The sequence below is a fragment of the Mesorhizobium sp. M5C.F.Cr.IN.023.01.1.1 genome (assembly GCF_003997585.1).
Lineage (GTDB): Bacteria > Pseudomonadota > Alphaproteobacteria > Rhizobiales > Rhizobiaceae > Mesorhizobium > Mesorhizobium wenxiniae.
Genome location: NZ_RZSU01000001.1, coordinates 1 through 57,671 on the forward strand (window position 1 = coordinate 1; position 57,671 = coordinate 57,671).

The window sequence follows — 57,671 nt, forward strand, 5'->3', positions numbered from 1 at the left end:
CCTTGCCGTTAACCCGAAAGATGAGCGCTCTCCAGCCGTCTCTGCCATCCGCAACCTGATCCCCAGGGTCGTCAGGACATTGATCGAGAGCGGACACTGGTCAGCCATGGCTCCGGAACGGGTTTAGGCCATCCTTCAAACCAAGCTCTTCCGCTGCTATCGCCGCGCTCCTTGGCGGTTGCCTGGGCGATATCCATCTGTATTCGAGATGGTTTTGCTCGACATTCCATATTTGACCGGGCGGGACCATCGCGATGAAACTGAAGGAAGCGAGCCTATGGTCGGGATATCGGCTGGTATCGCACTGAATTCAGCCAAGCGGAGCACGCTATGTCCCACGCCACGAGCTATGAGCTCTTTATCAACGGCAAATGGCGAGCCGCTAACAACAGAGCCACGTTGCCCGTTATTAACCCGGCGACGGAGAAGGTATTTGGCTCGGTGGCCTCGGCGACGGTCTCGGATCTGGATGAGGCCCTCGCTTCGGCCGAGCGCAGCCGCAAGGCCTGGTCCTCGCGGCCTGTAAAAGAGCGCGGCGAGATCCTTGTGGCAGCCGCCAGGATCCTTGCCACAAAGGCAGGAGACGCAGCAAAGGATCTATCGGCTGAACAGGGAAAGACGATTGCAGAGGCGACCGGTGAGTACGCGCGCGCTGTCGAAACGCTGGAGTGGAACGGCACCCACGCCGAAAAGCTGTCGGCCCCGATTCCGTTGGGCCGTAACAGGATGATCGTCCCGGAGCCCCTCGGTGTCGTTGCTGCCTTCACGCCTTGGAACTATCCCGCCGTTCTCATCGCCCGCAAGCTCGCCCCTGCGCTGGCAGCAGGCTGTCCGGTCATTCTTAAAGGTGCGGAAGAGACGCCGAGCGCCGCCGTTCATATCGTAGAAGCCTTGCGCCATGCGGGTGTCCCGGACGGCGTGGTCAATCTCGTTTTCGGTGTACCGGTGCATATTTCCCGCCATCTCCTCAGTTCCTCAATCGTGAAGGTCTTGACTTTCACGGGCTCCACGGCAGTCGGAAAACAGCTGGCCTCGCTCGCCGCGAATAATTTGCAGCGCTGCGTCCTTGAACTCGGTGGACACTCCCCCGTCGTTGTGTGCGCGGATGCGGACCTAGCACAGGCGGTCCCCGCCATATCGGAATACAAGTTCGAATGCGCGGGCCAGAGCTGCAACGCGCCGAGCAGGATTCTCGTCGCGCGGAATCTCTATCAGGAATTCCTATCCCGAATGACGGAAGCCGCCCGTAAAATCAAGATCGGTCCACCGGACGACCCGGCGACCGAGATGGGCCCCATGGCGAACGCGCGGCGAATTGAAGCCATGCAGCGTCTGATCCAGGATGCGGTCGATCGCGGCGCCCGCATTGAGACTGGTGGCACCCGCCTCGACCTGCCCGGTTTTTACTGGCCGCCAACCATCCTGACAGGGGTGCCAAAAGATGCCAAAGTGCTTCATGACGAGCCGTTCGGACCGATCCTCATCGTGGCGCCGTTCGACACGATGGAGGAGGCGATCGAAGAAGCTAACGCCACTGAGTATGGCTTGGCCGCCTACTTCTTCACCGACGCCGCCAATGCGAAACGGGCGCTGATCGATGGTCTTTCGGCGGGCGCTGTCAGCGTGAATTACCTGAAGGGGGTTTCGGCAGATGCGCCGTATGGAGGCATTAAACAGAGCGGCTATGGATACGAAGGGGGTGAGCAAGGGGTGCGGAGCTTCCAAAGCCTGAAAATGGTTAATGGCCTCGGCTCATTTGGATGAGATCCGGTGGGAAATAGATCGCGGATCATCGCTGGCAAGGACATCACAAGGAGCGTTGCAGACGCTCTTCAGTATATCTCATACTACCATCCTCCAGATTATGTCCGGTCTCTTTCGCAGGCATATGCGCGCGAACAGAGCCCGTCGGCGAAGAATGCTATCGGGCAGATTTTGCTGAACTCGCGCATGGCGGGCTTCGGACGGCGCCCGATCTGCCAGGACACCGGTCTTGTGGTGGTCTTTGCAAAGGTCGGCATGGGGGTCCGCATTAAATCAGCGGCGAGTTTCGCCGACCTCGTGAATAGGGGCGTTCGCCAAGCATATCTCGACCCGGACAATCCCCTCCGACCATCGATCGTCTCGGATCCGCTTGGCCGACGGGTGAACACTCGTGACAACACGCCGGCAGTCGTCCACGTGGACCTCGTGCCTGGTAACCAGATTGAAATCACCATCGCAGCCAAAGGGGGCGGGTCCGAAAACAAGGCGCGTTTCACCACCCTTAATCCCAGCGCGTCCGTTGCCGACTGGGTGGTTGACACCGTTTCGACCCTTGGCAGCGGATGGTGCCCACCCGGCCTTATCTCGGTCGGCATCGGCGGCAGCGCTGAAAAGGCCATGCTGCTGGCCAAGGAGGCCATGAACGAACCCATCGATATGTTGGAACTGACAGCCAAAGGGCCATCAAGCGCGGAGGAGGCACTACGGATTGAGCTTTATGAGCGAATCAATGGGCTTGGCATCGGCGCTCAGGGCCTGGGCGGCCTGACAACAGTCGTGGACGTCAAGGTTGCAACCTATCCTACGCACGCCGCGTCGAAGCCAGTCGCGCTCATTCCACAATGCGCCGCCAACCGGCACCTGACGTTTACATTGGACGGCACAGGGCCGGTCCAGCTCCAGCCGCCTGACCTTTCTGAATGGCCACAGATCGGAAATGAAGAATTGCACACTGCTGAGGTCAGGCGGGTCAACCTCGATGCGCTCACAAAGGAAGAGACGGCATCATGGCGTTGCGGGGAAACCCTTCTTCTGTCCGGAAAGATGCTGACCGGCCGGGACACCGCCCACAAGCGAATGGTCGATTTGATCGATGCCGGCGAGCAGCTTCCCGTAGATCTGCGGGGTCGCGTGATCTACTACGTCGGACCCGTCCGCGCGGTGAGGGATGAGGTTGTCGGGCCGGCTGGCCCAACAACCTCGAGCCGAATGGACAGTTTTACTGAAAAGATGCTCGCCGAGACGGGGACATATGCGATGGTCGGCAAGGCCGAGAGGGGCCCGGCGGCCATCGAGTCAATTGTGAGACACAGAACGCCCTATCTCATCGCAGTGGGTGGTGCTGCGTACCTGATTTCAAAATCGATCAAGACCGCGCGGATCGTGGCCTTTGAAGACCTGGGCATGGAAGCCATCTATGAATTCGAGGTGCAGGACATGCCAGTCATCATGGCTGTCGATGTTGAAGGAAACTCTATTCATAATTCCGGGCCAATCGAGTGGCGTAAGCGCATGGCCGCCGATACGATCGCCCGCAACATCGGCGTTTGATTATTCCCGTTAGGCCAATTAGTCCTGTGTCGGCTACGCAGAGACTATCAAAGGACAGTGAGAAGCGTTGTCTTTGTATCGGGCAAGCTGTGCGCATGGGCTTATGCCTACACCAGCATCGCCTGCGACGAAGGCAACGCTGGGCTGGCACGACCGGACCATGGATGCAATTGGCGGCAGACCCTAGGCAGACTAAACGTAAAGCCATACTCAGCCCGGCAATCCCATGAAGTCGAAACTCAACACAGTTCGCCTGGACGCTTGGGACCTTCGGATCCTCGCGGAGCTTCAGACAGACGGTCGGATATCGAAGAGCGAACTGGCGAAGCGCGTTCACCTCTCCGCGTCGGCTTGCTCGGAGCGGCTCCGCATACTCGAAACAGCAGGGATTATCGAAGGCTATTGCGCGCGGCTGAGTCCATCCCTCACCGGGGGCGTGATTTTCGTGATGGTGGAGGTCGTGCTGGATCGTCACCGCCTCGAAGACCAAAGACACTTTGAGACGGCAATTCAAGGCATCTCCGAAATTTTGGACTGCTGGGCGATCGGGGGCCGGGTAGATTACCTGATGCGCGTTGCAGCTCCTTCTATGGCTGCCTACCAGGAATTCATGGAGGGTTTGCTACAGGTTGGACTCGGGATCGATCAATATTACAGCCTCATAGTGACGAAATCCGTAAAATCCAATTCGCCCATTCCCTTGTCCGCGCCAAGACAACGCTGAGTTGTCCGTGTTTTCCACGGAGATTGACGCAACTTCCGTGATTTCATCGGCCGCGGACGTACATTGCCGTGGAACGTGAAGTGTGTCCGTCGGTATAGTAGCTCTCGACGAGCGGGGACTGAGTGTTCTCCGCCGGGCAATAAACGGGAGAGCGACAATGAGCCTGACCAATCTGGGAACCAAGCAAGTCCAAGAAAAGGATCGGACCTTCGTCTTTCATCCGTCCACGCACTTGGCAAAACACAGCCGCGGCGAGACACCAAACCGGATCATGGCCGGAGCGGAAGGTGTCTACATTTGGGATACTGAAGGCCGAAAGAGCCTCGACGGTTTTGGTGGGCTCTACTGCGTCAACATGGGATATGGATGCACAGAGATCGCTGACGCCATAGCCAAGCAAGCGCACGAGCTACCGTTCGCTCATGTCTATGCCAGCCAAGGCACGGAGCCCGTTGCCCGCTTAGCGGAGGCCGTGGTCGAATATTTCGGGCAGAACATGCAAAGAGTTTATTTTGGCCTTTCCGGTTCCGACGCTAACGAGACCAATATCAAGCTCGTCTGGTATTATAACAACGTTCTCGGGCGCCCCGAAAAGAAGAAGATCATCTCGCGACATCGCGGTTATCACGGTTCCGGCCTGGTCACTGGAAGTTTGACCGGTCTTCCGTTCTTCCATAAGTTTTTCGACCTGCCTTTGAATCTGGTACGCCACACAACGACCCCACATTACTATCGGCAGGCGCATGAGGGCGAAACCGAAGAAGCCTTTTCCAAACGCTGCGCCGACGAACTCGAGGCCCTTGTTCTTGCCGAGGGCCCGGAAACTGTTGCGGCCTTTATCGGAGAACCGGCACTTGGGACTGGCGGCATCGTTCCGCCCCCAAGGGGGTACTGGGCGGCTATTCAAGAGGTGCTGGATAGGCACGATATCCTGCTGATCGCCGATGAAGTCGTTTGTGGCTTCGCGCGAACCGGCGAGAAATTCGGCTCGCACCTCTATGGGATGCGCCCGGATTTCGTCACCATCGCCAAGGGCGTTAGTTCCGCCTACCTCCCAATTTCCGGGTCAATTATTGGCGACCGCGTCTGGTCTGTCCTGGAAGAAGGAACCGAGAAGAATGGACCTCTCGGCCATGGCTGGACATATTCAGGGCATACGCTTTGCGCGGCGGCCGCACTTGCCAACATTCAAGTACTTAAGGAAAGAAAGATCCTGGAGCATGTCCAGGATGTCGGGCCGTATTGGCTTTCCCGCATGAAAGCCGAATTGGAGGGACATCCCATTGTCGGCGAAGTTCGCGGCGTTGGAATCCTGTCAGCAGTAGAGCTGATGCGGGATCCCAAGGCGCGCGTACCGTTTGAGCCCGAGCTGCAGGTCGGCGCGCGTGCCGCCGCTGCTCTGCTTGAAAACGGTGTCATCGGCCGCGCCATGCCGCATGGCGATATCCTCGGCTTTGCACCGCCACTGATCATCACCCGGGCCGAAATCGACATCATCGTCGATGCGACGGCGAAGTCAGTTGACACGACGTACCGCGCCTTGAAGGCGGAAGGCGCCGTATAATCTTCGTGAGCGCCAAACGACTTGTTTGCTGCTGTCGTCCGGTCCTCCCATTTGACCGCTGGCGTTGCGCGGCGAGCCCTGCCGGTGTACCTCCCCGCCGGCAGGGCGTATTTCTGAGACGTTGCAGGTCCACCACATCGCGCCAGTGAATGGATGCTGAGAAGAACAATTATGCTTCGTAAGAAACGCTTATGATGCCGAGCACCCGGACTTGCTTCCACCCCTAAGCAAGTTGCCGAAGACCCAGTGAAGGTTCTGACAAGGGCAGACATGCAATCTGTCTTCGAAAGATTTTTTGGAACAGCTTTCGGATGGCGACGATGAGGTCGATTTCCACAGCGCCTTGGCCTATGTGACCTCACGACTCGACCTACTCGCCTTAACGTGTTGAGAGCTCATTAACTGCTCCTCCGCGGTATCGACGGTTCCGTCGATGGTTGCGTGCGCCTCCTGCCCTCCACAGGGCCGACTATGCTTTGCGACATTTTCCGGCTGTTGGAAGGAAAGACGGCGCTGAGCATCCGAACATATTGGAAAGCAGCCGCTTCGCGCTCGACATTGCTTTGTCGCAGCGCGGCTAACACAACCCAGAAAGTCAGAGAGACGCGGTTTTTCTGCATCAGCCGAATATGGTTTGCAGCAAAACAGCCGGTGACGGCTGATATCGTAAGCATGCACAAAGACCCCACCATTCGTCCCGAATACTCAGGAGAACTACGTGCCTGAAGTCAAACTGTTTAAGCCCACGGACGTCGAGCAAAACTACAACCACAGGGGTACGTCGTGGCATGAGTTTGTCAACGAGAAAGACGACTCACCTCTAGCTTCAGGCATCACGTATCTTCGAGATTCTGACTTCGAGTGGACACTATGGTATGACGAGATGATATGCATTGATCCAGGGCAACTGCTCGAGGTGACAGTGGATGGTCGTGCGTATTCTCGGGCAAGAGGAGAATGCATAGGCTCCCCAACGGTACCGTCGCCAGGTATCGGTCCACCGGCCTTGCTTTGATGTACTATGCAATTTCTCCGTCCGACTGAAGAAACGATACCCGGTATGCCCGGTATGCCCAATCTCGCTAAGATATGCCACGATCTGAGTTCCGTGACCCGTCTGCTCGTGACCCGTATAGCTAGCGTGTCCCGCCGATTGGAGAAATTTGGATCATGACGACGTACCCGCTGGTGCTGAGGCGAGCTGCCGCAAGGGGGCCCGCACAGCGATACCCCCGGCTTTGCCCCGCCACTGATCATCGCCAGGAATACGAAGTCGACATAATCGTCGACGCGACGGCGAAGTCAGTTGACACAAGGTACCCCGCTTCGAAGGCGGAAGGGCCGTATAATCTTCGTGAGCGCCAAACGACTTTGTTTTGCCGCTGTCGTCCGGTCCTCCCATTGACCGCTGGCGTTACGCGGCAAGCCCTGCCGGCGCACCTCCCCGCCGGCAGGGCGTATTTCTGAGACGTAGCAGGTCCACCATCGCGCCAGTGAATGAATATTGAGACGAATAACCATGCTCCGCAAGGCACGCTTATGATGCCGAGGACCCGGGCTTGTTTCCACCCCCAAGCAAGTGGCCGGAGACCCAGTGAAGGTTCTGACACGCAGACATGCAATCTGTCTTCGAAGGTTTTTGGAACAGCTTTCGGAAGGCGTCGATGAGGTCGATTTCCACAGCGCCTTGGCCGATGTGAGCTCACAACCCGACCTGCTCGCCTTCGCCTATCTCTCGCTACCGCCGCGGCCAGGTGACAAGCCCAGGCTGATCTCCAACTATCCGGCGCCCTGGACAGCGCGCTATCTCGAGCACCAGTACCAGAGCATCGACCCCGTCATCGTGCGTGCCCGCGTCGGCGGATGCCCCTTCCAGATGCCGATGGACTGGCAGGATCGCTGCTCCTATGACTTCACCGCTCATTTGACGTCGAGTGGCTAGGCCTGGGAGTTCTTGCGTCGCAAACCGGCATTCCGACGCTTTCTGCTCGCTGCGCTCCAGGAGGCCAATACACTGTCTCGCGGAGCCCTTGTCGACGTGATCGCCTCTCCGCGATCTCTCGCGCTAATTAGGAGTTTTGTTTCGCCCGCTCGCAGTGCGGTCGTTCTGGTGTGCGTCGGTGCGCCCATGTATTGTCGGTCGTCGCGAAACAGACGTCCGCGTCGCCAACTCCCTTCGAAATGAGGTCATTGTCATGTCGGACGACAGTCCTGCTGGGAACCGGCCAGTGTCAGCACGTCCCTCTCCGCAAAGCTGGGCACACCATCCAGCTCGCATTTACCCGGCGGACATCCTGCGGCCGCTTGCCTGCGTGCTGAGGCGATCTGGCCCGCAGCACTTTCGAAGCATCGCTTCGCGGCGCTCGAATGGGTCAATGCCCTTTGTCTCGATGGAGAACTGCCCGCCGCTTGTTTCCCTCAAAAATTTGCAGCCCGGTTGCCATTCGTTCTTCGGGCCCTCGACGGGTCGCTCGCGTCCACCGCGAGATTGTTGAGGCGCTGATCGACGAAGGGCTCATCGAGGCCAATTTGAGGGATCCTGGCGGTCATCTGCGCGATCGCGCCAGCCGCGCCGTCTCTCGTAGTCACGCGCTGATGAATAGCGGGTACCGAGATTTCCTCGTCTAAAAAGGCGTCGCAACCCGCGCTGTAATTCAGCCGGCGAACAGTTGCTTGCAACCGGTTGTCACCATCCAATTCGCGCGATCGATATGGCTGCGAACAGCCTTGCGGGCACGGATCGGTTCAAGGGCCGGGTCGATGCCGAGAATGAGTTCGGCCATTTCCTCTACGCTGGCATTATCGACGCAGGCGTCGAGGATGCGCAGGTAAATGGTGCGATGTTGCCTGTCGTAGCCCGTGATGCTGTCTGACCAGGGGACTTCGTCGCGCAGTGTTGAGCTTTGAGTCCCATCTGTTCCCGTTGATCGATTCATGTCTGCCGTGAACCTCGCATGTTAATCGCTGGATTCAAGGCAAAATATCCCAAAATGGGATAATCCGAAACCGACATTAGTGGCTGAGCCGGTCTTCACCTGACCGGTTCGCCTACATGCCCAAATCTCTTCGATCTCCCCGCCACCAGCGGTTTCTGGCCCAGCTGACATCGCTGCGCAATGCAAAAGGCATGGCCCAGGAGCAGGTGGCCGAGAAGCTTGGCCGGCCGCAATCCTTCGTGGCCAAGTATGAGGGTGGAGAGCGGCGTCTCGATGTCATTGAGTTTCTCGACGTAACCGCGGCCCTTGACGCTGACCCGTGCGAGATCCTGTTGAGCCTACGATCATAGCTGGCGCCGGCGGGATCGCGAAGCGCACCGGCTGCCGCGGAGCGCCGGCTCTTCTTCGGCAAGCTCATGCGTCTCAGGCATCCAGCGCGCCGCTGACGGGCGGCAGCCTTTCGGCTATTGAACGACGTGGCGCCTGACCGACCATTCTTCGTGCGCTCGGATCACTAGCTGGAAGCATCCCGCCTTCGCTAAGGCGCTCTTCGGCGAACGGGGCGCGTCCAGTCCGACTTGAATTATCCTCGCGATTACGTGCGCGACGCATCCGCGTCTCTTGTGGCAGCGCGACTGCGTGGCCGCTCCGGGTCCTCTTCGTTCCGGTCTTTCGAATGTGGTCCGCCTTCTACGGCGGCCTTTCCGGTCGCTTTCGCCCACCCCGCGTCCGGGGGGAGGGCGCGATTGGCGAACGGAGGACCAGACAATGCGTGCAAACAACAAGTGTTCCGGCAGCCGAGAGGCTGGCGCCGCCGAGGGCGGGCGCTCAGGCGCTTGCCTCATCAGCAGGTCAAACCGCGTCATTGCCGAACTGGAGCACGGCACCGTTCCCGTGGGGGGCAAGACCATGCGAAGAATGTCGCTTGGCGGCCAACCCCAGGCTCTGTCTGAACGCCCATCTTGCGTCTAGATCGTTAGCATATGCAAACTGAATTTGACATAGGCTGCGCGGCCATCAATCCTCACGAACACCCCGCAGATAGGCGTCCCAACTTTGTAAAAGGGCTTGAACGCCTACGCCGCAAATGCGGTAGCAGCATGCAAGACTGAAATTTTGAGCGAGCTTATGATAGAACCTGAATTGCCTGCACCTCTCGACAACGTTCAGGCACTTCGAGGTGATGCGGTCGATCGAGCACACTCGAACTCACGGACGGTAGTACCTCGAGGGCCTCGCTTCCGATCCGCGCGAACTCCGGCCGGGATGAGGGTTTCGCCGGACCGGCCGACCACGTTTGAGCGCGGAGACAAGGCTGCCGACACGATGCGCTCACATTAATTGACATGAACAGCGGCACCTCCCGCTTCGAAGAGGCGCTGTTCACATCGACGGTCGTGGTGCTGCATCGCGGGCGTATTGTCTGTAAGCGTTGAGCCGCACCTGACACATACGTCCTGATCCGTCACGAAGTCTTACGCCGGCGCGATACGACGCGGACGTGAAGAGAGCTAGTCTTAGCCGTCCGCAGGAATGAGCAGACCGTATTCCGTTATTTGCAGAGGCCGTGTTGGCGGATTTACGAATCTTCTGGTACTCCGCGACGCATAGTCCGACGTTTGCAGCCTGACGTTGTGTTATGTCTTTGCTGTTTAGAGGACGACGTGCCTTCTACCGTCGCGGGAACAGTGCTGAATTCGGGGCGGTAAATTGAGTCTTTGGTATCTGGATTATAATGGGGATGCTTGGGAAGGCATTTGCAACGTTCTCCTCGGCACGAAATACGGGACGGATTATCAGCCCATCGGCGACAAGGGTGGCGATCTAGGATTGGACGGGCTCAATCTACGAGCCGGTACGGCATACCAGGCGTACGGGCAGGAGCCTGAAAACAAGGATCCAGTATCCGGCGTTCGCAAAAAGATCGGAACTGACCTCAAGAAGCTGCAACTGAACGAAAGCGAAATAGCCGCGATCATTGGTAGTAAGAAGCTTCGGAACTGGGCCCTGCTCCTTAACAAGGAAACTCCCCACAACGACCTGCATCGATACGCAAAGCAAAAAGAGACAGAGGTCAAATCGTGGGGCCTTTCCATCATAGATCCGGACTTTCAAGTATCCATTCAGACACCATCGTTTCTTGAGACGGAATGGCTGGAGTATCAAAAACGGCGCGACGACAGGATAGAAGTCACGGTTGAGGATCAGCCCGTCCCCGCGCTCGTCGTTTTGCGACAAAATGAAAATTTTAAGCTCGTCTATGAAAAGTTCCGTCTCATTACGGACAATGATGAGGAGGCTGAGCAACTTGCCTATTTCGAATTGAAAAACTTTCTGGAAAATTCGATTCAGCTCAGCGAAATCCAACGCCGAGAACCTGACTTCTTCAGCCAAATTGAGGAAATTCGTTCAGACATCGAAAATGATGCCGAGCAGGGCAGCATCGCGGTCGGCTCCTGGAACTCATTCTCCCACGTTAAAACGACGCTCGAGGCCCGTCTCAACGCTGTCGTAGGCAGCCGTCTCGGCACCAAGACGCTGAGCAGGATCAGGAAGTTTACGATTGCAGACTGGCTGGTTCGCTGCCCTTTGAGGTTTAAGAGGAAAAGGTCGCTGCAGTGAACCCTGCCGAAAAGATCGAAATCGAGTTCACCCAGCGACCCGTCGATGTGCCCGCCGACCTAAGGCTCTATCGGCGGCTAGCCATGGTCTGCATCTCCGTGTCGGAATGCTGCCGCGCCGGCTCCGCATCGTTCAAGCAGCTTCATTTTATCAATTCGCTATTCATAAACGAGGATTTCCGAGGTCCGTACATGGAGTTCAGATCGGTCAGATTTTCGCCAAGGATCCTTGCGCCGTCTGCCGACCCCTACCTGAACCGATGTGTGAACTATGCCATGGGAGCGGGTCTCCTCGATCAGAAGGACGTTCAGCGTGGCTTTAGGGTGGAACTGACCGATAAGGGAACGGACTTTGTGAAAAGCCTCAGGAGCCAACAACTGGCGCTGGACGTATTTGCACTGGCCAGGGAAGTAGGCAGGATCTCTGAGAACGAAGTTCAGACCGTCATGAGGGAGGGCATCTAAATGCATCTCAGATATAGTCGAGTACGCCTCGAGGCGAAGCTTTTCAACGGTAAGCTCGCCTCATGCGAGGTCGAACTTCGTCCCGGCGCAAACCTCATCCTGACGGACAGCAACACACAAGGCAAAAGCACGCTCGTCAACGCTCTCGCGGTCGGGCTAGGATTAGACGATCTCGTGAAAGGCAATGTTGCCGCTCTGGTAAAGGACACATTGAGGGGCGCACAAGGGGATCAAAGGATTGTCGAAGCGGCAATTCTCCTCGAGATTGCCAACGCTTCTAATGAACTCTTGACCATCCGTCGATCCGTCAAACCGGAATTGTCACGCGGGATGCTGGTTCGGCGCGGGCCGCTCAGCCAATGGAGCGAGGCCGGATTGGAGGAATATTATTTGGGGTCAGGATCTTACACGGACACTAGAGGTTTCCACCGTTTGCTCTCCGAGTTCATCGGCTTCCCGGAGGTTCAAGTTATCTCTCAAGACGACGGCGTGATGCGGCTTTATCTGGAATACATATTCTCCGCGATTTTCATCGAACAAAAGCGCGGATGGGCGGATATCATGGCGAACATGCCTTATTATCGGGTCCGTGATCCCAAGAAATCCACCATCGCCGAACTTCTGGGACTCGACTACATCAGGAACAATCTGCAACGGAATGCCCTTAGGCTGGACGAGCAACGGCTGAAGGCGCGCTACGACACCGGAATCGCCATTCTTAGACGTCACGTAAACGGCAGACAGTTTTCAATTAAGGGTATTCCCTCGGACATCGGCGTAGGTTCATTCAGCCCGCAGATATTCAGAGTGACGGAGGGAGAAAAACAGCAATCCCTGGCAGATTTGCTGTCAGCCGCTGAGGCAGATCTCGCCAGCAAAATCGCACTAGCCGATCTTACGCCTCCAGATCCTAGCCTGCAAAGTCGGATAGACGAGATCTCAAAAAGGATCACAGCGCTGGTCACCAGGAAGAGCGAGCTCGACAACGCGATAGCGGCCATTCGCGGCAACGTTCGTCGTTATCAGCAGCGTCTGGAGGTGCTCGCACGGGACCTGCAAAAGAACAAGGAGGAGCTGAAAATCCGCCGGTTGTTCAACCGGGACGAATGGGCGATCACAAGTGCGTGCCCGGTTTGCGAGCAGTCGATCGATGGCACGCTACTGTCGCAGATGCGCAGCTTTCCGACCATGTCAATCGATGAAAATGTCGAATACATTACCGACCAACGAAACCTCTTGCAGGACATCATTAGCGTCGAGATCGCCAGGCGTGAGCGTCACCAGGTCGAATCAGAGCAGCTTGGAAACGAAATCAGTATTGCTCTGACCCAGCAGTCGGAAATCCAAAAAAGCCTGGCTGGTGCAATTCCATCGGAACTAATGGCGCGTGCCCGCGACATCGCGCGAATAGAGAACGCGATAGGGAGCTATCGCGATCTGCTCGACCAGACTAGCAGCGAGCTTGCCGCTCTTCTGAACATTTGGAACGAGTATCTTGACGTTGCTGGAAAGCTTTCGAAACTGAGGAGTGACCTGAGCGCTGACGACCAAAGCCTTCTACGGCAATTCCAAAGAACGTTCAGAGATTATCTCGGGCGCCTAGGTTTCAATTCTTTCGAGATCGGCTCCATGGTGATCGATGAGGGCTCTTTCATGCCGAGAGTCATCGTAAACGATCGTGACCGGCGGGTTCGGGCCGATTTCGGGACCTCGGCTAGTGACTGGATCCGCATCATAACGGCCTTCGTGCTCGCCCTTCACGCCAGCCGTGATAACTCCCAGAAAAGCAACCATCCGAATCTGACTGTTTTCGACGAGCCTGCCCAGCAGAACATCGACCGACAAGATTACCTCAAGTTCTTCGATATCGTCGCAGACGTTTGCAGGAAGGGGGGGCAGGTTATCGTTGCCGCGACTGACAAGGATCACGCGGTTCGGGCGAGGGCACAAGGCCTTCACATGCACGTCATCGATTTCGGTTCAGAGTATATTCTGCGATAGAGCTTCATCGCCTCCTCGTGCCTTTTGCTAACGGCCCACAGTGCGCCAAGTATCATTCTGCGCAGTATCCGCATCACGAGGATTGCTGGCGCGGCGCTTCATCGACGAGGGGCTGCGGGCTACATCACTCCGAAACCGCAGTCGTTCAGCCGTTCATGGGGGAGCCCGGGAGCGGCTGCCATATTCTCGACGATACCGCGTATCTGTGCCGCAGTAGGGTTCGGCTCGGCTTGTGAGCAAAAGCCTACCGCCCCCGAGATGCAAGGGCTCGCCTAACCCGTGTCGTTCATCCAAGGGCTCGGCATCACCGCCTAGGTCATTGGCGGCAAGCATTTCGGTGCAGGCGACGTTTGGGGCCTTGCGGCGCGTGCGGGTCGCTGACTTGAGGTGATGTGAGCCCGGCGGCCCACCTCGTGAGGTTAGTCACCGAAATAACGCGCTGACCGGTGGCGAGCGGACTGACCGAAGACGTATCCACATTCTGACTTCGCCGAAAGAATGATACGGGCCATCCCCGAGGTCGGCACCGGATCGTTGCGCTCGACCCAGGCGTGAAAGATATCATCGCGAAACGAGGCTTTGGAGTCGAACCTCAGATCCCCGACATTACGCCGACGACTCAACAGGGGTGTGAATAGATCGAGATGTAGTTCGCTGTTGGCTGGTGATGAATCTCGTTGTAGATGCTGCATCGTGAGATCGGAAGCTGTAAGTCCCAAGGAACTCGCCTGGTTCGATCGGGCCGATCCTATCGCCGTTCGGGCCGGATGATAGAATGCCTGCCGTTCGTACCCAAGATCGTTCTCGTTTCCCAAGGCGTCTTTGATGCGCTCGCCGATCGGTTCCCATTCGAGTACGTGGTCCCGGCCTTGGAATGCGTGAACCGGGTTGGTTGGAGCGAAACGTAAGTCAACTAACGAACCCACGCATATTGGTAGGTATGACGAGGTTGAGAACTAGCTATGTTCTCTCACGGAGAACAAGTTGTGGAATGAGCCATTGAACCTCGTCCCCTAGAAGCGCTTTGCCGATCCCACCGATGCGCTCCTTAGTGGGGATGCCGGTTATCAGAGGACGCGAAGTGGCGAAAGTATACTTGGATTTGGTCGAGGCCTCAATGGCACCTCCGTGAGGAGGAGGTTTGGGGCGAGAACAGTGGGCCTCGTAGCTGAGCGCTCGGTCAACACGCCGCCGACTTTCGTTGAAGTAATTGCTGGTGAATCGCGTCCGGAAGCTCAACGCTGCCCATCAGCTCCAAACTCAGGATTAAGAAGGTACACACGATGGTCGATAGGGTTTTTGATCGCAGTAACGCTCTCTATGTGAAGACAGTGCCCGGAAAAGGGCGTGGTTTATTCGCCAATATTAATTTTAAGATTGGAGATTTAATTGAGCGAGCTCCAACGTGGGAATTTGACGATCGACAAGCAAATGTCATAGATCTCACAGGGGTACTTCAATATTACTTCGTTCGGGGCGACAAAAATCAAAAAATTGGTCCTTTGGCGCGCTATGTTGTTTTTGGACTCGCGTCGTTGGTAAATCATTCTGTGAACCCTAATTCAGAAACGGTTTGGGCTGATGAAGAATCCGGCGCATGGGCCAGCCTTGTAGCAATTAGAGACATAAAGGCGGACGAGGAAATAACACAAACATACACGAACATCTCTGATTATCCGAAGACTATTAAGTTCGTTGAATGATGTGCGACAGCCAGAACGAAGAGGTCATATTTGGCAAAACTCGGAAAAACATCCTTAATTTACTTGTAAAAAACAACGAAGGTTCAATGTGGAGAATAGCATGTCAGACATTTTTGCCTATGACGAGAGTAGGGCTTCCACATATGAAAAATTTACCAGCTTATTAGGGAAAGTTGCGGAGGCAGACGAAACTGCTGCCCTCCTCGAGCAACTTTCCAGAGGAGGAGGGGCTCTTGAGCTCGGTATTGGCAATGGGCGCGTAGCGGTGCCGTTGAGCGAGCGGGGAGTCAGGGTCGAAGGCATCGACAATTCAGAAAGCATGTTAAAACTTCTCGCCAAACGTACTGATGTGATCAAAGCCTGGAAGGGGGACATTTCCGATTTCAGCTCAGAACAACGCTACGATCTGGTCTATTGTGTTTATGGCACATTCACCCTGCTCTCCACGCGCGAAGAGCAAATAGCCTGCCTTCGATCGGCTGCGGAGGCGCTAACAGAGAAGGGGGTTGTGGTAATAGAAGTTCGTGTTCCACCCTTGGACGGTTTTGTCGGCGGCCAGAAAACTACTACGATGTACGTTGATCATGAGAATACCTTTGTCAATGCGGTACTCCATGACCCAGTAAACCAGAACTTGACTTCAACCATCCTCTGGTTTTCTGGTACATCCGTCAGACGTTTACCACAACGCGTTCGGTACGTTTATCACCAGGAGCTCGATACAATGGCCGAATGCGTTGGGCTGGAGCTGGCGGAGCGTTGGGGAGATTGGGCGAGGGGCGCGTTCACCAATGAATCCAAAGGTCACATCTCAGTTTACCGGCGAACCAGCTTGTAGTTGGTGACCTGCCTCTGAAGGTTCGTCTTAGTGAGAGCCTCGGCGGTCAGCCGATGTCAATCTTTGGGCCGCCCTTGGCCGGACGCTGCCTGGGGCCATACCTCAACCTTGGGCCGGTACTTGCGCCGACTCACGTTCAAAAATGGCGCTGGCCGCGCGGTAAAGACCGCCCTGGTCTAAGTCCCCGCCATGCCCAGCGGCTACACCTATAACGGTTTGATCGATCCGTCCGGCCTGGGCATCATCGAAGAGACCTGGCCAAGACCGACATGACGCCTACCCATGCTGGGCACCACGTGACCACTGGCTGGTCGACAAAACTGCCACGGGCACGCGGGCTAATTCATTCTGCTGTCTCAGTTGCCTCCTTTCTGTCACAGGGCCCGCGATTGCTGCTCAAAGCTCATCCCTCGCAAAGCCCTTATCTGGCGGCCTCATGTCGCCCCGAGACGACCGCGCTCTCGGTAAACGATACCTCTTGGCAACTTGGCGCCCGTTCGGCGAGTAGAAGAGTGACATTATAACAGTGCTTCTTGATCGCATTGAACGGGGAGGCCAGCATTTCGATTCGCCCGGAGATTACGCCCATCCCCTGCGTTCGCGCTCGAGCTGAATCCAGTCGAACACGTGGCATCCGCACCAATTGGCTCGTGAACCGCGCCTTCGAGGTCCAGAAGGCCGTTTATTAGGCGCGGCCTGCGAGCTTCGATACTTAGGATACGTTCGTGCATGCCGAACGGCTCCAATTGGTAAATCAAGCCCGCATCCGCTCGCCCTTCGGGTCATACATCGGTTTGAGGGAGACTTCCGCGGCAAAGCATTCGCCGGCGATCTCAATCTCGTATGAAGAGGAGAGCAGAGCTGCCTCGCTTTCGTCCTTGCACGGTACATACCCAAGGCCGATAGCTCCACCGAGCGTGTGCCCGTAGTCTCCGGAAGTGATTGTTCCGGCGATCCGACCGTCTCGGAAAACGACTTCGTTCTTATGAAGTAGAGGGGCAGGGTCTTTAAGGCGGAACTGAACCAACCGACGGTCGAGTCCCGCCTCAAGTTTTCTCAGCACCGCATCGCGGCCAATATATCCAGGCTTTGCCGTCTCGACAGCGAAGCCCAGCCCCGCTTCGAGCACGTGTTCCCCGCTGCCAACATCGTCGGGGAGGTGCCGACATGCCTTCTCCATGCGGCACGAGCCGAGGGCATGGAGCCCACACAGCTTGAGTCCGACATCGGCACCCGCCGCCTCGATTACTTCGAACACATGTGCGGCTTGGTCAGTCGAAATGTAGATCTCCCAGCCCAGCTCGCCGACAGAGGCCACTCTATGGGCCCGCGCCAGACCCATCCCGATCTCAATCTCCTGCCAGGTGCTGTAAGGGTTGTTCTCGTTGGAGAAGTCATTCGGACTCACTTTGCCGAGCAGTTCGCGCGATTTCGGTCCCATCACTGCCAGGATGCTTTCCGACGCCGACACATCGACGATAACAACGAACTCGTCGCCTAGATGCCGCCTAAGCCAACAGAGATTGGTTTGTAATGTGAGGGCTGACACGACCAGCAGGAAAGCAGTCTCCGTGAGACGACTCACGGTCAGATCGCTCTCGATCCCGCCTCGCTCGTTCAGCATTTGCGTATAGACGATCCGGCCAACCGGCACGTCGACATCATTGGAGCAAAGTCGCTGGAGGAACGTGGTAGCGTCTCGGCCCTCCACTCGGATTTTTCCGAATGAGGTTAAGTCGAAGATACCAACGCGTTCGCGTATCGCCAGGTGCTCTTCGCGCTGATTATCGAACCAGTTTTGGCGATACCAGGAGTATCGGTATTCACGCTCCTGGCCCTTCCTGGCAAACCAGTTGGCTCGCTCCCAGCCCACCATCTCACCGAACACCGCCCCACGTGCCTTGAGATGTTCATGAATTGGCGAGCGTCGAATGCCGCGTGCTGTTGTCATCTGACGAGCGGGGAAGTGGTCGCCAAACGAGAGTCCCACTACCTCCGAAACCCGCTCTCTCAAATACAAACGGTTTTTCTGTAAGGACTCCATCCGACGGATGTCCACGCCCGACAAGTCGAAGGGCGGCTCATCGTCATTCATCCACTGCGCCAGCGCTAAGCCCGCACCCCCTGAGGCAGCTATTCCTGTACTGTTGTAACCACATGCGACCCAATAGCCCCTAACACCAGGAGCTTCACCGAGGTGGTATTGGTCGTCCGGAGTGAAGCTTTCCGGGCCGTTGAAGAAAGTACGAATACCGGCTGTTGCCAGCATCGGAACTCGCTTGAGAGCCTTCTCAACAATGGGTTCGAAATGCGCAAAGTCCTCGGACAACTGATCGAAGCAGAAGCTTTCCGGGATGCCGTTCATCCCCCACGGCTTCGCCTTCGGTTCGACTGCCCCAAAGAGAATTTTCCCTGCATCCTCCTTGTAGTACGTATATTCGTCGAGAACTCGTAGGACCGGCAGTCGATTTAGCCCATCTATTGGCTCTGTAATCATGTAGAAATGTTCGCACGCATGCAATGGAACCGCGACGTCACTTCTGGCGCCGAATTCCCGTGCCCACATCCCCGCGCAGTTTACTACGTTATCTGTTTCAATTACCCCTCGCTCACCATCCTTCTCCCATGTCACGCCCGACACCCGTCCGTTCCTCGCCTGAACACCGGCTACCTTCACTCCCTCAAAGATTGCGGCGCCACGCTGGCGTGCGCCTTTGGCCAGCGCCATCGCGACGTTGCCTGGATCACATTGTCCATCATTAGGGAAATGAAGCGCAGCAGTGACATCAGACACATCGATATGAGGGTACATTCCCTCGAGTTCTCGCACAGAGATCTTTCGCGCCTCCACGCCGTAGGCGGGTGCGAGAGAGAGTTGCCTGTAGAGCTCGTGCTTGCGCTCTTGGGTAACTGCGATAGACAATGAGCCGACGCGGCGAAGTCCGGTTGCAATCCCTGTCTCTTCCTCCAGGCTCAAGTAGAGTTGCATTGAGTACTTGGTCAATTTCGTCATGTCGCTAGACCCGCGAAGCTCGCTGAGTAATCCGGCGGCGTGCCAGGTCGTGCCGCACGTAAGTTGCTTACGCTCGAGCAGGATCACGTCCGTCCATCCTAGCTTCACTAAGTGATATGCGACGGAGCACCCCGACACGCCCCCTCCGATTATGACGGCTCGTGCTTTGGAAGGCAGTGGCTTCATTTCCGATACCTCAACCCGGCAAAATTCTGGTGCGACTATCATTGTAAGCTCCTGTTCAGTTTCTTTTCGGCACCCTCGCCAGAGCCAGGGGGGCGCGCCGTCCAGTTGTTCGGGATGAATGGTGAGCCTGGCGAGACCACGAGGCCACCGCAGGTCGCTATCCCTTGTCGCCCTCGCGAAGAGTGCCCGGCCAGAGCCGCATGGCGGGCTGGCGGGCGACGGACCGCGGCCGTATGGCGCCAGGACCAGAATAGTCTTGGTCGGGCATGTAACGGCGGAAAGCACCTGTCCTGATCCGATGGCGCGCGCTTGGTCGGGCGAGCGCCATCGCAACTAAATTCTTTCCGATCCAAGTGCGGCTGTCTTCGGCGAATGAGTAGAACGGATTGCTCTGGAAGTTGCGTTTGTGGTCACGAACTTTCCGGTATCGTCTAGCCGTAGCCAAGCTCGGGACGTTCGACGTGCCGGCGTTACTCGATGCCGATTGGAAAGCAAACGCACCTTCTTGCGTCGGCTCGGGAACGCTCGGTGTCGCGGGGGCGAACGCATGTTCGGCGAACGTGATCATGGGATTGGTCCGTGCGGCGCGGCAGTGCTTTGGTAGATTGGGACAGCACGTGTCGTGCCAAATGAGAAAATCATTTCAGAACAATGAGTCGCTCTGACGGGATTTGTGTCTCATGTCCGACATCGTCACAGATCCGTGTGCAGACGATCGAGCGGCTGCGTCCCCAGCGCTGGACGGGGAAGCAGATCGCTGCCGAGGCGGGTGTCTCGCCGGCAATTGTCAGCCGCGTTCTACACCGGTTGGGCCTCAAGGAGCTGAGCGCCTTGGAACCCGAACCCGTTCGCCGCTATGAACGGGAGCATCGGGCAAACTCATTCATCCCGACCTCAACAAACTTGGCCGCATCGGCTAGTCTAGGTGGGGCATCGCATCACTAGACGGCGGACAGGCACGGTCAACCGGCATCTCGGCATTGGCTGGGAGTTCGTCCACGTCTGCATTGACGGCGCCTCTCGCGTCACCTTCGTGCAGGTCATGCCGGATGAGCGCAAGGCGAGCGCCGCTGCCTCCTGGAGGCCGCCGTCGCCTATTATGCCAAGCTGGGCATCCGGGTCGAGCCCGTGATAACCGACAGTGGCTCCTGCTACCGGTCAAAGGCTTTGCGGGCAGCCTGCAAACGTCTGGGTCTACGCATTGGGGGGGTAAAACGCCGATTCCCTGCGCGAATGGACGATGAATCGTGCAAATCGGTCCAGTGAAGCTGATATAAGCGAGCGATCTCCTTGGCTCAACCAACAAATTCCACCCAACCCGCCCACCATGTTCCGGATTTCGATCGCAAGCTGTAACCGAATCAGTTCTGCCGCCGCTGTCCTGTTGCCCAACGACCAGGACCTCTGTGCGGCGCGCCCTGCGGGTGTACCTCCCCGCCGGCAGGGCGCCCTTTTTGACCCACGTAATCAGAATCATTATGGCCCGTCCGGAATCGAGGGTCTAGTAAAGGTCATCTGCACGTTCCGATGCAGATTGAGCTTAGACTCGCCCTTTACATCATTGCAGCGGGCCACGGTCGCCGGTTCCAAAGCGCGGCAACGCCGAAGATATCTTCCTTCACATCACAAAGAGCAGAATAATCATTGCGGTGAATTTTATCACGTCAGGTATATAAAAGGACGATACTCACACGCCATCCCGTTCACAAGGAAAAGGCATTTTAACATTGTTGAGACGATTTGCCTATCAAAGAAAAGAAAGCATCGCAACACTTCGTTCCGGATCATGGCGCCCTGGGTGGGGGATGAGCGGCTATCCGAATTGTTATGCTAATGCCGACCAAAATTCCTGCAAAAGCTGGGTCAATGATGGCTTTTGGTCAGCGCAGGATGATTTCTCCTGATTTGGACGGTGCAGGGGCGGTCATGATTTAATGCATGGAGATTCTCTGATTGAGCTGTTGAAAGATCAAGAGGCGTCTGCCAGACGCCCATCGGGCGAGCCCAGCATGATTGGGATGACCGGCGAAGATCGAAAGTGTGGCAGCATTCTGGAGCCTGGTCAGCCCAGCGACGCCCGCGAAGTCAATCGCGTTTGTCGGGAAATACACGACGCAGCCGGAAGGCGTGCAGAAAGAGGAAGAATCGAGCGCGACGATGACGAGGGACCTGCCACTTGTTTTCGAGACATTCCTTGAAAGACTGTCACAGAGTATCGATGAGGCAGATTTCCGGGATGCCATGGCTGAGGCGGCCGGACGACTTGACCTAATCTCCTTTGCCTACCTCTCCTTGCCAGCACGGCCTTCCGGCAAACCGAGGCTAATTTCGAACTATCCACCCGGCTGGACCAGACAGTATCTGGAAAATCAGTATGAGAAACTCGATCCTGTGGTCTTGCGTGCTCGAAATGGCGGCTGCCCGTTTCACTGGGGATCGAATTTCGGGGGCGATAAAATGTCGCCGGCTCAACAGCAGCTATTCGATGAGGCGGCTCAATTCAGCATCTGCTGCGGTTTGACGATCCCGATTGTCGATCTCCGCGGCCGCATCGCTGCGGTTACTTTTGCCGCCGATGAGCCTCGTCCAGTATTTCTTCGGGTCGCTGAGCGGTACGAACAAGCTCTTCAGCTGATGGCGGCCTGCTTTCATCGTTGCGTTCGCCGCAAACTGCCGAGCGATCGAACAGTGGATGGGATTTCGCTGACATCCCGCGAATATGAGTGCCTGCGGTGGGCAGCGCGGGGTAATTCAGCCTGGGTGACCGGCCGCATCTTGGGCATCAAGTCACGCACGATCGCTTTTCATTTGGACAATGCCAAGAAGAAGCTAGGCGTGCGAACCCAAAATCAGGCTATAGCCCTTTTGGGGTCCGAAGGGTCCTCAATTCTCTGAGAAGCTTTTTGATCCGCTTGTGCTCGGGCCATTCGATCGCGCGGTTTGTATCGAGCGTTGACTGGATGCCGAGATCTTCTGTTCCGCCGGCTCGGTCAGGGCGATGCAGCCGTATTCTTCCAGTCCGCGCCGGTGATCTTAGTCTATCGGTGCTCGAGCGGGTGTTTCGTCGCTGACGAGCTAGTCGTGCGGTTATATAGTTTCCGACGATGGCCCGCTTGCATACCTGCCTGCCGGTAATCTCTAACCGTTGACTTAGGGCGATGGCTTTCGGTTATCCGGCTTGAAAGCGAAGAGGTGGACCATTCTGCGTCGAGCGCCGGCACGATATGCAGCGCTGCTCCGGGCTATTACCCATCCAGACAGAGCGGAACCTTCTATCACGTCAGACGCTCGGACAATTGCCAAAACCCGATTTCCTGGGAACTGAATTGTGCTCGCCACCGGGTCCATTTTGCCGGCGCGTCTGTGGTGCAGGTCCCGATCAGCCTGACCACTGGCTGCCACAGGAACTGCCTACTTGTATGACCGAGCACTGCGCATTTGTCAGCTGGCGAACAATTCCTTGTAGCCGCTCGTCACCATCCAGTTCGCACGGTCGAGATGACTACGAAGCGCCTTCCTGGCGCGCTCCGGTTCAAGTGCCGGATCAATGCCGAGGATCAGATGGGCCATTTCCTCTTCGGGCGCCTCATCGGCTGAGGCGTCCAGGAGCCTCATATAGGTGGTAAAGTGCGCCCTGTCGTAGGCGGTAAGACGGTCAGACCAAGGGACTTCGTCGAGCAGTGTTGAGCTTTGAGTCTTACCTGTTGCCGTTGATCGATTCATCTCTGCCGCGAACCTCGCATGTTGATCGCTGGATTCAAGGCAGAATATCCCAAGATGGGATAATCCGAAACGGGGATTAGTCGCTGAGCCGGTCTCTACCTGACCGGTTCACCTAAATGCCAAAATCTCTTCGATCTCCCCGCCACCAGCGGTTTCTGGCCCAGTTGATCTCACTGCGCAAGGTCAAAGGGCTGACGCAGGCGCAGGTGGCTGAGATGCTTGGTCGTCCGCAATCTTTTGTGGCGAAATATGAGGGTGGAGAGCGGCGTCTCGATATCATTGAGTTTCTCGACGTAACTGCGGCTCTCGACGCTGATCCGTGTGAGATTCTGTTGAGCCTGCGGACGTAGTGGGCGCCCGCGCCCATCACCGCGCGTGCCGGGTGCCGGTGGGTCGATCCCCGCTTTTCTTGGCTCAGGGCGTCTCGACCATTCCGCTGCACCTCCTAGCGCGTCGTTAGACTCTCGCAATTCTCTCTGTTGTGCCTTTCCCAGCAGGTGGCGCCGCATCCTTCTAGGCCCGCCGCGGCGTCCCGCAACCCTTAGCTAGCTGTGAGCTTTCAGTAGGTTGTCCATCCGGTCCTCCGGATGCGGTGCGGCTCAGACGGCGGGCCCGTTCCTGTCATGACTCGCCGCCGCACCGCTTCCTGGGAAGCAGCCATTGGCGAGCGGAGGACAAAACGATGAGACAGCGAAGCGCTGGGCCATCCGCGCCGACTGGAAGTCCTCGCGATCATCTTCGAGCGCATTCGCGCTGTGGTGATGCGTCGATGCATGGTGGTTACGCGACTTCGTTGCTTGAAGCGAAGCGACCGCACCGCCCATTTCGTCAACTGGCGAACAAATCCTTGTAGCCGCTCGTCACCACCCAGTTTGCACGGTCGAGATGACTGCGAAGAACGTTCCGTGCGCGCTCCGGTTCGCGTGCCGGATCAATGCCGAGGATCACATGGGCCATTTCCTCTTCAGTGGCGTTGTCGGCTGAGGCGTCCAGGAGCCTCATATAGGTTGTAAAGTGGTCCTTGTCGTAGGCTGTAATGCGGTCCGACCAGGGGACCTCGTCGGCAAACGGCGTGTTCGATTTGGGCTGTAACATCGCTAATTCTATCTCCGGCCAATGGACCCGCGAAGCCCTCTGCCTGCTAAATGTGGATTACATATTATAGTTGATAAACTCAAGCCGCCTGATCCGCTGGCTTGCGTGCATGGATATGCGCAAGTTGGTCGGACGGAATGTGCAGAGGATCAGGCAAAGGAAGCGTCTGACGCAGGAGCAGCTTGCGGAGATTTCCGGGTTCAGTCAGCAGTACATCAGCGGCTTGGAGAAAGGCCGAAGAAATCCGACAATTATCACGATCTATGAACTGGCATTGGCCCTCGGCGTCAGCCACATGGATCTGGTTCGGCCCGACAAACAGGCCTGATGCACCTGCCCTCCAAGTACCTGGCGGCCTGACGGCGCGCGCCGGGTGCTCGTGAACCCAATCCGCTTTTCTTAGGGCCCCCCGGCAGCCCCTGCCATTTGGCTCGCCTGGCACGGGCGCACCCTATTGGACAGTCGGCCGCTGCGGTTTTTGTCAGCCTTTCCTGGGGCGTGGGGGTTGGTCGGCATCCCCTTTTAGGCCCGCCGCGGCCTCCCGCAACCTTCGCTCTCGCTTCAGGTCCTTCTCTTCGTTACGGTCCTTCGGATGCGGTCCGCCGCTTTCAGCGGGCCTAATCGCTTTCTGCCGCCCACCCACGGGGACAGGCACGCGAGACTGGTATGGAGCGTTGCGGTTAGCGCGCGAACAGCAAAGGAACTGAAAAAACAGGCAACTGTCGCAGCATGGCTGAACCAGCCATCGTGTCGGCATCTAGGAGCCGCGTGTTCGCCTTGCGCTGACACGAAGCTCAGACATGACGTCCGGGAGACGATGCTGGCAAATGGTCTGGCTGAAGCATTCCACCCATAATACCAAAGCCCGTCCCGATCCAAAGCGCTTCTAAGCACTCCATCTCAGGCGCAAGGCCGGTTGGCCAGTGCACCTTCTTGGTCCGCCAGAAGAGAACCCCGCCCGAGAATAGCTTCATGAGGTCTTGCCCTGCAGTGTCGACCGTAAAAAAGGGCGCGCGAGGCGCCCTTCACTTTAAACCGGCAGTCGGGAAGCAGACTTCACTCTGATATTCAAAAGCGGTAGGTGACACCTGCGCCTATCAGCCAGGGATCGAGCTCCGCCTTCCCCGTCAGCTTCGCGCCGGCCACCGTGACGTCGAAGTCCGGCCTCAGGAAAAGCTTCTTCACGTCGAAGTTGACGCCCCAGTGCTCGTCCACCATGTAGTCGAAACCGACCTGCAGCGCCGTGCCGAACGTATTCTTCACCTTGAGAGCGTCGGCGCTGCCGGTGTCCTGGTTATAGAAAACCGTGTAGTTCACGCCGGCGCCGACATAGGGCTTGAACGCGCCGAAATCGGTAAAATGGTACTGCAACGTGAGCGTCGGCGGCAGCAGCCAAACTTTGCCGATGCTGCCCAACCCACCGATCGTCCCTTGGCCCGCGATGTTGGCATAGGTGGTACCGAGTATGAGTTCGGCGGCGATGTTGTCGGTGAAGAAATACGAGATATCGAGTTCCGGCGTCACCGTGTTCGAATAGGAAAGACCGGAGCCGGGAAGCGTATCAACGTAGCCCAGATCTTTCGTAACGACGCCCAACCCCCGCAGGCGGACCTGCCAAGGGCTTGGCGCTTCGGTGACCGAGGCTCCCGTCTCCGCCAGGACGGTCTCTGCTTGCGCAGGCTCCGCGGCGACGGCCTGCTGTCCCACGATGATCAGGGCCACCGCCGCTGCTATTGCCCGCGCTACGCCCATTCGCGTTCTCGCCATGATATTCACTCCTTGATGTTCAGAAAGGATGCACTGCACTATTTCGTCTCCTGCTCGAATGAATTGTTGATGGAGCTCAAACGCTCCTCTTGCGTTGCAACGCGCTCCGCCATCTCCGGAAGGTGATCGTTGAAGCCGATTGCGCTGCGGAGAAAATTGGTGCCTAGACTGATGAATGCGGCTTGCTCCCGATTGTCCTTGCCGTAGCCGTGCCCGCCTGCGCTGGCCTCGTAGAAGTAAGCGGGATAGCCAAGAGCCTGCAGTTTTGCGGCCATCTTGCGCGCATGGCCCGGATGGACGCGGTCGTCGCGTTTCGTGGTGGCGATCAGGATAGGCGGATAGGGCTGTCCCGGCGCCGCGGCGTGATAGGCGGAGATTTCCTTCAGGAAAGCCCAATCGTGAGCCTTGTCCGGATCGCCATATTCGTCGATCCAGCTCGCGCCCGCCAAGAGCTTGGTGTAGCGACGCATGTCGATAAGCGGAACTGTGCAGAACAGAGCCCCGAAATGCTCAGGATAGCGGGTCAGCATGTTTGCGATCAGCAGGCCGCCATTTGAGCCGCCCTCAGCGGCAATCCGCCTCGGCAGGGTGATGCCCCTTCGCACGAGGTCGGCGGCAACGGCGGCGAAATCGTCATGGGCGAGACGCTTGCCCTCCCTGCGCCCGGCATCGTGCCAGCGGGTGCCGAACTCGCCGCCGCCGCGGATGTTCGCCTCCACACACGTGCCGCCGCGCTCGAGCCACAGCTTGCCCAGCGGGGAGTTGTAGTAGGGCAGGAGTGATGTGCCGAACCCGCCATAAGCGGAAAGGTGAACCGGAGCATCTCCGTTCCCGTTCGCCGGACCAACCTGCGTGTAGGGGATCAGCTCATGATCGATAGAGACTGCCTCGTGGCGCGTGACCACCAGTCCGGATGCATCGAAATTCTCCGGGCTGCGCTTCAGGATTGCTGAAGCGCTGAGAGACGGCGCGGCATTGAGATCGAATAGCAAGAGCTGCGGCGGCGTGATCGGATCCTGAGCACAGACCAGGACCTCTCCATTGGTCTCGTGAACTGCCGCATCGAATGACCAGACGTGGACAGTCCCTTCGGCGGGCAGGGTGTCCAGGACTCGGCGCGTCCATTCCTGGTGGCCGGGAGTGAACATCTCGAAACGCGGTACGAGATTGACGAGGTAAGAGATAATGAGCTTCTCGTCATTCCAGAAGAATGACTGCAGAGAGCGCCTTTCCCCTGGTTGAAACAGGGTCTCAAAACGGCGTCCGCCTGCGAGGAAAGAGGAAAGCGAGATGACGATCAGCGCGTCGGCGGGATGGGTGGTGCCTCCCACCGTCAGGGGCTTGCGCGGCCTTACCGCCAGCCAGTCGCCGAAGACCCGCCACGACGCGTCGCGAGGAAGATCGATCTGCGTCCTCGGCCCGCTCCTGTCGCCGATCCAACTGATCTTCTCGTAGAAGGCCCGTTTCTCAATGAACCAAAGGCGCTCGCTGCGGCCGGTGCGGTCCGAATGACCAGACACCTCGAGGCTCTCGAACCCGGCCTCGAAGATTACCGGCGTGGTGAGGGGATCCGCGTCACGCTTCCACAGTCGCACGGTGCGCGCATAGCCGGAGCGGGTGGCCATGCCATTACCAAGCGCACTGGAAAGCAGAAGCGTGTCAGGGTCCAGCCAACTAACGTAGCCTTTGGCCTCGGGGAGATTGAAACCGTCGGCGACAAAGCTCAGAGAGATCAGGTCGAATTCGCGATGCACGACCGCGTCGCTGCCGCCGCGCGACAGGCGCAGAACGGCTCTTTCCCGTCTCTCCGGCTCGACGGACGCGCCGTCCCAGATCCAATCCTCTCCGTCGCTAGCCGCGAGAGCATCTAGATCGAGCAGTAGCTCCCATTGGGGATCCGCCTTCATGTAGGCGGCAAGGGTGGTCCGGCGCCACAGTCCGCGTGGATTTCCGGCATCTCGCCAATAATTGTAGAGGTGCTGACCACGGCGCGCGATCAGGGGAAGGTTGTCGCGATTGTCGAAAATGGCTGTCAGAGCCGCCCGGTCGCGCTCGAACTGCGTTCCACCGAAGTGCTTCAGGGTCTTTGCCGACTGGCCGGCGGCCCAGGCAAGTGCCCGCTCGCCCTCTACATCTTCAAGCCAGAGATAGGGATCGTCGTCGGGAGCATCCAGCGTTGGACGGACATCAAATGCGTTCATGTCCGGACAGCCTTCAGAAAGAAGGGATAGAGGCTTCCGTCGGCTCGGGAACGCTCAGTGTTGGTAGCGGCGCCCACATGTTCGAAAAGCGTGATCATTGATGAGTTCTTCCAGTCGGTGCGGCATCGCAGGGCTTTTGCGCATAGGATCGCAACCGTCGTGCCAACTGGGAAAATCGTTTCGGAACAATGCGATCGCTCTGGAAGCGTTGTGTCACATGTCCGACATCGTCGAGAATCCGACAACGAGTGCTCCTCCTAATCACCGGATCAACCTCCGGCGCCAGTCGGTGACACCGTGCAGAACTCGAGCAGTGAAGCTCATTGGTGAACTTGGTTGACGCCCAACATCTTCGCTCTGGAGCGCTTCACGCACACGGATTCATGGCAGACACCATGAGGCGATCGATGCGGTTAGCGACCAAGCTGGCTGCGCCTGTGGGTTTCAGCCGCCAGCTGGAAGCAGCGGAGTTCTGAGGAGATGCGACGAGCGCCCCCAAAGCTCGCGAAGCGCATTGAAATACGTGAGCACTGTCAGATACGGATCGGCGGGATCTTCCCCTTCTTGCGTCGGGCTGGAAGTCGGTGCCTGCGCGCCTGCCAGCAGGGTCTGCATGCTCCGAAGAAAGAGGAGTTTAGGCCCGCGATCCTGACTCGCCACACCGACGTAGAGGCGGGCTGGCTCTCGTGTCGATGGCACAGTCCTGGCGAAGAAGCTGTCGGTACGGTGGATGCCGGGTGGCGGAAATACGGCCGTCTCCGAACGATCGAACAAGGCTGCGATCTGTTTCTCCGCCCTTCGGACGGTCGCGGTCGAAGCGACGATTTTGGACGAATGAGTCCATGAAGACCCGGCCGCGACGACAGCAGGTCGATCGCTGTTTCGTAGAGTGCGGCCACCGTTCCAAGCGGGCCAGAGATCAGGTGCAGTTCGTCCTGGATGACAAGATCCGGCGGATCGAGCCGATGCCCGTTTCCGAAGGGGCGACCTTCGCCTGGCTCATACGCGCCGAAGAACCCCTTGTCCGGATCATACCGGTCTACGTGTCCAAAGAATGCGCCGCTCTTGCCAATCCATGGAAGGGAGGCAAATTTGTCCACCGTGGCGATGAGAAATGCGGGAAGACGGCGGTAAATTGGCTCGTCCACCACGAGCACCGGCAGGTGTCGATCCCGCGTGAAGTCGCATTCGGCGTTCTCGCATTTGAGCACTAGATTCTGCGGAGCCGTCCTGTTGGGCGTGAAGTGGAAGCTCTCTGGCTTGAAGGGCTCACCACACCACGGACATGCCTTCAGTGGCACCGGGGATTTCGTCTTAGGTCTGCTCTGGTACCGCTTCAGCCAGGTCGTCGCGGCGTCCTTGTCGGAAGAATTTCGCGGCTGGATTGTTCGGTGAGGCTGCGCCGCCTACCCAGAGTCCAATTTCCATCGGCCATTCGCCAAGCGTCTTCCGGCCATTGTCATCATGGGTCCGCAGGAATTCGAGCGCGCAGACGAGACCAGCGGCGTGAGCAGGCGTAACGTGTAGCGCATGATGACGCTGATGCCCGCACCCAGCACGCCAGATCCGCGGAGCCGCCTCAGCACAATCGCATAGGCGGCAAGTCCAAGATACGCTCTTGCCGCCGCCGGTCGGAAAAAAAGCAGGTCGACGATCTCGCGCTCACCACTGTTTCGGTCGGTCACGCCAACGAGATTGAGGAGGACGAAGGCTAGCTGGAACGGCCGCCATGTTGGCGGGTCTACATCGCCCGGCAGCTTCTGCTGGATCACTGCCTCGCGCCGGCGGTTGGCCATCGCCATCGCCGTATTCATCAGGCCGAATGCTTCACGCGCCACCGTATCACGCTTAAGGAGATCTATCCCATCGCGAATCCTGCTGCCGGCGGTGTCAACGTTTTCCAGAAGCGCCTGGCCCGTCTTTAGCCGTCTCGGCGCAAGCCCTGTCATCATTCCTTCCTGACCCCGCCGCCACTCGGCGTAAAGTTCAGGCAGTGAATCCAAGGCTGCACTGACCGCTTCGGCTCCGGAAACGGCAGCCCGAGCGAGAGCCTCCATGCCGAACTCGACGCCATCGCTCCTTGCCGGGACGACACGCTCCACCTCCTGCTGCGGAAGGAAATCGGTCCAAACACGCGTCACGGGGAGCGGATCGTTCGTCGCGTCACGCCGTTCTTGCCAGCCTGCAGATGTGTTGCGACCAACGGCATATTCGCGGACATCGCGATAATGGAGATCGCCCAGCCTAAGTTCGAAATCATCGGACTGGTAGGTGGACAGGTCGCTGCGCGGATAAAATCCATCCGCACATTCGAGCTCGATCCGGGTCTGGAACGCGTAGGCCACGTCCTTGTACGGAGCCTTTGTGCTCCGTCGACGGTTTACCAAGAAGACGGTGATGACGCGCAGACGCTCTTCAGCCCCTTCCGGAGTCTTTTGACGGAGCACACGGTGTGAACGGCGACTTCGATGCCGCCGCCCGGCCTGTGAGGCGCAGCGCTTTCCGGCAGCGGGATCCCGGACTGGTTCCGAGTGACGTCGAGGACGATCGCGGCTTCGCCGGAAACCCGAACCCAACGGAGGTTCTCGGGCTTTTCTGGCTTTGGCTTGCCCTTTCCCGACACTTCGGGAATGAGGAGCGCATCGGGCAATGGGGGCTCCGTCTTATAGTTCCCCCATGTTGCGCGCAGCGTGACTTGACTCACCGTTTCCGGAAGAACCACCGTCAACCCTATCGACGACGGAAGAAACCTGTCCCGCGGTGGTTGGTCAGTCGAATCCTTCTCATCGACCTCCTCCTCGACAGCGGAGTCCAGCGTCTCACTGGCGAGAAGGTCGTCGGCGGTTTCTTCGATGGTTTCCTCGCCGTCAGGTATCACAGGCGCAACACCGTCGTAGGCGGGAACGATAAAGCCCCCGACGTACCAGCGTGGCTTCTTGGTCAGGACTTCGCGTGCGAGATCCTGATCAAGGTCAGGATTCGGGCCGACTAGGTCGGATATATCGCGATTTGGACCAGCGAAGCCCCAGTGAGGATCGTGGCTGGCCGTTGATCGGAAACGAATCGGAGGCACCTTCAGGTAACGCACGATGAAGTTCACCATTTCCCTTTCTGATGCAGCTCGTCACACTATTACCCTTGCCACACTGGAAGCCTATGTTCTCGGAGATGGTCGTCCGCGCCGAACAAAGCTGGAAACGCTGGGGTATCTTTGGGGCTTCAGTCGCGAGGACTCGAAAGGAACGACCCATTTCCATGTCGATCTTATGAGTCTCAGCATTTCAGCCAAGCGATCACGGAACAGCGTGAAGCCCAACGATCAGGCTGTCCGCCTGAAGAGCGAACTGATGGTTCGATGGGCACCACACTTGACGCTCATCGGTGATTTCCACAGTCATCCCTATGAAAATCTTGCCGAGGTACGGGACAGTAGTGGATTCGAGTTTTCGGATGCTGACGAAGCATCATTTCTAGACGACGACTTCCTGTGGGAGCGGGCTAACGACCAGCCAATCATGCTGGCAATGACAATCTGCAAGCTGGCGCGGGTCCATGAAAAGCATGCCGCTGAGACCATACGCTCGAACATTGCGCGTTTCGACGTGGGTGAATTTCGGTTCTGGTTGAATGCTGCTGTTGGATTCCTAGACGCCTCCGGGTCCAGACGCTGCACTGGGAATCGTCCTTCAAACGTGGAACTCAAAATTGATTCTCGCTTCTACAATTACTCGAGAGACAGGCTCGTCGTTGCTAACCGTGCATTGATTTCCTCGCCTTCTCCCATGGGAGCTTAAGTTTCGTGCGGAAAAACGATTATCAAGAACTCGCCGACGTAAGTCCGGAAATTGGCACGTACAGGCAGGCCTTACGGTTGGAATGATAATGACACCTAGAGCTCATCTTATGACTTGCGAGTCGGTTTCCGATGTAACTACGCGAAATATCAATCGTCACAGCTATGTCCCTGTGGTTCATGACGGTGGTTTCGGGGGACTATTCTTTGCAGAACGCTTCTTCGACGCGACACCGCCGAGTGGAAAAATCTCTGAGCGTGTTTCCGCTCCAGAAGAGACGTTGGTTGGAGCCGACGCAAGCATTTCTAGACTTCATCCGAGACGCCGACCAAAGGCCGTGTCGGCTAGGGTCAGGACTTCGGTAACGGGGCCGTCCTCGTCAAGGCAAATTTGATGCAAGAAGGGATCGCCCATCCGGGTGTGCGGAGAGCGTGATTGCATTTTGGTTGTGCTATATGCCTGCTTTCCTGCCGTATGAGGTTCTGCCCGGGTTCATGCTTCGGTCCGTGGTCGGCGCGGCGGCCGCCAACATGATGCTTGTCCAATATGGTTCCGATGCGCCCATCTCATTGGCGTGCTCGCCCGGCGGGGCGGCATCAGTCCAGACCGCGGCGTCATCGGGACCACGTCCCGGGTCGGGGACCTCGCAGGTCTGCGCTCAGGCAGACATCAACACGGAGATTAGCTCATGCATGGATCGGCTCTGGCGCTCCTTCCCAGCGGAAGTTTCTTCCGTCCAGCCACATCCGATGCAGGATCACACCGATCCGACGCGCCAAGGCCACCATGGCCCGCTTGGTGCCGCGCCGTTTCGCGACCCGCGAGGCCCATGTCCGCAACCACGACCCACGGCCCCGGTTCATCATGACGGTTGCGGCCTGGCATAAGGCGCGGCGTAAATGGGCGTCACCGGCTTTGGTGATACCGCCTGTCACGTCGCGCTCGCCGGACTGCTGCCGTGAAGGGGGGAGGCCGACCCACGGGTCGACTTTCTTCGACGACGAGAACCGAGCCGGATCATCCACGGCCGACTTGAAGGTCAATGCGACCACCGCGCCAACGGCCGGCATGGTCATCAGCAAGCGGCAGGTCGGGTCGTCCTGTGCTAGGCTGCGCACATGCCGCTCCAGTCGCGCCAGTTCATGGCGGAGGGTGGCACGGGCGCGAAGCATCGGCTCGGTTGCCGCCACCAGCGTAGTGTTGCTGGCAACCTGTTCCTGAATGCGAGCATCAAACCGTCCTTTGGAGATTGCGCCGACTTTCAAGCCGAAGTTCCGCAATAACCCGCGCAAGGACATTTCCAGAGCGATCACGCCCTGCTGGATGGATTTGCGCGCCCCGAGTGCGCGGATCTCCTGGGCAGACACCGACTTGCAATGGACTGGCCGGAACCAGCCCAAATGTAGCAGCCGGGCAATACCTTCAGCATCGCGCCGGTCTGTCTTGATCGGCATGGCTTTCAGAGCACCCTTCACTTGCCGGGTTTCCATCAGAACCACTTCCAGGCCGGCTTCGGTCAGCCCACGGTGCAGCCATTGCGACAACGGCCCGGCTTCCATCCCGATCATCGCAATTTCGCCCTGTTGCTCCAGCGCGAATTGCGTCAGCGCCGCGGGATCGCTGCCGACCTCAGCCTCCTTCACGATCTTGCCGTGCTCGCTGACAATGCAGACCGCAGTCTTGGCGAGTGAGACATCCAACCCAATGAACAGTTTCATCCCGTAATCCTCCTGTCAGAATCAGATACGGGAGCGTCGGCGGCAACCGGTCAGCATGCAATCGGTAACGGGCAGCGCACGACGCAGGCCCCGTTACAGCATCTCATTGATCCAGAAGATGAACGCTGCAGCGAAGGCGATTGCTGACAAGAATGTGTGCGCGCATCGGTCGTATCGAGTGTGGATGCGTCGCCAGTCCTTGAGGCGGGCGAACATGTTCTCGATCCTGTGGCGCTGCCTGTAGAGCAGCGGATCATAGCTGTGCTGGACACGGTGCTTGCCATGAGGCGGGATGCAGGGTGTGATGCCCTTGCCGATGAGCGCCTCGCGGAAGCCAGTGGAACTGTAGGCCCGATCGGCCAGCAGATGGCGGGCAGGTGGCAGTTCGTCGAGCACGGCAGCGGCGGTTCTGTGATCGTTGGCCTGGCCTTCGCTCAGGTGCAGCAGCAACGGACGTCCCTGGTCGTCGCAAACCACCTGCAGCTTGGTGGTCAGACCGCCTCTGGTCCGTCCGATACATCGGGGTAGAGCCCCATTTTGAGCAGGCTGGCTGCCGTGCGATGCGCCTTGAGATGGGTGGCATCGATCATCAGCTTGTCTGTGCCGCCGCCCCGGGCCGAGAGTTCGGCCAGAATGCGGTTGAACACACCCAGCCGGCTCCAGCGAATGAACCGGTTGTAGATCGTCTTGTGCGGACCATAGGCGGCCGGCACATCCCGCCCGCGCAGCCCGTTACGGATCACGAACAGAATCCCGCTCAGCACCCGTCGGTCATCGACCCGAGGTACCCCGTGCGAGCGTGGAAAGAATGGCTCGACCGCATCTGCGTCGGCGACAGCAGTAACAAATCACCCATGGTGGCCACCTCCAGCCACCTTGAATCATCATCGCTCCTTCAACTCAACAATTTAATGGGTCCTGACCCTAGTTGTTTCCTGACGCCAGATCGAAGGTCTCGTCAGCATTTCAGACATGCAGAAATTGCCAGTGCGAGCAGCGCTCTTTGCTCTCGTGACAGCATTCGAGATGTCCATGGCGGATGCGATAGGGAGACGCTTCGAAACGCCGGGCCGCTGGCTGGAGAAGCTTAGCGCCGAAAGAAGAAAGAAGATTTCTCAAGTGATCGCCGATGCGAAGAGTGATGATGGATTTGCGGACGAGATCCTATTCACTCAGTTCTGCGACAAATCTGATATTGTTCGAAAAGGAATAGAGCTCCCCCGGAGCGCGACATCGGCCGCCGACGTGTTCCGGCGAGCTGAGAAACTTAGAAATGCTGTTGCGCATGGAAATGACTGTGCCTGGCTCCTTCCGCCGCGAAAAATATCGCAGTGTTGGTCAGAGATATGATGATTTTGAAAAGGGAGATTGATGGATAGAAGGCTTGCTCTGCGCAGTTGCCTTTTTGGTGCGTTGGGAGACGAAACGGAGACTGTGCAGGACCCTCCATTAAGCGCTCGAGGTTGCGCGCGTACTCATCTTCCAGTTCGACGCCGGCCTCTTGGAGAATGGCTACTTCTTCTCTGGTTAGAAGCCAGTCAGGCGACTCTACAGGGGGCACGTCGGCGGTGCCTTCGCCTAATAAATCCTCGTCCTCCGCAGCCTGCTGTGCGGCTGCCAATGCTGCCTGGATAGTCAGCGTCGCGTCGAAGACCGTGTCCCTCTCGGTGATTTCGAACTCGTGGCCACGCTCGGTTTGATACTTACGACCAAGAAAGCGATCCCGCAGTTCAGCGAACTGCCGATGCATGTCCTCTCGGCCAGCGTGATGTTTTTCGATGCCCTCGGGTTTGAAGTAGCAGACCATTTGCTCGACACCGCCTTGATGATGCCCCGGCGACGTGGCCAGGCGACTAGGAATGGGTGTTGATGTCCTGCTCAATCTGCCGTGCTGATTCCAGAATGTCATCGAAACTCGGCGGAGTGCCGAAGATCATGGCCGCCGTATTGGCATAGTCGCGCGTGAGCGCGTCCACCATCTTTGGAGCGGGCGCGATCGCGAAGCTGCCCGGGACTGCTGAGGCGAGGTCATAGTCGGGACGGTCGAAAAACATTCGTGCGTGCCGCACGCAGTCGGCGCCAAGATCGAGATCGCCGAGCGCGGCCTTTCCGGTCTCGGATCCGAGAAGACAGTGCATGTATGGACAGCCTCCGTGTGGCAAGGGCTTTCTGACATTGATGACAGGTTGGTCGGGTGCAGGCATGTATTCGGCCTTTGAGTGCGGCCTGTTCATGCCGCTGGCCTTGAAGTCCGCGGATCGGATCCCAGACAGGTCAACGCGCTTTTTGAGCGGCACCCACTGAGCGGGTTTTTCCGATCCCGGTTCGACCGTCGGTCATCACACCATCAGCACCTCGCCAACCTCTGTGCATCCTCTGCGACTACGTCACTACGCCGGTGAATCCGCGAAGCGCTTGCCCGTAGTCATCAGCGCCCAGACGATCCGGGCCATCTTGTTTGCCAAGGCCACCGCAACGACGTTGTACGGCTTTTTCGCCAGAAGCTCGGCAGCCCAGCGAGTGGGTGCCGCTTTGCCCTTACGACAGAAGCGAAGCACGGCATGGGCTCCCACAACAAGAAGGCGACGGATGTAGGGATCGCCTTGCTTGCTGATCCGCCCGAGCCGATCCTTTCCTCCGGATGAGTTCTGTCGCGGCACCAGGCCAAGCCAAGCCGCGAGTTGCCGGCCGGATTTGAACAGGGAAGCATCTGTCACGGTCGCAACGATTGCGCTGGCGGTGATCGGACCGATGCCGGGGATCGTTTCGAGGCGACGGCTCAACTCGTGCGAACGATGCCAGATGTGAATCTGTCGGTCCAGCTCACCGACCTTCTCGTGCACCTCACGCAATTGCTGTAGGGCCGATCGGGCAAGCGGGGGAATGAGGTCGTGCCCCTCGTCCTCAACCAACGCGACGAGCATGCTCAGCCCTGTAGCACCCTATCGGCAGCCGTGTGGTGGCCATAGTCGGCGATCGGTTCGTTGCGATACCAGTAGATCGCCTTGTCGACGTCGCCGGTGAGCTCCGTCGCGGCCGAGATCACTTGTACCATCTCGCGCATCCGGCCCTGCAGGCGTTCCGATGAGGGATTGCGGAGCGTGTTGCGATGAACCCCGGTCAACTGTGCCAGATTGGCCACCTTCACGCCCAGCGCCTGCGACAGGCGCTTCGGCGAGATATAATGCGTGCGCGGCTCCTGAAGGCTATCGACAAAGCCTGAGACCGCCTTGGAGTGTGCGAGCTGTGCGTGGGTTATGACAAGTTACGACCTCTCATACGCACAATATATTAACATTCGAATGCGTAGCAAGTGGACACGAATTATATGACTTGGTTTAACGGCACTCTGCAATTCGTCAGGCTAAGGGGCAGCATAAGGCCTGGGAGCAGACGGCAGGGGACGGGCGGATTGGTTCCGATAGCGGACCTTCTCTAGTGCGGGTGTCAAGGTGGAAGTAGCGCGTCGAGAAGGCGTTCGATCGTTTCCGCTACGCCGTCGTCGACTAGTGTTTGCCGGATCGCCCGCCGCTTGGCGGTGAAGTGCGCGCTGTCGGGTAGTTCGATGCGGGCGGCGATTCCGGCAGCGTGCAGCGCCGCCGCGGCAAGGTCCACGTGCAGTGCCTCGGAAGCGTCGAATTCAGGGATAGGCAGCGTCCAGACGAGATTGTCGAAGTCACGCGGATCTCGCTGTCCGACTGGCTGAAGGTCCTTTACGCGATCAAGCACAATACTCGTGTTCAGGACGGCAGCAACGTACGCGGCTTCTTCGAGTGAGTTGGCGGCCGACCAATAGGCCTTGTGGTCGATAATCACATCGTCGTCCTCTAGCCAGCACGCGCTCAATCGCGTTTCCAGCTTTCGTGTAGAGAACTCGAATCGGCGATCTCGCCGCCTGCGCCACCAGTTTTTGAAGGTGGTTTAGCGACCGCGTCAGCGTCATACGAGGCGCGCCGTCTACCCCCTTGTTGCTATGCTCGTTCCACTTCGTTTCGGCATCGCGCAACCACGCCGCAAGGCCACGATGGCCTCGTGCGTCAGCGCTTGCCGCCGTTAGGATTGCACCGCTCTCCATCGGAACCACGCCCGTCACGAGGTCGAGGAGCCGATAAGGTGCGACGGACTCTCCCAGCGCAATTCGACGCACGAATATGCGTTCGACCGGGCCCTCGGGAGGCTCGACGCCGGTCCACGGCCGCTTGTCGAGACTACCAACACGGCCGCGCAGGCGCGGCGCATCGCGGCGGCTTTGCAGGCGTCCGGCTGCGGCATACTCCACGAGAACAAAGCGCCTTGGAAAGAGGCTTGCACCATTACGGAAGCGTGTCCGATATGGAGATGCAGCAAGTAGCGTTCTCGGCCTTGGCCAAGCCGCGCGCATATGCGCGAGCACCTCGGCCGCCTCGGCCTCGCTGGCATCACGCCGTGGAAGCACACCTACCCAGCGATCGAATTCCGCCGGCGGCGGCCCGGCACGGTCACGCTCACCGAACAGCACACAGGTGCTCGTCGTGCTGCTGCCGGATTGCGCACCGAAGATCGGCCACACCCGCTCCAGACCCCAACCGCCGATGATCGCTACCCGCACGCGCTCCATGCCCCCGTCGCGCATTCCGGCGAACACGGGAGCGTTGAGCGCGGCATAGGGCAGAACGAGCGCCAGCACGCCGCCGTCGCGCAGGTAGCGTTCCGCGCCGCGCGCCCAAAACAGCGCACACATATCCTGTTGTGTGGCCAGACTGCCACCGACCCAGAGATTGTAGCTCCGCAGCGCCTCGCGCAGCCGATCCTTCATGTCCGCGCTCAGGTGGCGATAAACGATCCAGGGCGGATTGCCGATCAGGACGTCAGCCCGGTGATCGGGATGCGACAGCCACACTGGGCGCAGCAAGTTGCGCAGAATGAAAGTCCAGATGTGGTTGCGGCCGTCAAGATAGAGTTCCTTGAGCTGCGCGAAGGTTTGGCCGAGCATGGCCGCGTCCTCGGTGGTCGCGCCGGCCAGAGCGATGGCATGGCGAATGGCCTCCGGCTCGGCGAGCGTGTCGAGCCCGCGGTTGAGCTCGTCGAGCGCACGCTCGAACAGATGTTGGTCGCTCGCCAAGCCGGCGGGGATGCGCAGGGGCGGATCGTTGGGCGGCACGTCGACCAGCACTTCGGCCGATGCGCCCAGCGGTCGCAGGTTCCACTGCATCGAGTCGCCCATATAAACCGGCACGCTGAGCGTGGGCGGCCGATCCTGTACCAAATCGCCGAGTGCCAGCAGCCACGTGACGCGCGCGAGCGCGACCGCGACAGGGTGCACGTCGATCCCGAACACGCGATCGGCACAAGTCTCGACGATCTCGGCCGGTGGCACCCCAGCCTGCCGACCGGCTTCGATCAGGCGGCGAAGCGCATGGAACAGAAAGGTCCCAGAGCCACAGGACGGATCGAGCACCCGCTGTTCCAGCGGGCGAGGAATAGCCGCCGTGACCACCCGCGCGGCCAACCAGTCGGGGGTGTAGTATTCACCGAGGTCGTGGCGCTCGTCGGGGTCGATCAGGCTCTCGTAGAGGCTCTTGAGCACGTCGACCTTGACATCGCGCAGGCGAAAACGAATCGTTTCGGCGGCAAGCGAACGCACCAGGTCATCGCCGCCCGTTGCGAGTAGGGGCCAGTCGAAGAAGTCAGCCTCGACGGCGCCGACAATACCCTCATTCGCCAGCAACCGGCCCGACAGCATCTCCGCCGGATCGCCAATTTCCAGATCGAGGACGCGCGCCGCGATCGCCTTCACGAGGATAGTCAGATAGGTGTGTTGGAGGAACAGCGCATCACTGCCCACGTCATCGCCGTATACCTGGCGCAGCAACCCATCCCACAGGTTCCGCTTCAACCGCACTTCGGGATGGTCGCCGACCTCGGACCACAGGCGCTGCAGTTGCGCGTGCGCGCGGCCGAAGGCAAGGCTGTATCGACCGAACGCGAGCGCGACAGCGATCGGTGTCGGCATCACCTCGGGAACGGGCGAGAGCAGCGGCTCGAGCCAGGTCAGCAACCGTTCGGGGTGGTCGACGTCGACGTCATAGCGGCCGATGCTCGTGAGCCTGCCGAGATCCAGCGTGTAAGCGAGCAGCGTCGCGCCGTCGGTGGCAAGACCGACGGTGGTACGGCCAGGTGCGCTGCCGCGGCTTGCATCGGCCAGATAGTCGGGCATACGGGCGACGACGTCACGCTCTTCGCGCCGTAGATCGCTCTTCAGCTCGATCACGGTGGCGCCCCACGCCACGTCGATCCGCCCACTGTTGTCGACAAGGTAGCGCTCGTGCTCTAACTCGCTGAACGCGGCGCCGAAGCCTTCTCGCAGCAGTTCCGTGATCAGGCCCCGCAACGCCTCGTGTCGTGGCCGGGAAGCCATCGATCGGACGATGTCGGGCAGACGATCTCCGCGCCAACTGTTTGCCACTTTCCCCTCCCGCTTGAGGCTGTACCGTTGCCGCCGCATGCGCGAGAGCATAAGTTGCCACCATGAGATTCGCTCAAGCAGACTTGTTCGCGCAAGACGACGCCGAACGCAACACGCTATCGCAATCAGAGCGGGTAGCGATCCGATCGCGTCTGGAAACGACACTGGCCAAGCTCGAAGCCACGGCAATCTTCCCTTGGCGCGATCCGCTGGACGCCGTGCACGAGGAGAACCGCTTCCAACGCGACAGCGAAATGCTCGGTGAGGAGGGCGTTCTTCTGTGGCACCGGTTCGACACAGAGATGGACCGGCTCCACGCGACGCGGTTCTCTTCCGACCTCCGCTCCGCTGGATCGACGAATTGACCAGTAGTTTGTCAAGTGCTTGGAAGTCGACCAGAGCCAAAATGAGGCGCAAAGTTACTACGCAAGCTTTGCCTGAAATGGGCCGCTGGGCCCAAATGTCTTTAGTCCGCCCCCCAATTTAGCCAGCCAATCCCTATTAATGGCGAGCCCCAGCTCAGCCTCGCTGTGAGGCACGTCGCTGATGACAGGCGTACGGGAGTCTCCGGTGCGACCGGAGATGAACGTAACTAACGGGTAATCGAGCTGCCGGTCGATACGTACCGCCGGACCGTCCTGCAAGGTCCGACCAATCCCATCAGCTGTCATGAGCTCATGAGGTTCAGATAGCCGGCGGAAGGTTTCGTCCCCGTACCTTTCGCGAGGCTCTGGCAGGGGCGCTACGAACATATCGCTCTCTCAGGAAGGCAGAGACCGTATCAGGTGTCGGAACCGTCTCGCTCCGAACCGTGCTCCGAGGACAAAGTAGTGCCTCGAGGCAAAAGAAATGAGGCCGCAGATGGGACAGACGCTTGTTAAGCGCTCCCGTTTTCGGCGTCCCACTGGCACCAGCGAGCTTCGCCTCCAGTTCGGCGGCGATGTCGCTCGCAAAGGCTAGGTTCGCCCCGCTGACAGAGGGGACCAGCCCCCTGAAGTTAGGGTCCATCGTCACACTCGCATGATTGTAGAAGAGGTAAAGTGGGACCCACGGAGGGGGTGTGTCCCGCAGGGTGCGGAATTGATAGTCATGCTTGGGCGAGGGCCTATGCAGCAGCTCGCTGTAGGAGCGGTTCTTGTTTTGGACCACGGCGGCGTTTAGGCGCTTGGCTTGGATCCGCACCCAAAGGTCGCGACCCTCAGACACGTTCCAGAACCGCAGATCAAGATCACCCCCGGTGTCCTTTTCGATCGGGTAGGAGATGACGAGCTCTGGACCGGCGAACGCGGCCAGCGCGCCCGTGAGGATGTCGGTCATGGTTTCTTCCCGGAACCTACCGCGCTTGAGGTTGGTCTCGCGGTCGAGCAGTCCCCCGATCACAAGAGGTAGCCGTGTTGCCAGGTCGCAAAGTGTTGCCAACGTTGTAATCCTACGATGACTATTGCCGCTCCGCGAATTCCACAATCACCTACACTCAGCGCAGGGAGTTAGCGTGTTGTTTCAAGCGAGCGGTAATGAACGGGGTCGTGGTTCCGCACGGCATCTAGGATCAGCGTGACGATCGCCTGCGCCTCGCTCATGTCTGGCAAGCGCGAATGACGGCCTATCCGAGCTACAGGCTTCGGCATGGCGCGCTCAAGGACAAGGTCAAGAGCTGGGGCCAGGACTCGCCAAACGCTCCTGCACTGCAAGGCCGCCGGGCCAAGAGCCAGAACTGTCCAACAGGCTGATTGACGTGCACAAGACAGCATACGCGTCCTTCGGCGAAAGCCTCGCACGAAATACGTGGTGAGGCCCGACGCAACCGGCCGGTGCCAGTCGTCGGCTCTTGTTGGGGGGGGGGGCGCCGAGTTATAATGGAGATAATCTTCTTTTGTATCTAGGTCGATGATGATATCCGTCATGCCTGCCAAAATGAGTCGGCGCTGGGCACAGCGTGACGACCCTATTCTGGCGGGCCGAGGCACTGCCCCAGCACCTAGCAGCGAGAAAACACACGCAAGGAGAACTCCATTGCCTTCTTCAGAGACCAGAGCGCAGACACTCGGCCCTAGCATGATTTGGCGGAACTGGGTGAGCAATCAGGTTTGTCGGGTGAAGCATTTCGAAATGCCAAGTTCGGACGATGACGTCTGCAGAACGATCAAGACAGCAGCTTCAACCAATCTGCGCGTCCGCGTAGTGGGTACGGGTCACTCTTATACGCCGATTGTCCCCACGGACGGAGTTCTAATCTCCGCGGAGCGTCTAACAGGGATCGAAAATATCGACCCAACCAACGGCAGCGTAACCCTCCGCGGCGGAACGCGGATTTGTGACGTTGGCCTTGAACTGCGTTCTGCTGGTTGGGCATTGCCCAACCAGGGCGATATCGATCTGCAGACGATGAGCGGGGCCGTATCGACGGGTACGCATGGCAGCGGCGATAGTTTGCAATGCTTAGCGGGCCCGATAATTGGAATGCGGATAGCGATGGGCGATGGATCCATCGCCAATTTCGATGCTTCGCAAGACATCGATGTCCTCAACGCTGCGAAAGTTTGTCTCGGAATGCTTGGCGTGGTGCTTTCCGTCACGATGAAGCTTGTTCCTGCTTTTGATCTTCATGACAAAATATGGCGTGAGGATTTTGAAGAATGCATGAATCATTTGGATCAGCTATGTCAGGAAAACCGGAGCCTCCGCGTGTTCTGGTGCCCGACCGAACACTCGGCATCGTTATACAGCCTGCCCGACACGTCTGGCATTGGTCGTACGCGCAGTAAAGCTGATGTCTGCGAAATCAGAACGCTGAACGTCACAACTCAGCCGTCAGCAGCTGTCGAAGCACAGGCCGGCGAGAGAATAGGGCCCAGCTATCGGATATTTCCGGGTTCAATTCCGATGCCGAACCATAACGAATGCGAATACTCGGTGCCCTACGAGGACGGTCCGGCGGTATTGCGTGAAATACGCAAGCTGATCCAGACGAAGCATCCGTCGCAGATATTCCCGGTTGAGTATAGAACCGTGGCGGCTGACGATATTTGGTTGAGTCCATACTTTGAGCGGAAGACCGCAATGATATCGGTGTCCGGCGCAGCAGGAGAGGACTACTGGGATTTCATCCGCGATTGCGAGACAATCTTTTCCTGGGTAAAAGGTCGTCCGCACTGGGGCAAACTTCACAGCCTGGGCCGGTCCGAGATCGAAGCCTTGTACCCAAGATACGGGGATTTTATTTCTCAAAGGGCTCGCTTCGACCCGGACGGTCGCTTCCTGAACGACTACCTGCGCGAACGTTTCGGCTAAAAGCTTTTATCTATGGTGGCTTCTGCGGTTCGCTGCATAGCCGCCTGGAACTTGCTGCCATCTTTAGCGATCATGTTGGCGAGGATGTCGATGATCAAATATTGTCCAGCGACCCTGGAGAATGCTCCTCGCGTGATGGGCGTGTCTGTTGAGGATGCTCCCAGTACAGCGTCCGCGTTGGCAGCGATCGGACTGCGTATATGACAGGTGATTGCGATGGTAAATGCGCCAGCCGCCTTGGCCGCCATAAGTGAGTTGATTGTATCCTTGCTCGAGCCAGATTCCGAAATTGCCAGTGCGACTTGCTTCGGCCCGAGATTCACTGCACTCATGACGGCGAGATGTGGGTCGTCCAGCACGCGCGACACCAGTCCGAATCGAACAAACAAGTAATGCGCGTATCGGGCCACATTCGCAGAGCCGCCGAACCCGTACAGATCTATGCTTTTTGCTCGTATGATCTGTTTTGCCGCCAATTCGAGAGCGGCGTGGTTCAACAGGTCTTTTGTCTGCTTGAGCGCGGTGATGGCCGTCGACAGCGTGTCGTCGATGACGTCACCAGACGGGCTGGCGTGTCTGATTGTCTGGTGAGTGGAGAGTTCGATCCCCAATGCCAGTTTGAAACGCTGGAAGCTCGAAAATTTGATGTCTCTACAGAACCTCAAGACGCTCGCTTCGCTCGATCCGGATCCGTCAGCAACCTCCGTGATAGTTTGGTTCACGACCTTCGCGGGATCGTTAAGGACGTACTCACTGATGCGAAGGAGCGCCGGACTGAGGCTGGGCTGAGACGAACGCAAGCGCGCCAAGATCTTTTCCTGCATTTACGATTCCCTTGATGTCGCCGAGCTCCAGCTCCCTAGGCTTGATTGACACAGGCAGTGAAAGCAATAGGAATTTTTCAGCAGATTGCCAAGCCGTGAACATTGTTTTCGTTAGAGCCCCCAGCCGCCTGCCAGCCTTTTTGCACGGCATTTGACCATCATCGCCGCGCGGGGAAAGAGTCGCGCATGATGAAAAAAACCATCTTTGACAGACGAAAAAAAAGTGATATTCCTTCAGCGAGAGACTGGGACCGCGGCCGCTGGGCGCGAATGCGAACAGAGATGACGAGATGGGTTCTATATCGATTGGTGTCGACATCGGAGGCACCAAAACGCATTTGAGAAGCTGCCTGGAACAGGGCATGGGCCGCGACTTGGTGGTGAGGACCAGTGAATGGCGTTGTGGAGCCTATGACCACGATATTCCTGGACTAATCGCGCTAATCAGCGGATTTGCGGATGGCGCCACTCCCAACGGCATCGCGATTGGCTCTCATGGATGTGATGATGAGGCCGAGTGTGCCATCCTGCAAAAACCACTTTCCAATCATTTTGCCTGCCCGTTGAGGGTCGTCAACGATGCAGAGCTATTTCCCCTAGCCATGGGGCTTTCCAGCGGAATTGGTGTCGTCGCGGGAACTGGCTCAATCGCCGTTGCTCGGGACCAGAAAGGCAGGATGCATGTCGCAGGCGGTTGGGGCTGGGCAATCGGAGACGAAGGGAGCGCTCCCGGTTTAGTACGTGAGGCTGGTCGAGCAGTGCGACGGCACATTGACCTCGGAGGGGCAAGGTCAGAGCCGCTTGTCGAAGCGCTTTGTGAGGCATTTGGACTGAATAGCCCCACGAACATCGGCACCGCTATCGCGAAGGAAGGCGGTGCCTCGGCTCTGGGGCGACACGCACCCGTTATCTTCTACGCAGCCAATGAAGGCTCGTCGTTGGCTAAGCGCGTTATTGACGAGGGCGCAGCGGCCCTGACCCAATTAGTTCACCACCTGAAGTTGGCGGGCGTGTCCGACAAAGACGTGGTGGTAGGCGGAGGGGTCATCCTCGCCCAGCCACTTTTAGCCAATGCGTTCTCCCATCAAATTTCCGATCGTTTCGGGGCGACAGTGGCGGTCACCTTCCTCGACAAGCCGCCGGTCTTAGGCGCCTGCGTCTTGGCGCGGCAACTTTGCAGTGCCGGGGATGGCCCAGAGACCTCAATTGTCTCTCAACATATGGATATCCAATGATTTACAGGTCAACGATCGCCCGTCAACCCAATCAGTTTCGCCATACCTTGGAAGTGGTCGGAACGCAGCTTCGCGACCTTGATCTCGCGCCATTTGAAAAGGGGACTGTCGTCGTTACAGGAATAGGCGCGAGTTACGAGGCAGCGGGGGTAGTGGCCGGTGAGCTGCAACGCCGCGGCAGACGAGCAAATACTTGGCGCGCAGTCGATCTCATGGAGCCGGGGGACCCTGGCGACGCGATCATAGTCTTTTCTGTCGGAGGAAGAAGCATCGAGCCAATCGCTGCACTCACCATCCACAGCACGTTACCATCCCTCGCGATTACAAGCGGAGGCAACGACCCGCTGTCACGCACCGCTTCGGCAGCACTTCGCTTCGAGTCCGGTCCGGATTCACTGCCGTCGAGCACCGGCTACACAGGCTCGCTGCTGGCAGGCGGGCTGCTGATAGATGCGCTCTGCGGTGAAGACAGCTTCAATTGGAACGACATTCCTCTGATAGCAAGCGAGGTCTTGGAAACCTCTGCGAAAAAGATGGCACGCATTGGAGAAATGTTTCATGACCAGCGGGCGATCGATTGCGTTGGCGCGATATCGGCTTTGGGTACGGCGGGCGAGGCTTGTTTGCTCATTCGCGAGGCTGCGAGGGTGCCCACCGGCGTCGCAGACACGCTGCACTACTTGCACGGCCCGATGGAATCGATGGATCAGGCAACCGGGATTTTGATATTTGGTGACGGCCGCGAAGTGCGATTGGCGCAGGAATTGGCTGAAATCGGCTGTGCAGTTCTTCTGGTAACCGCAAGCGAGTCGCCTCAGGACGCCAAAAACCTCGCAGTTGTGAAGGTGCCATCTTTGCAGAACCGCGTGGCACGATCAATCGTGGACATCCTGCCCGCTCAGCTGCTAGCCGCAGAACTGTCCGACGCGGCCGGACTTACTGATGCCCAGTTTCGTTATAGCCAAAATGACACAAAGGTGACCATGGACGAATCGGAGCCCCGGGTCTGAGCACGCGCGCCACGAGATGACACGTTCCGGACATCCTTCTTGGCCCTGATCAAGACAGCAATGGCGAGCCAGTGCAGTGTTCACGCTGTCTCGAGGCCGTCGACGGCAGAATGTGTCGTGCTTCGCCTGCCAATTGAATGGAGCGCAGCATTCTGTTTCCAAAGGCGCATGAAACTTGGAAAGGTAACTCTACGATAAAACTATACGCCGTGGAATTGTCTCGGCACGGTTGACGGCTGCGAGTAACTCACCACGGGGAACACTGCATCGTTGACGTCCTCTGCTTGCTGAAGCTCGCTTAAGCGTTGCTGGCAGCATCTGAGGTGCCCATTCCAGGCGAGCATAAATAACTCCAGGAGCAACGGACGATGGCATCTTCCCGGCCTAAAGTGTATTCGGCGCTCGTTACACCCGCGATCGCGTTCCTATGTCTTGCGACAGTCGTGCCGATTGCAGCTGTCATTGCCCTCTCGTTCGGTGACTTCAACATAGCCTTCCCGGAAAAGACGCGCTTTATCCGGCTTTACAATTACGCGCGGATCTTGTCCGACGGTCGGTTTATCAACGCCGCGCTGGTTACGTTCATTTTGGTCGTCGTCCCCGTCGTCCTCCAATTACTGTGTGGATTAGCGTTGGCAATAGCGCTTAAGGAAAATCTCGTTGGCACACGGTGGATGCGAGCATCTTTCCTGCTTCCGTCAATAATTCCGCCAGCGGTAGGCGGAATTGTGTGGAAGCTGTTCCTCATTCCTGGTGTGGGCGGCTTGTCTTATCCCGCAAGCTTGTTCGGTCACAATTTCGAAGCTGACTTACTTGGAAGCAAAACGTCAGCGCTTATCTCCGTGATCATCGTATCGATTTGGTTTGGCGTTCCCATAGTTGCTTTGCTGCTTCTCTCGTCTTTGGACTCGATCCCAGACGAGATTTATGAGGCGGCAAACCTCGACGGAGCAAGTTGGGCCCAGGCGCAATGGCATATTTCCATACCGCTCGTCTTACCTGCGATGGGAGCCGTCGCCGTGTTTCAAGCCTTAGAGATCCTTGGGATTTTCCCCGTGATCTTCGTGTTGACAGGTGGCGGGCCGGCTGGGGCGACTGAACCCCTAAACTTCTACGCTTTCCTGACCGCATTTACATATCTCGATCTCGATTATTCCGCCGCAATTCTCGTGGCATTCACAACAACGATCGTCGGCGTGTGTTTTTGGTCTATTCGCCAAATCTCGGCCACTCGCGTTGGGAGGTAAGCCCATGCATCGATACCTTGGACGTCACATCTCCGAATATCATCCACTCGCCAAATCTCGGCCCCTCGCGTTGGGAGGTGAGCCCATGCGTCGGGACCTCGGACGTCACATCTACGGATACCTTGTCTCCGTTGCCTTTGCGCTATTCCTGTTCTCGCCGATATTGTGGACCCTATCGACATCTCTCAAACAGCCGACCGAGATGTTTCAATGGCCGCCCGTGATCGTGGGGGAGCCATCCGCTCAGCACTATACCGCGATAATCGCTGACAAGGACTTCTCTTCCGCGCTCATCAATTCAATTGTGGTCTCATGCAGCACCATCATATTGACCATGGCGCTTTCGATCCCGGCAGCCTTTGGCATCTCTCATTTGCAGAAAACTGCGATGCGAAGGCTATTGACGCTGGTGTTGGCACTCCGGGCGGCGCCAGCGATGATCTACATCATCCCCTACTTTCTCTTTTTTCGCCAAGTACACCTCGTCGACACGAAGATTGCGCTGATCATCGTCAACACAATGTTCGCGGTTCCGCTTGCGATCTGGTATTTGTCAGCGTTTTTTGACCAAGTGCCGCGTGAAATCGAAGAAGCCGCGATGATAGACGGCGCGTCAACGCTGCAGACGATGACGCTCATCTCGATACCCATCGCCAAATATGGTATCCTGGCAACAGCAATACTGATATTCATTGGTTCGTGGAACGAGTTTCTTTTCGCGCTGACATTGACACGCGATGACGCAAAAACCGCAGCCGTCGCAATACTGAATTTCATGCCATTTGAGGGGACCGATTGGGGCAAGGCGGCAGCCGCATGCGTGCTTATGCTGGTCCCGATCGTGGTTTTCGTGCCGTTCGTAAAGAAATACGTCGCCGGCCCAACAACGACCGGTTCCGTGAAAGGGTAAAACACTAGCTCAAGGAGAAAATCAATGAGGTATCTTGGAATTCTTGCCGTTACGTTCGGTGTTGCCGTCGGCGGGGGAGCGACGGCTCAACAGCGCTATGACGGCGCGAAAATAAAGGTCCTATCGACAAACTCGGCATACGATTTGGAGCTCAAAAAATTCGCGCACGAATTCACAGAGAAGACTGGCGCTGAAGTGCAGTTTGATCTCTTCGGTTATGCGCCGACCGTTCAAAAAGTGTCGGTCGAGCTCCTAACGCGTTCAGATAGTTACGACGTGGTATACTTAGGGAGCGAGGAGTTCGGGCGATACGCATCTGGCGATATCCTGGAGCCGCTCGATAATTACATAGACATGAAGAGTGCGGACGTACAGGATTTCATCGCTCCCGTGCTGCGCCTCTACAATAAGGACGGCAAACAGCTGGCATTTCCGCATTTCGCGGCGACACAGCTCCTGTATTATCGTGCCGACTTGTTCGAGAAAGCCGGAATCAAACAGCCACCGCAAACGTGGGAAGAGTTCCGTAATGATTGTGATCTGCTGAGAAAGGCAGACATTCAGTGCACGGCGCTACGGGGTCAACCGGATACTGGCGAGAATATATGGTTTTGGGGCCAGGTTCTTTATGGTTTTGGCGGTAAATATTTTGCGGACGAACCAGCGGATCTGACGCCCACGGTAAATTCGCCCGCTGCGGTGGAGGCGCTGAAATGGTACACGGATGTGATGACCAATTTCACTGTGCCTGGGAGCATCTCAGCAACCTTCGATGATGTTGTCATCGCGATGCAGCAGGGCCGCATTGCTATGACTGTCGAAGGCGCTCCCACCGCAGGTCGCATTCTCGATCCCAAGCTGTCGAAGGTCGTCGGCAAGCTTGGGTTTGCTTTGCCCCCTGGCGGCGTAAGTGGGAGGTTCCCGCCCTTTGCGGGACAGGCGTATGTCATTCCAGCTGCATCAGAAAACAAGGCAGCTGCAGCGGCCTTCCTTCAATGGGCGACGAGTAAAGATCTCATGAAGCGGATTTCGCTCGACAGCACCTTTGTCGCCATCACCAGGACATCGCTGTGGGACGATCCGGAAATCCGTGCGAAACATGACTATGATTATGGCCATGGATCGTTTGCGGCAACGTATGCAGAAACGCTTCGCGGGGCGCCCGAGTGGTATTATCCTCGCATTCCAGAATTCAAGGAGATCGGCGATCGCCTTGGCCGTGCCCTGCAAGAAGCGGTTGTCAGGAGCAAGAGCCCAGAGGCTGCCTTGGACGATGCTCAAGGTGATGCGGTCGAAATCGTGAAGCGCGCTGGATACCTGAAATAGCCGTTACACGTCGCCACCGGCGCGGTTTTGCGCGCCGGTGCGCGCGCGAACTGAACCTCCATAGCGCGTGGGATGAGAGTTGAGGAACTTTAGTATAGTCTGGATTTGCAGCGATCAGCAGCGTTGGGACACCTTGCAGTGCCTAGGGTTCAAAGGCACGCAGACTCCCAATATTGACCGCCTGGCGGCGAGGGGCACGGCATTCGCCCGTGCGTATTGTCAGAGCCCTATCTGCACGCCGAGCCGAACGAGCTTTCTGACAGGCTTGTATCCGATCGCACACCAAGTGCATCAGAACGGCGCCGGCACATTTCCTTCGCATCTCGTTTTGCTCCCAAAACTGATGGCGAACGCCGGATACTATACAGGGCACATAGGAAAGCTGCACCTGTCTGCCACACGTGGCATGATAGAAAAGCGCCCCGATGATGGATTTGCCGAGTTCTACTGGAGCCCTGAGCCATTTCCGGAGTGGTCAGGCAACCACGACTATCATGCGTGGATGTGGTCAAAAGGGGTCAATCCCGAAGCCTACTTCAAACCCTATCTTGACCAACACTATGGTCCGGGACCAGCCGCAGAATATCGGCAGGCGCGTTGGGCAGGCGATCGGGCTGAGCGCTTCATCAAGATGCATTCTGATCGTAGTTGGTATTTAGGCGTTAACATCGACGCGCCTCATCCGCCCCTCAATCCCCCGCCAGACTACCTCAGGCGGTTCAATCCAAATGATATGCCTGATCCTGCGTTCAAGCCGATTGATCTCGAGCACCAGAAGAAATTTGAACGAGTCGATCAGCAAGCGAAATTCGCGGTGGATCCTTGGCACGCAGCAACAGACGCGGGTGAGGCGCACAACGACGAATTGGCAGGACCTACGCATGAAGCGCCACCAACGAAGTTCAATATTTGGGAGATGAGAGCGGCCTATCACGCCGAGGTGGCACAGGTGGACGATCTGGTCGGCCGGATACTAGACACTTTGACGGAAACCGGCCAGCTGGATCGCACGATCATCGTCTTCATGAGCGATCATGGTGATATGATGGGCGACCACGGCCTGCTCTACAAAGGCTGCCGGTTCTATGAGGGTGTGGTGCATGTCCCACTTGTGATTTCCGTGCCTGGCAGCCCAGCCCAAGGATCGGTGTCGAATGCACTTGTCGAGCTGGTCGATATTGCGCCCACATTGCTCTCGTTATCGGGGCTTGAGGTCCCAAAGGCCATGCAGGGGCTGTCACTCGACCAGATGCTGCTTGGGAACACTTCACTGGATTGCCATAAGCCATACGTTGTCAGTGAGTATCACAACTCCCTCAGGTTCCGCGGCAGCCGAGGGTCTCGCGCATCGATGTACTATGATGGACGTCACAAACTAAATGTATATCACGATGTTGGAATAGGAGAGCTGTTCGATCATAAAGAGGACCCCAATGAGCATTATGACCTATGGGATAGCCACCATCACAGGGGGTTGAAATACGACCTATTAGGCCGCAGCTTTTCCGCAATGATGCTTAGAAGTGGATCCGGCCCGGAGAGAATTGAGGACTATTGACCTTGGCGGACCGACGCCAGGAAGGTCACGAGCGAGGCATTGTTCTCGCGACCTTGGGGCTGCCCTCGGTCGATTGTCCAGAAATTGTTCGATAATTTATGGTATCTCGCTGCTCTTTCCTTCATTCATAAGGGGTGAGGATTGTGGAAATGAGCGTCAACTCACCTGCAATGAAAGCGGCATCGCACGAGAGCATCTTGGCTCGCCTGCAGGACGACATCGATCGATTGCCCAATGCGCTCGCTCGCATTGCCAAATACATTCTGGAAAACCCGGAAAAGGTGCTGCACCAATCGGTCGCGGAGCTAGGTGAATTCGCGGCCAGTGGTGAAGCGAGCATATTGCGGCTTTGCCGGCAGATAGGCTTTTCCGGCTTCCGCGACTTCAAGCTGGCATTGGCGGCCGAGATTGGCCGCCCGGGACTGCCTCCTACTGCTGCTGGAACTGCGGATAGCGCTCTGCAATCCTTGCACGACACCATGGCGCAAAACCTCAGCATCGCACACAACAATGCCGATTCCGAAACTCTCGCGAAGGTCGCCGCCGCGCTTGCGGCAAGCAGACGGATCGACCTCTACGGCGCCGGAATGTCCGGTATAACGGCAGAACTGCTTGCCTATCGGCTTTTGCGTGTCGGGCTAACGGCCTTTGCGTTCAGGAATCCCAACATGGCTCACGAAGTCGCCAGCGGGCTTAGTCCCGGATGCGTTGCGATCGGCCTTTCGATCTCCGGCCTCACGGTTGACACCGTCCAGTTCCTCAAGGGCGCCCGTTCTGCGGGGGCACTGACCGTCGCCATCACCAACCGCGCCCGCAGCCCGCTCGAGAAAGCGGCTGACTTCACCCTGCAGGCCTCCGGCCTTCAAGACCACCCGATCGGCGGCACCCTAACATCGACGATCGGCAAGATCTTTGTGATCGAAAGCCTCATGCTGGCGCTCGGAAAGGCGATGGATAAACCGGTTGCCAAATGAAATTAAACTCCATATTGTCACTAAAATGAAATAAAGCACCGATAGAAGTCACGCCCACCGAAAGGGAACTCGGAATGGCAGCGTTAGACCTTCACATCGACGACATCGGCAAGCGGTTTGGCGCGATTGATGTCCTGCGCGGCATCTGTCTAAGGGTTGCTGCGGGGGAGTTTGTGACACTGCTGGGGCCGTCCGGGTGTGGTAAATCAACGCTTCTTCGGATCATCGCGGGGCTGGAGCGTGCCGACCAGGGCCATGTGCGTGCAGGCGGCAGGGGGCTGGACGCGGTGGCGCCGAAGGACCGCGACCTAGCCTTCGTGTTCCAGAGCTACGCCCTTTATCCGCATCTGAGCGTGCACGACAACATTGCTGCCCCGCTGGTCATGCGTGAGCTAAGCAGCTTGGAACGGCTTCCTGTGATTGGCGCGCTGCTGCCCGGAGCCATCCAACGCAAACGCTCGATCCAGGAGCGGGTCCGGCAGACATCAGGGCTTCTCAAGCTCGACGCGCTGCTCGAGCGTCGACCGTCGGCGCTGTCGGGCGGGCAGCGCCAGCGCGTGGCTTTGGGACGCGCCATGGTGCGCAAGCCGAAGATCTTCCTGATGGACGAACCCTTGGCAAACCTGGACGCAGCGCTGCGCATCCATACGCGTGGCGAGATCGCACGGCTTCACAAGGAAATGGAAACGACGACTATCTTCGTTACCCATGACCAGGCCGAGGCGGCAGCGCTTTCAGACCGCGTCGCAGTCATCTTTGGCGGCGAACTCCGTCAGGTCGCAGCCCCTGCCGATCTCTATCGCGAACCCGTCGATCTAGACGTAGCGCGCTTCCTGGCGCAGCCATTCCTGAACGAGCTGGCAGTGGCCGCACCTATAGGCGGCGCGCTCATGATCGGCGGCAGCAGGATCATCATTCGCGATGCGCTCGGATCCGGGCTGGCCGGAACGCTGGCCTTCCGCCCCGAGCATGCGACCCTGGCTGAGAAGGATCATCCAGGAGCCCTGCCGGTTCGCGTCACGCGCATTGAGCACGCAGGGATCGACGCTCACGTCTTTGTCGATGCCGAGGCCGGCGCTCAGTTCGTCGCCCGCATTTCCGCCGAGCGCGCGCGATCACTGCGTGACGGCGACAATCTGGGACTGACCATCGACGCTGAACAGGCATGGTTCTTTCCTTCCAACGGCTCGCGCCAGCGTGGCGATCACAGCGGGGCAGCCTGACATGGCCTTAGCCAACGACATTCCGCTCAGTTCCTTAGCTCCGAACACTGCAGGCAGCTACCGGCCGGCTCGGGCCCAGGCGCAAGCTGGCATAATTCTGTCCGTGCCGGCGACGCTGTTGCTTGTTGCCCTTGTAATCGGACCCGCCATTCTTGTCTTCTTTCTGTCCTTCACGAATGCGTCGCTCGGCTTGGCCGGAATCCAATTCATCGGGGTTGCTAATTATACGCGCATGTTGACCGACCCTGGCTTTGCTCAGAGTCTGCGCAACACCGCGCTCTATGTGGCTGTGGTCGTGCCGACGGCAATCGGGTGGGGGCTGCTCGTCGCCGTTTTGATCGCTAGATCACGGTTCGCAGTTCTCTATCGAACCGCTTACTTTCTGCCCGTGGCTGCAAGCTTGGTTGCTCTCGCGACCGCGTGGGAAGCAATCCTGCATCCAAGTCTGGGTTTTGCCAACACGCTGCTGCAGCTCCTGGGCGCATCGCCCGTCAGGTTCCTGTCCGACCCGGCGACGGCCATATATGCGCTCGCGGCGATCGGCGTCTGGCAGTTGGTTGGCTTCAACATGATCCTTTTCCTGGCTGGCCTTTCGACCATTCCAGAGGAGCTCTACGAAGCTGCGACTATCGACGGGGCGGACAGCGGACTGAAGCGCTTACTTCTGGTCACCTGGCCGATGCTGGCGCCAGTTACGGTGTTCGTCACCGTGATGACAATTATCCGCGCCTTTTCGGTTTTCGAAACGGTCGCGGTCCTCACACAGGGAGGGCCGATGAAATCTACCTCCGTCGTTCTTTACACTTTTTATGAAGAAGGTTTCCGCTTCTTCCGCGTCGGATATGCTTCTGCGATCTCCGTTTCCTTTTTTGTCTTCGTGACTTTCCTGTCGCTCGTCCAGATGCGCGTCTCCGAGCGTCGGGCGCGCTGGAAAGCAAATGGAGGCCAGTGATGATCCTGGGGCAATCTTCCTCTTCCCGCATTGTCTCGCATGCTGTGCTTGTCACCGGCGCGATCATCATGGTCTTTCCGTTTCTGTGGATGATCCTTGCCTCGCTGACGCCACAGAGCGAGATCTTTGACGGCAGCCTGCTTCCAACGCCGACCCTTCACGGCGCAATCGACAATTACGGCACTGCGCTCTCGGCAATTCCGCTGCTTCGGTTCATGGCAAATGGCTTTGTCGTGTGTCTGGCAATTCTTGTGTTGCAGATCGCGATCGCCATCCCATGCGGCTATGCGCTGGCCAAGCTGTCCTTCCCGGGCCGCCCTATTCTGCTTGTCGGCGTCCTGCTCGGCCTTCTGGTGCCGGTGCAGATACCAACCATCCCGATCTACATAGCCCTCGCAAAATCCGGACTGCTCGACAGCTATGCCGCTCTGGTTCTGCCCTGGATCATTTCGGTGTTTGCCATCTTCCTGTTCCGGCAGTTCTTCGTGACCTTTCCCGATGAGGTGCTCGACGCGGCGCGGCTCGACGGTTTCAGCGAGCTATCGATCGCCTGGCGGATCATGCTGCCAGCAGCTTGGCCGGCCGTCGTCTCCTTCTCGATCTTCTCTATCGTGGCCCATTGGAACGATCTTTATTGGCCAATGGTGGTGATAACCAATCCCGACATGATGACGGCTTCGCTCGGCATTGCCTATTTCCGGCAGGCCGGCGAGGGCGCCGGAAATGTCGGTGCGCTGATGGCGGGGGGCGTTCTCGTAACTGCTCCCTTGGTCTCTTTTTTCCTTCTCATGCAGAAACACTTCATCCGAGGTCTGGTGCTCGGCCGACACTAGCTCCGTCTCTAAAAACCCCCATCTCAAAACTCAGGAGAGCAATGTGAAAACAGTTGCAATGATCCTTGCTGCCGGTGTCGCAGCGGCAGCCATGCCAGCGCAAGCCGAGACGAAACTCAATGTCTATTACGCCTGGCCCGAACACGAAGTGATCCACAAGCCGATTGCAGACCGCTTCATGGCGGACCACCCGGAAATCAAGATCAGCTTCCGCGCTGCTGCGCCGAGTTATGACGAAGCTGTCCAGACGTTGATTCGTCAGAGCATGGCAGGCGAGTTGCCGGACGTTCACTATGTCGGCTTTAACGTGCTCCGTCCGCTCGTCACGCGCGGGCTCGTAAAGCCCATCGACGATCTCGTTGCCGCCGATCACCTGGCCGATAAGGGCTACACGGAACAAATCCTGTCTCTGGCAAGAATTGAGGGCCATCTGTACGGACTTCCCTTCGCCATGTCGACGCCGGTCGTTTATTACAATGCCGATCTCGTGAAGCAGGCGGGCGGCGACCCCGACAAGGTTCCGACCGATTGGGACAGCTTCGTCGCACTGGCCGGCAAGGTCGGTGCGCTCGGCAATGGAACGTCCGGCATGTATTACCAGCTCGGCTCGGACGACTGGGCCACGCAGAACCTGGTACGCAACTTCGGCGGCCAGATGATGAACGACAAGGAGAGCGACATCGCTTTTGACGGTCCTGCAGGCCAGGCTGCCGTCAAGCTGTTCAAGTGGTTCCACACCGACGGCGCTCAGCCGGCGATCGACTCCCATGCCGCCCGGCAGCTCTTCACCTCTGGCAAGCTCGGCTTCTTCTTCGCCTCTGCCGGCAGTGTGAGCGGTTTCGAAGGTGAAATTGGAGATCGGTTCAAGCTCCGCACAGCCAAGCAGCCGCTCGGCGCTGAAGATGCGACGATGCCGACGGGCGGCATGGTTGCGATAATCCTTACCGACGATCCCGCCAAGCGCGCCGCCGCCTGGGACTACGTCAAGTTCACCACAAGTCCTGAAGGCCAGAGCATTGTCGTGCCGAATACTGGTTATATGCCGACCAACACGCTTGCCCTCGACAAGGATCATCTCGCCGGCTTCTACGATAAGCACCCGAACTGGTACACCAGCGTGCTTCAGACGCCCCGCGCCCGCCCGTGGTTCTCCTGGCCTGGTGATAACGGCGTGCAGATCGGGGAGGTCCTCCGCGACGAGATGACGGCTATTGCGCTTGGATCCAAGGAACCGGAAGCCGCTCTCGCAGACATGGTGTCCGAGGTTCGCGCACTCCTGCCGAAAACGAACTGATCGCCTCGTCCGAGACGCTGCACGCTCCTGTGCGGCATCCCTCCCTTTTTCGGGATTATCCATGAAACTCATTCATCTGACCGACCCCCATCTTGTGCCGTTAGGCGCCATGCTCTTCGGCTTCGATCCTGCCCAACGGCTTCGCAAGACCATTGAGCGCATCAACCGCGATCACGCCGACGCCGAGCTTTGCGTCGTGACTGGCGATCTCACTGACGAGGGAGATTTCGCTTCCTATGTCCTACTTCGCGAGGTGCTGCAGGAACTGCGCGTGCCCGCCCGCCTTCTGCTCGGCAATCACGACAGCCGCGAGAATTTTGTTCGGGCGTTTCCTGGAGAGCCGCGCGATGAGAACGGCTTTATCCAGTCGGTTCACGACGGATCTGCCGGGCGCCTCATTTTTCTCGACACATTGGTGGAAGGTTTCGGTCATGGCTCCTTGGACGATGGTCGGCTCGAGTGGCTGCTGGCCCGGGTGGCCGAGGCGTCGGATGTGCGGGCCTACCTCTTCGTCCATCATCCGCTGCAGCCGATCGGCCTGCCGCATTTCGAACCCTGGAGCACCGAGAATTGGCGCCCGATCATGCAGGCGATTGTCAGCGCCGGCAATGTGCGGCACATTTTCCACGGCCATGTGCATGTCGATGTTGGCGGCACCTGGAGCGGCATCCCTTTCAGTGCAAACCGCGGCGTGGCGCATCAGATCATTCCACATTTCACGCGGAGAGACGCGGACTTCGTCGAGGATGCGCCCGCTTTTGACATCGCGATAATCGACGTTGATGGGGTCCTGGTGCATCGCTTCGAAGTTAGCGACCGACATGTGGTCGAGGTCTCCGCAGAAGGTTGGGTTCCCGAGGGCATGCAATGAATCAACAGGCCTCT

General features: G+C 58.1%; 47 protein-coding genes and 5 pseudogenes (1 of these 52 running past the window's edge). 33 read left to right on the plus strand and 19 right to left on the minus strand.

Annotated elements, in window-relative coordinates:
- The 6 genes and pseudogenes from EOA78_RS36685 to EOA78_RS00040 all read left to right on the plus strand — a co-directional run.
- Positions 1-127: pseudogene (locus tag EOA78_RS36685) on the plus strand (LysR family transcriptional regulator); the annotation flags it as partial.
- A 203-nt stretch (positions 128-330) separates the two neighbouring features.
- Entirely contained in the window at positions 331-1,764 is a 1,434-nt protein-coding gene (locus tag EOA78_RS00010; RefSeq protein WP_127313398.1) for an NAD-dependent succinate-semialdehyde dehydrogenase, read from the plus strand.
- A 6-nt stretch (positions 1,765-1,770) separates the two neighbouring features.
- A complete protein-coding gene (locus tag EOA78_RS00015) occupies positions 1,771-3,315 on the plus strand; it encodes a fumarate hydratase (RefSeq protein ID WP_127313399.1) in 1,545 nt (514 codons plus the stop codon).
- Positions 3,316-3,541: 226 nt separating this feature from the next.
- Complete coding sequence (locus EOA78_RS00020) at positions 3,542-4,039, plus strand: Lrp/AsnC family transcriptional regulator (RefSeq protein ID WP_126057720.1); 498 nt, start codon at positions 3,542-3,544, stop codon at positions 4,037-4,039.
- A 157-nt stretch (positions 4,040-4,196) separates the two neighbouring features.
- The gene (locus EOA78_RS00025; protein WP_127313400.1) at positions 4,197-5,603 is read left to right on the plus strand and encodes an aminotransferase; all 1,407 of its coding nucleotides are present in this window, start codon (positions 4,197-4,199) and stop codon (positions 5,601-5,603) included.
- Between the two features lie 1,639 nt (positions 5,604-7,242).
- On the plus strand, positions 7,243-7,545 hold the full coding sequence (locus EOA78_RS00040; protein ID WP_245459154.1) for an autoinducer binding domain-containing protein: 303 nt from the start codon (positions 7,243-7,245) through the stop codon (positions 7,543-7,545).
- Between the two features lie 712 nt (positions 7,546-8,257).
- On the opposite strand, the gene EOA78_RS00050 is transcribed toward EOA78_RS00040, so the two are convergent.
- A complete protein-coding gene (locus EOA78_RS00050; protein ID WP_091597932.1) occupies positions 8,258-8,539 on the minus strand; it encodes a DUF2285 domain-containing protein in 282 nt (93 codons plus the stop codon).
- A 116-nt stretch (positions 8,540-8,655) separates the two neighbouring features.
- Here EOA78_RS00050 and EOA78_RS00055 point away from each other — a divergent pair, with 116 nt between their 5' ends.
- From EOA78_RS00055 to EOA78_RS00080, 6 genes are all read left to right on the plus strand, one after another.
- Positions 8,656-8,889, plus strand: a complete 234-nt coding sequence (locus EOA78_RS00055; RefSeq protein ID WP_127313402.1) for a helix-turn-helix transcriptional regulator — start codon at positions 8,656-8,658, stop codon at positions 8,887-8,889.
- A 1,360-nt stretch (positions 8,890-10,249) separates the two neighbouring features.
- Positions 10,250-11,161: a hypothetical protein gene (locus EOA78_RS00060; RefSeq protein ID WP_127313403.1), complete on the plus strand. Its 912-nt coding sequence runs from the start codon at positions 10,250-10,252 to the stop codon at positions 11,159-11,161.
- A complete protein-coding gene (locus EOA78_RS00065; RefSeq protein ID WP_091597927.1) occupies positions 11,158-11,625 on the plus strand; it encodes a hypothetical protein in 468 nt (155 codons plus the stop codon). The genes EOA78_RS00060 and EOA78_RS00065 overlap by 4 nt, the downstream gene beginning before the upstream one ends.
- Positions 11,626-13,626 carry a hypothetical protein gene (locus EOA78_RS00070; protein WP_091597924.1) on the plus strand — a complete coding sequence of 667 codons (2,001 nt, stop codon included), beginning with the start codon at positions 11,626-11,628 and terminating at the stop codon, positions 13,624-13,626.
- A 1,283-nt stretch (positions 13,627-14,909) separates the two neighbouring features.
- On the plus strand, positions 14,910-15,329 hold the full coding sequence (locus tag EOA78_RS00075) for an SET domain-containing protein-lysine N-methyltransferase (protein WP_091597921.1): 420 nt from the start codon (positions 14,910-14,912) through the stop codon (positions 15,327-15,329).
- A gap of 100 nt (positions 15,330-15,429) precedes the next feature.
- A complete protein-coding gene (locus EOA78_RS00080; protein ID WP_091598019.1) occupies positions 15,430-16,167 on the plus strand; it encodes a class I SAM-dependent methyltransferase in 738 nt (245 codons plus the stop codon).
- A gap of 754 nt (positions 16,168-16,921) precedes the next feature.
- Here EOA78_RS00080 and EOA78_RS00085 read toward each other — a convergent pair.
- Both EOA78_RS00085 and EOA78_RS35740 read right to left on the minus strand, forming a co-directional pair.
- Positions 16,922-19,366 carry an FAD-dependent oxidoreductase gene (locus EOA78_RS00085; RefSeq protein ID WP_127313476.1) on the minus strand — a complete coding sequence of 815 codons (2,445 nt, stop codon included), beginning with the start codon at positions 19,364-19,366 and terminating at the stop codon, positions 16,922-16,924.
- Positions 19,367-19,523: 157 nt separating this feature from the next.
- A complete protein-coding gene (locus EOA78_RS35740; RefSeq protein WP_091597915.1) occupies positions 19,524-19,934 on the minus strand; it encodes a hypothetical protein in 411 nt (136 codons plus the stop codon).
- A gap of 155 nt (positions 19,935-20,089) precedes the next feature.
- Here EOA78_RS35740 and EOA78_RS36695 point away from each other — a divergent pair.
- Together EOA78_RS36695 and EOA78_RS00090 are read left to right on the plus strand one after the other, a co-directional pair.
- Positions 20,090-20,530 (plus strand): annotated as a pseudogene (locus EOA78_RS36695) (IS481 family transposase); the annotation flags it as partial.
- A gap of 993 nt (positions 20,531-21,523) precedes the next feature.
- Positions 21,524-22,261 (plus strand): LuxR family transcriptional regulator, encoded by a 738-nt coding sequence (locus tag EOA78_RS00090; RefSeq protein WP_127313477.1) that lies wholly within the window; start codon positions 21,524-21,526, stop codon positions 22,259-22,261.
- A 546-nt stretch (positions 22,262-22,807) separates the two neighbouring features.
- Here EOA78_RS00090 and EOA78_RS00095 read toward each other — a convergent pair.
- The gene (locus tag EOA78_RS00095; RefSeq protein ID WP_051695304.1) at positions 22,808-23,089 is read right to left on the minus strand and encodes a DUF2285 domain-containing protein; all 282 of its coding nucleotides are present in this window, start codon (positions 23,087-23,089) and stop codon (positions 22,808-22,810) included.
- Between the two features lie 116 nt (positions 23,090-23,205).
- On the opposite strand from EOA78_RS00095, the gene EOA78_RS00100 reads away from it, so the two are divergent.
- Positions 23,206-23,439, plus strand: coding sequence for a helix-turn-helix transcriptional regulator (locus EOA78_RS00100; protein WP_091597910.1), 234 nt, complete (start codon positions 23,206-23,208; stop codon positions 23,437-23,439).
- Positions 23,440-23,917: 478 nt separating this feature from the next.
- On the opposite strand, the gene EOA78_RS00105 is transcribed toward EOA78_RS00100, so the two are convergent.
- Positions 23,918-24,184 carry a DUF2285 domain-containing protein gene (locus EOA78_RS00105; RefSeq protein WP_029354712.1) on the minus strand — a complete coding sequence of 89 codons (267 nt, stop codon included), beginning with the start codon at positions 24,182-24,184 and terminating at the stop codon, positions 23,918-23,920.
- A gap of 109 nt (positions 24,185-24,293) precedes the next feature.
- Between EOA78_RS00105 and EOA78_RS00110 the strand changes: the two genes are divergently transcribed.
- Positions 24,294-24,512 (plus strand): helix-turn-helix transcriptional regulator, encoded by a 219-nt coding sequence (locus tag EOA78_RS00110; RefSeq protein ID WP_029354714.1) that lies wholly within the window; start codon positions 24,294-24,296, stop codon positions 24,510-24,512.
- A 740-nt stretch (positions 24,513-25,252) separates the two neighbouring features.
- Here the strand turns inward: EOA78_RS00110 and EOA78_RS00115 are convergent.
- Positions 25,253-25,951 (minus strand): OmpW family protein, encoded by a 699-nt coding sequence (locus EOA78_RS00115; protein WP_127313478.1) that lies wholly within the window; start codon positions 25,949-25,951, stop codon positions 25,253-25,255.
- Between the two features lie 38 nt (positions 25,952-25,989).
- Positions 25,990-28,152, minus strand: coding sequence for a prolyl oligopeptidase family serine peptidase (locus EOA78_RS00120; RefSeq protein WP_127313404.1), 2,163 nt, complete (start codon positions 28,150-28,152; stop codon positions 25,990-25,992).
- A 923-nt stretch (positions 28,153-29,075) separates the two neighbouring features.
- Here EOA78_RS00120 and EOA78_RS00125 point away from each other — a divergent pair.
- Complete coding sequence (locus EOA78_RS00125) at positions 29,076-29,366, plus strand: hypothetical protein (protein WP_128340391.1); 291 nt, start codon at positions 29,076-29,078, stop codon at positions 29,364-29,366.
- Between the two features lie 192 nt (positions 29,367-29,558).
- On the opposite strand, the gene EOA78_RS00130 is transcribed toward EOA78_RS00125, so the two are convergent.
- The gene (locus EOA78_RS00130; protein WP_127313406.1) at positions 29,559-30,497 is read right to left on the minus strand and encodes a hypothetical protein; all 939 of its coding nucleotides are present in this window, start codon (positions 30,495-30,497) and stop codon (positions 29,559-29,561) included.
- Between the two features lie 35 nt (positions 30,498-30,532).
- Complete coding sequence (locus EOA78_RS00135) at positions 30,533-31,255, minus strand: hypothetical protein (RefSeq protein ID WP_127313407.1); 723 nt, start codon at positions 31,253-31,255, stop codon at positions 30,533-30,535.
- Here EOA78_RS00135 and EOA78_RS00140 point away from each other — a divergent pair.
- Positions 31,242-31,946, plus strand: a complete 705-nt coding sequence (locus EOA78_RS00140) for a hypothetical protein (protein ID WP_127313408.1) — start codon at positions 31,242-31,244, stop codon at positions 31,944-31,946. The genes EOA78_RS00135 and EOA78_RS00140 overlap by 14 nt on opposite strands.
- A gap of 686 nt (positions 31,947-32,632) precedes the next feature.
- Here EOA78_RS00140 and EOA78_RS00145 read toward each other — a convergent pair.
- From EOA78_RS00145 to EOA78_RS00180, 8 genes and pseudogenes are all read right to left on the minus strand, one after another.
- Positions 32,633-33,664: an IS110 family transposase gene (locus tag EOA78_RS00145; RefSeq protein ID WP_127313409.1), complete on the minus strand. Its 1,032-nt coding sequence runs from the start codon at positions 33,662-33,664 to the stop codon at positions 32,633-32,635.
- A 93-nt stretch (positions 33,665-33,757) separates the two neighbouring features.
- Positions 33,758-34,520, minus strand: a pseudogene (locus EOA78_RS00150) (IS5 family transposase).
- Positions 34,521-34,931: 411 nt separating this feature from the next.
- Entirely contained in the window at positions 34,932-35,471 is a 540-nt protein-coding gene (locus EOA78_RS00155) for a hypothetical protein (protein WP_127313410.1), read from the minus strand.
- Between the two features lie 46 nt (positions 35,472-35,517).
- Positions 35,518-35,868 (minus strand): hypothetical protein, encoded by a 351-nt coding sequence (locus EOA78_RS00160; RefSeq protein ID WP_236387747.1) that lies wholly within the window; start codon positions 35,866-35,868, stop codon positions 35,518-35,520.
- Between the two features lie 186 nt (positions 35,869-36,054).
- Positions 36,055-36,552, minus strand: a pseudogene (locus EOA78_RS00165) (IS110 family transposase); the annotation flags it as partial.
- 56 nt (positions 36,553-36,608) lie between these two features.
- A pseudogene (locus tag EOA78_RS00170) lies at positions 36,609-36,923 on the minus strand (hypothetical protein); the annotation flags it as partial.
- 188 nt (positions 36,924-37,111) lie between these two features.
- Positions 37,112-37,393, minus strand: coding sequence for a hypothetical protein (locus EOA78_RS00175; protein ID WP_164783572.1), 282 nt, complete (start codon positions 37,391-37,393; stop codon positions 37,112-37,114).
- Entirely contained in the window at positions 37,386-40,160 is a 2,775-nt protein-coding gene (locus tag EOA78_RS00180; protein WP_127313413.1) for an N-6 DNA methylase, read from the minus strand. The genes EOA78_RS00175 and EOA78_RS00180 overlap by 8 nt, the downstream gene beginning before the upstream one ends.
- An 11-nt stretch (positions 40,161-40,171) precedes the next feature.
- Here EOA78_RS00180 and EOA78_RS00185 point away from each other — a divergent pair, with 11 nt between their 5' ends.
- Complete coding sequence (locus EOA78_RS00185; RefSeq protein WP_127313414.1) at positions 40,172-40,474, plus strand: hypothetical protein; 303 nt, start codon at positions 40,172-40,174, stop codon at positions 40,472-40,474.
- Between the two features lie 319 nt (positions 40,475-40,793).
- Here EOA78_RS00185 and EOA78_RS00190 read toward each other — a convergent pair whose 3' ends face one another.
- Complete coding sequence (locus tag EOA78_RS00190) at positions 40,794-41,573, minus strand: DUF6615 family protein (RefSeq protein WP_348628456.1); 780 nt, start codon at positions 41,571-41,573, stop codon at positions 40,794-40,796.
- Between the two features lie 609 nt (positions 41,574-42,182).
- Here EOA78_RS00190 and EOA78_RS00195 point away from each other — a divergent pair.
- Positions 42,183-43,400, plus strand: coding sequence for a D-arabinono-1,4-lactone oxidase (locus EOA78_RS00195; RefSeq protein ID WP_164783573.1), 1,218 nt, complete (start codon positions 42,183-42,185; stop codon positions 43,398-43,400).
- On the opposite strand, the gene EOA78_RS00200 is transcribed toward EOA78_RS00195, so the two are convergent.
- Positions 43,397-44,224 carry a MurR/RpiR family transcriptional regulator gene (locus EOA78_RS00200; RefSeq protein WP_029354755.1) on the minus strand — a complete coding sequence of 276 codons (828 nt, stop codon included), beginning with the start codon at positions 44,222-44,224 and terminating at the stop codon, positions 43,397-43,399. The two genes, EOA78_RS00195 and EOA78_RS00200, sit on opposite strands and share 4 nt — an antisense overlap.
- A gap of 290 nt (positions 44,225-44,514) precedes the next feature.
- Between EOA78_RS00200 and EOA78_RS00205 the strand changes: the two genes are divergently transcribed.
- The 13 genes from EOA78_RS00205 to EOA78_RS00265 form a co-directional block, all read left to right on the plus strand.
- Positions 44,515-45,459: a BadF/BadG/BcrA/BcrD ATPase family protein gene (locus EOA78_RS00205; RefSeq protein WP_051695319.1), complete on the plus strand. Its 945-nt coding sequence runs from the start codon at positions 44,515-44,517 to the stop codon at positions 45,457-45,459.
- The gene (locus EOA78_RS00210; protein WP_091597870.1) at positions 45,456-46,469 is read left to right on the plus strand and encodes a glucosamine--fructose-6-phosphate aminotransferase; all 1,014 of its coding nucleotides are present in this window, start codon (positions 45,456-45,458) and stop codon (positions 46,467-46,469) included. Before EOA78_RS00205 ends, EOA78_RS00210 begins: the two co-directional genes overlap by 4 nt.
- 368 nt (positions 46,470-46,837) lie before the next feature.
- The gene (locus EOA78_RS00215; protein WP_127313417.1) at positions 46,838-47,716 is read left to right on the plus strand and encodes a sugar ABC transporter permease; all 879 of its coding nucleotides are present in this window, start codon (positions 46,838-46,840) and stop codon (positions 47,714-47,716) included.
- 85 nt (positions 47,717-47,801) lie between these two features.
- The gene (locus EOA78_RS00220) at positions 47,802-48,626 is read left to right on the plus strand and encodes a carbohydrate ABC transporter permease (RefSeq protein ID WP_164783574.1); all 825 of its coding nucleotides are present in this window, start codon (positions 47,802-47,804) and stop codon (positions 48,624-48,626) included.
- Positions 48,627-48,650: 24 nt separating this feature from the next.
- On the plus strand, positions 48,651-49,952 hold the full coding sequence (locus EOA78_RS00225) for a sugar ABC transporter substrate-binding protein (protein WP_127313419.1): 1,302 nt from the start codon (positions 48,651-48,653) through the stop codon (positions 49,950-49,952).
- Positions 49,953-50,031: 79 nt separating this feature from the next.
- Positions 50,032-51,510, plus strand: a complete 1,479-nt coding sequence (locus EOA78_RS00230; protein ID WP_091597859.1) for a sulfatase-like hydrolase/transferase — start codon at positions 50,032-50,034, stop codon at positions 51,508-51,510.
- A gap of 149 nt (positions 51,511-51,659) precedes the next feature.
- Complete coding sequence (locus EOA78_RS00235; protein WP_127313420.1) at positions 51,660-52,484, plus strand: MurR/RpiR family transcriptional regulator; 825 nt, start codon at positions 51,660-51,662, stop codon at positions 52,482-52,484.
- A gap of 74 nt (positions 52,485-52,558) precedes the next feature.
- Positions 52,559-53,707 carry an ABC transporter ATP-binding protein gene (locus tag EOA78_RS00240; protein ID WP_091597856.1) on the plus strand — a complete coding sequence of 383 codons (1,149 nt, stop codon included), beginning with the start codon at positions 52,559-52,561 and terminating at the stop codon, positions 53,705-53,707.
- Positions 53,682-54,659: a sugar ABC transporter permease gene (locus EOA78_RS00245; protein ID WP_245477071.1), complete on the plus strand. Its 978-nt coding sequence runs from the start codon at positions 53,682-53,684 to the stop codon at positions 54,657-54,659. The genes EOA78_RS00240 and EOA78_RS00245 overlap by 26 nt, the downstream gene beginning before the upstream one ends.
- Positions 54,659-55,492, plus strand: a complete 834-nt coding sequence (locus EOA78_RS00250; protein ID WP_029354774.1) for a carbohydrate ABC transporter permease — start codon at positions 54,659-54,661, stop codon at positions 55,490-55,492. The genes EOA78_RS00245 and EOA78_RS00250 overlap by 1 nt, the downstream gene beginning before the upstream one ends.
- A 43-nt stretch (positions 55,493-55,535) precedes the next feature.
- Positions 55,536-56,786, plus strand: a complete 1,251-nt coding sequence (locus EOA78_RS00255; protein ID WP_127313422.1) for an ABC transporter substrate-binding protein — start codon at positions 55,536-55,538, stop codon at positions 56,784-56,786.
- Between the two features lie 61 nt (positions 56,787-56,847).
- Positions 56,848-57,657 carry a phosphodiesterase gene (locus EOA78_RS00260; RefSeq protein ID WP_091597850.1) on the plus strand — a complete coding sequence of 270 codons (810 nt, stop codon included), beginning with the start codon at positions 56,848-56,850 and terminating at the stop codon, positions 57,655-57,657.
- Positions 57,654-57,671 carry the 5' end (the start) of an HAD family hydrolase gene (locus tag EOA78_RS00265; RefSeq protein WP_127313423.1) on the plus strand. The gene runs 714 nt beyond the window's last position, so 18 of the gene's 732 nt are visible here — the first part of the coding sequence; it begins with the start codon at positions 57,654-57,656; its stop codon lies off the right edge, out of view. The genes EOA78_RS00260 and EOA78_RS00265 overlap by 4 nt, the downstream gene beginning before the upstream one ends.

Excerpts from the sequence above, each read along its gene's own strand:
- EOA78_RS00080 (WP_091598019.1), top strand. The coding sequence starts at position 15,430 with ATGTCAGACATTTTTGCCTATGACGAGAGTAGGGCTTCCACATATGAA.
- EOA78_RS00225 (WP_127313419.1), top strand. The coding sequence starts at position 48,651 with ATGAGGTATCTTGGAATTCTTGCCGTTACGTTCGGTGTTGCCGTCGGC.
- EOA78_RS00085 (WP_127313476.1), bottom strand. The coding sequence starts at position 19,366 with ATGAAGCCACTGCCTTCCAAAGCACGAGCCGTCATAATCGGAGGGGGC.
- EOA78_RS00260 (WP_091597850.1), top strand. The coding sequence starts at position 56,848 with ATGAAACTCATTCATCTGACCGACCCCCATCTTGTGCCGTTAGGCGCC.
- EOA78_RS00090 (WP_127313477.1), top strand. The coding sequence starts at position 21,524 with ATGACGAGGGACCTGCCACTTGTTTTCGAGACATTCCTTGAAAGACTG.
- EOA78_RS00075 (WP_091597921.1), top strand. The coding sequence starts at position 14,910 with ATGGTCGATAGGGTTTTTGATCGCAGTAACGCTCTCTATGTGAAGACA.
- EOA78_RS00180 (WP_127313413.1), bottom strand. The coding sequence starts at position 40,160 with ATGCTCTCGCGCATGCGGCGGCAACGGTACAGCCTCAAGCGGGAGGGG.
- EOA78_RS00105 (WP_029354712.1), bottom strand. The coding sequence starts at position 24,184 with ATGTTACAGCCCAAATCGAACACGCCGTTTGCCGACGAGGTCCCCTGG.
- EOA78_RS00215 (WP_127313417.1), top strand. The coding sequence starts at position 46,838 with ATGGCATCTTCCCGGCCTAAAGTGTATTCGGCGCTCGTTACACCCGCG.
- EOA78_RS00145 (WP_127313409.1), bottom strand. The coding sequence starts at position 33,664 with ATGAAACTGTTCATTGGGTTGGATGTCTCACTCGCCAAGACTGCGGTC.
- EOA78_RS00070 (WP_091597924.1), top strand. The coding sequence starts at position 11,626 with ATGCATCTCAGATATAGTCGAGTACGCCTCGAGGCGAAGCTTTTCAAC.
- EOA78_RS00210 (WP_091597870.1), top strand. The coding sequence starts at position 45,456 with ATGATTTACAGGTCAACGATCGCCCGTCAACCCAATCAGTTTCGCCAT.
- EOA78_RS00025 (WP_127313400.1), top strand. The coding sequence starts at position 4,197 with ATGAGCCTGACCAATCTGGGAACCAAGCAAGTCCAAGAAAAGGATCGG.
- EOA78_RS00140 (WP_127313408.1), top strand. The coding sequence starts at position 31,242 with ATGAAGTTCACCATTTCCCTTTCTGATGCAGCTCGTCACACTATTACC.
- EOA78_RS00010 (WP_127313398.1), top strand. The coding sequence starts at position 331 with ATGTCCCACGCCACGAGCTATGAGCTCTTTATCAACGGCAAATGGCGA.
- EOA78_RS00055 (WP_127313402.1), top strand. The coding sequence starts at position 8,656 with ATGCCCAAATCTCTTCGATCTCCCCGCCACCAGCGGTTTCTGGCCCAG.
- EOA78_RS00250 (WP_029354774.1), top strand. The coding sequence starts at position 54,659 with ATGATCCTGGGGCAATCTTCCTCTTCCCGCATTGTCTCGCATGCTGTG.
- EOA78_RS00220 (WP_164783574.1), top strand. The coding sequence starts at position 47,802 with ATGCGTCGGGACCTCGGACGTCACATCTACGGATACCTTGTCTCCGTT.
- EOA78_RS00160 (WP_236387747.1), bottom strand. The coding sequence starts at position 35,868 with ATGCCTGCACCCGACCAACCTGTCATCAATGTCAGAAAGCCCTTGCCA.
- EOA78_RS00050 (WP_091597932.1), bottom strand. The coding sequence starts at position 8,539 with ATGAATCGATCAACGGGAACAGATGGGACTCAAAGCTCAACACTGCGC.
- EOA78_RS00110 (WP_029354714.1), top strand. The coding sequence starts at position 24,294 with ATGGATATGCGCAAGTTGGTCGGACGGAATGTGCAGAGGATCAGGCAA.
- EOA78_RS00120 (WP_127313404.1), bottom strand. The coding sequence starts at position 28,152 with ATGAACGCATTTGATGTCCGTCCAACGCTGGATGCTCCCGACGACGAT.
- EOA78_RS35740 (WP_091597915.1), bottom strand. The coding sequence starts at position 19,934 with ATGATCACGTTCGCCGAACATGCGTTCGCCCCCGCGACACCGAGCGTT.
- EOA78_RS00200 (WP_029354755.1), bottom strand. The coding sequence starts at position 44,224 with ATGCAGGAAAAGATCTTGGCGCGCTTGCGTTCGTCTCAGCCCAGCCTC.
- EOA78_RS00235 (WP_127313420.1), top strand. The coding sequence starts at position 51,660 with ATGAGCGTCAACTCACCTGCAATGAAAGCGGCATCGCACGAGAGCATC.
- EOA78_RS00205 (WP_051695319.1), top strand. The coding sequence starts at position 44,515 with ATGGGTTCTATATCGATTGGTGTCGACATCGGAGGCACCAAAACGCAT.
- EOA78_RS00020 (WP_126057720.1), top strand. The coding sequence starts at position 3,542 with ATGAAGTCGAAACTCAACACAGTTCGCCTGGACGCTTGGGACCTTCGG.
- EOA78_RS00155 (WP_127313410.1), bottom strand. The coding sequence starts at position 35,471 with ATGGTCTGCTACTTCAAACCCGAGGGCATCGAAAAACATCACGCTGGC.
- EOA78_RS00095 (WP_051695304.1), bottom strand. The coding sequence starts at position 23,089 with ATGAATCGATCAACGGCAACAGGTAAGACTCAAAGCTCAACACTGCTC.
- EOA78_RS00115 (WP_127313478.1), bottom strand. The coding sequence starts at position 25,951 with ATGGCGAGAACGCGAATGGGCGTAGCGCGGGCAATAGCAGCGGCGGTG.
- EOA78_RS00240 (WP_091597856.1), top strand. The coding sequence starts at position 52,559 with ATGGCAGCGTTAGACCTTCACATCGACGACATCGGCAAGCGGTTTGGC.
- EOA78_RS00185 (WP_127313414.1), top strand. The coding sequence starts at position 40,172 with ATGAGATTCGCTCAAGCAGACTTGTTCGCGCAAGACGACGCCGAACGC.
- EOA78_RS00100 (WP_091597910.1), top strand. The coding sequence starts at position 23,206 with ATGCCAAAATCTCTTCGATCTCCCCGCCACCAGCGGTTTCTGGCCCAG.
- EOA78_RS00135 (WP_127313407.1), bottom strand. The coding sequence starts at position 31,255 with ATGGTGAACTTCATCGTGCGTTACCTGAAGGTGCCTCCGATTCGTTTC.